The following is a 53,703-nucleotide window of genomic DNA, read 5'->3' as shown; positions in this document are numbered from 1 at the left end:
TCGGAGTATTGGGTGCAGGCACCTGGGGCATCGCGCTGGCGCGGATGCTGGCCGTCAACGGCAAGGACGTAACTGTGTGGAGCGCACTGCCGGAGGAACTGAAGAACCTGCGGGCAACGCGCCGCCATCCCAACCTGCCGGGCATGGAACTGCCCGAGTCGATGCACTACACCGCCGACCTGGCCGAGCTGTGTGTGAACAAGGACCTGCTGCTGTTTGCGGTGCCCTCTGTCTTTGTGCGGTCCACCGCCAAAAAGGCTGCGCAATACATTGTGGACGGCCAGCTGATCGTGGATGTGGCCAAGGGCATGGAGGAAAAGACCCTCATGTCCATGTCCGAGGTCATTGAGGATGAACTCAAAAACGTGCCCGGCCATGAGCACTGCCGTGTGGTGGCTCTGTCCGGCCCCACCCATGCGGAGGAAGTTGCCCGGGACCTGCCCACCCTCATTGTGGCGGCAGCCAAGGCGGAGCAGGACGCTAAGGAAGTGCAGAAGATCTTCAATAACCAGAACTTCCGCGTCTACACCAACACCGATCGCCTGGGCACCGAGCTGGGCGGCGCCATCAAGAATGTCATTGCCCTGTCGGTGGGCATTGCCATGGGCCTGGGCTACGGCGACAACGCCAAGGCCGCACTCATCACCCGGGGCAATGCCGAGCTCAGCCGTCTGGGGATGGCCATGGGCTGCCGTGCCGAGACCTTTGCAGGCCTGTCCGGCATGGGGGATCTGATCGTCACATGCACCAGCATGCACAGCCGCAACCTGCACGCCGGAATGCTCATCGGCCATGGCATGTCCGCCGAGGATGCCAAGGCGGAGGTGGGCCAGGTGGTGGAGGGCATCAACGCCCTGCCCGCGGCCAAACGCCTGGAGAAAAAGTACAAGGTGGAAATGCCCATTGTGGATGTGGTGGATGCCATTCTGTCGGGCAAGCTGGCCGCGCGGGACGCGGTGGCTTCGCTGATGGGCCGCAACCTCAAAAAGGAGTAAGTCCGGCGCCTTCCTGCCGGAGAAAGGATTGACATGATCAAGGCAGTATTTTTTGACATTGACGGAACCCTGGTCAGCTTTCACACCCACCGCATTCCCGACTCGGCCAAGCAGGCGCTGTGCCGCATGCGGGAGCGGGGCGTCAAGGTGTTCATTGCCAGCGGCCGTCCGCCGGTGCAGATGAAGTTCCTCAAGGACCTGGTGGATTTTGAGTTTGACGGCTATGTTGTCATGAACGGCCAGTACTGCTACGACGCCCAGGGGGTCTATCACCGGGAACATATCCCCACCGATTCGCTGCACATGCTGCTGCCCTATCTGGAGGAGACGGGGCTGAGCTGCAGCTTTGTGGAGCTGGATTATGTCTATATCAACCGCATCACCCAGCCGGTGGTGGATCTGTACGAGATGCTGGGCGGCACCGCCCGCATGGAACCCACCGACGACCCGGCCCGCTCGCTGACCCACACCACCTATCAGCTCAGTGCTTTCCTGCCCAGAGAGCAGGAGGCTGCCCTGCTGGAGCATCTGCCCGGCTGCAAGGCCGCGCGCTGGAACCCCTACTTCACCGACATCATTCCCGCCGACGGCGGCAAGCCGGTGGGTCTGCAAAAGACGCTGGAGCGCTACGGCATCCGTCAGGAGGAATCCATGGCCTTTGGTGACGGCGGCAACGATATCGATATGCTGCGCTATGCGGGGGTGGGCGTTGCCATGGGCAACGCCACCGACGATGTCAAACAGGTGGCAGACTATGTGACCGCCGATGTGGACGCGGACGGCGTTGCCCGGGCGCTGGAACACTTCGGCGTGATCTGAGTTTACAGCGTCCCTTCCGGACAGAAAGGAGCCCCCATGGACAAGCGGATGAAGCTGGCGGTGATCTCCACCAGCCGCATTGTGGCGGAGTTTTTGCAGCATCTGGACGAGATGCCCGAGCTCTCGGTCTGTGCCCTCTGCTGCCGCCCTCAGAGCCGCCCCAAAGCGGAACAGTGGGCGGCGCAGTACGGTATTCCCAACCTTTACACCGACGAAGCCGAGCTGCTGGCCGCGGGCGGTTTTGACGCGGTCTATATCGGCACGGCCAATCATCTTCACTACGACACTGCCCGGCGGGTGATGGAGGCGGGGTATTCGGTCATTCTGGAAAAGCCCTTCACCCCCACTGTCGCCGAGGCCCGCGCCCTCTTTGCTCTGGCCGACGAGAAGCAGGTCTTTCTTTTGGAGGCCATCACCACGCCCTATCTGCCGGCCTACCGCTTTTTGCAGGAGCAGCTGGACGCCATCGGTCCGGTGCGCGGGGCCATGGCCAGCTTCTGTGCCCGCAGCCGCCGCTACGACGATTACCTTCAGGGCATCTGGAACACCACCTTTGACCCTGCCTGTGCAGGCGGCGCGCTGTATGACATGAATGTCTACAACCTCCACTATCTCTGGGGGCTGCTGGGCAGCCCGGTGCAGTGCACCTACCATCCCACCCGGGGACGGGAGGGTATCGACACGGCAGGACTTGCTGTGCTGCAGTATCCGGAATTTGCGGCCGCCTGCCTGGCCGCCAAGGACTCGGACGGGGAGTGCGGCTGCGTCATCCAGGGGACTGAGGGCCGTCTTGTGCTGCACGGCGGCACCAATGCGCTGGAAGAGGTGTACAGCATCACCCGCTCCCATCGTAACGGGGGCGTTCGCACCGACGCCCCCCGGGCAGACCGCCACCGCATGGCCTACGAGTTTGCCGCCTTCGCCCGCATCCTGGCTGAACAGGACCGTCAGGCCGAGGCACAGGCACGCCGCCGTACGCTGGCAGTCATGGATATGATCGACGCCCTGCGGGCCAACACCTGCGGGTAAAACAGGATTCCGAACAATACAACAGCCGCGGAACCTTGGGGAATGGTCCCCGGAAAAGGTTTCGCGGCTGTTTCTGTGTGGATTTATGGCGGACAGGCGGTTCAGCGGCCCTTCGGCACGGCCGTTCCGGCGGTCTTGCGGCGCAGCGTGCGCAGATAGGCTTTCTGCTCAGGAGAGATGCGGTAGCTCTCGATGGCCTTCTGAATGGTCTTGTTGTGGACCCAGGGGGAAAGGCGGTTTGTTTCAAGGACCGGCAGGGTGGCCTCCGGCTGCTTGGCCAGTGCCGTGGCAAAATACCAGGCCACCATCATGTTGACGTAGTATTCCTCGCTTTGTACCGCTGCAGCCCAGTCCAGCCATTGCGGGTCAAAGTGGTCGTCCAGATAGAACTGCATCAGCATTCCCAGGGCGAAGCGGATGGTGTAAGTCCTGCCGCTGTCCAGCCAGAGGCGGATCTGCCCCGGCAGGGCGTCGGGATGGCTGCGGAAGGCGCGGGGACTCAGCAGGTCACAGGTGGCCCAGTTGTCCACGCAGGGCAGGAAATCCTCCAGCGCGGCTACCGTCTCGTCATAACCGCGCAGGCCGCAGATCAAAAGGCCGTGGAGATGGTTTTCCTCGCAATACTGGTGGGGCAGGTCGGAAAGAAACGCTGCGGCGGTTTCGGTGCCGCGGTATTCGGCAGCCAGCTTGCGCAGCAGCGGCATCCGCACCCCGATGATCTTCTCAGAAGGAAGGGTGGGCAGCAGTTTGGCGTTGAACGCCTGATACTCCCTGTCCTGCAGGGCAAACAGTCTTGTCCGGATCTCTTCAGAAGCCTGAGTCATGGCATTTTTCTCCGTTCAGTCAATGGATGCAGCGCCCGCTGCATAAGCAGGGCGGTACCGTGGGCCGTCTCACGGACCTCTCCGGTGGGCAGAAAGCCGTTATGCCGCCAGAATCCTTCGCTCTGACGGTTGCCCTGCATGCAGGCAAGGCGGACCCGGGCAAATCCCTCCTGGCGGAGGGCATCTGCCAGCCCGGAGAAGATCCGGGAGCCGATGCCCTGCCCCTGGACCGCGGCATCCACCATGAACAGCCCGATGTAGGCGGTGGCAGCATCCGGGTATCCCAGGATCAGATCCGCCACGGCGATCAGGGCGCCCTCCCGCCGGAAACCGATGAAATACTTGCAGCAAGCATCGACCCCGGGAGGCAGGGCTGCAAGATCCGCACGGATGCTGTCGGGAGTGGGAGCAGGCGGGCAATAGCGGTAGTACTGGGGATTGCCCAGGCACAGGCGGTAGATGTCCGGCAGATCGGCCCGGGTCAGGCGTGCGGCAGAAAACGGCGGACAGAGGTGCTCCAAAACCATGGCAAGGCCCTCCCTTCTGCAATGATATGGGCGGGGAGCGCGGGGCGAAGGACCGCGCGCCAGCCCGCCGGAAAGCGGCATAAAACCTGTCTGAATTATAGCATATTTCTCCTCGCCCGGGAAAGGCGGGGACGGCAAACACAACTTGCTGTACCGGATACGGGCCGGCTTTGTCCAGGCTTGTGCACAATGCCTCTTGATTTTGCCGAGCAATGAGATACAATAAGTGTTGTTATTGTAAGAATACTTACCAAAGGAGTAATTCATGGAATCGCTGCATTATCTCCTGATGAAAGCCCATTCCAATGTCAACCGGCGCATTCTGAACGAGGCTGGGGATCTTGGACTTTCCCTGGGACAGCCCAAAATCCTCGAATGCCTGATGGAGTGCGGAGAGATCAACCAGAAATCCATTGCAGCCCGCTGTGAGATCGAGCCTGCCACGGTGGGCAGCATTCTGACGCGGATGGAGCGGGACGGACTGGTCTGCCGCACCCGGCATGAGGACAACCGCCGCTCTCTCTTTGTGACGCTGACCCCCAAGGGCAAAGAACAGGGCGAACGGATGCAGGCAATCTTTGACCATGTGGACCGGGATGCAGTCAGAGGTCTCTCGGCAAAGGAAACGGCACAGCTCTGCGCATTGCTGGAACGGGTCTGCCGCACCGTGGCGGCGGACGGAAAAGAGGAATGAAACCAAATGCAAACAAAGGCTGTCAATCTGGTCAAACGGTATCTGATGCTCTGCATGGGGCTGGCCGTCATGGCCTTCGGGGTGGCGTTTTCCATCAAGGCAGGGCTGGGAACTTCCCCCATCTCCAGCCTGCCCTATGTGCTCAGCCGCCTGATTCCTTTTACAGTGGGCACCACCACCATCATGCTGCATGTCACCCTGATTTTGCTCCAGATTCTGCTGCTGCGCAAAAGATATGAACTCATCCAGCTTATGCAGCTGCCGGTGGCCCTGGTTTTCGGCTCCCTCACCGATTTTGCCGTCTGGGCACTGGACGGCGTTTCGGCGGGAAGCTATCTGGAACAGTGGCTGCTGTGTGCAGTGGGGATCCTGCTGGTGGGGATCGGCGTCAGTATGGAGGTCACCGCAAACGTGGTCACCCTGGCGGGCGAGGGCATGGTTCTGGCCGTCTGCAAGGTGTTCCCGGTCAAGTTTGGCAACGCCAAAATTGGCTTTGATGTCACCCTGGTGGTGATCGCTTCGGTGCTGTCGCTGGTGTTTCTCCATACCCTGGAAGGGGTGCGGGAAGGCACCGTGGCCGCAGCCATTCTGGTGGGCATGACCGCCCGTCAGGTCAACAAGCCCATGAAGCGGCTGGCCGACCGGCTCTTTGCCTGAGCGCTGCACATTCTGCAAAAAAAGAAGCAGCCCCGCGGGGCTGCTTCTTTTTTGCATGTAAGAGGAAAGGGGCAGGGAAGAGGCTGTCAGCCTTCCTCCTTGGAACCCATGAGCCAGGTGACCCAGGCGCCCAGAGCCGCCAGCACCAGGCCGACGATGAGCTCGGGGACGGAGAAGCCGCTGAGTGCGTCGGCAGAGTAAAGGATGGCAAAGGGGGAGGAGACGATGAGGCCGATGATGGCCGCATAGGTCTGGCAGGGGAAGCGGTTGAAGAGATATTCAATGATTTTGGCGATAAGGAAGATGCCCAGCACCACGCCGATGGCGAAGGGAACCAGCAGCAGGCAGTTGTGAATGACGCCGCCGAAGTCCAGATCCTTGAGCATGGTAACGGTGCCGGTGACCAGGGAGAGGATGGTGCTGTAATAGCCCAGAACCATCAGGACCATGCTGCCGGAAACACCGGGAATGACCATGGTGGCGCTGGCAATCAGGCCCAGCAGGAAGAGGATGATGATGGTGCCGAAGTCTATCGAGAGGGTTTTGATGGCGCCCTCGGAGCCCTGCAGCAGGGGCAGGCCGATGCCGATGGCCAGCAGGACCAGGAAGCAGATGACCTCACTGGCGCCGATGTGACGGCCGGGAGCCTTTTTCAGGTTGCGCTGCAGGCTGAGCCACAGGATGGGCAGACCGCCCAGGATCAGGCCCACAAAGGTCAGGCAGGTAGCCAGCACGTGGTTGGCCAGCAGGTATTCCAGCAAAAAGCCGAAGCCCACGATGCCGATGACCATGCCGATGCCCAGGGGGATGAGCAGTTTCAGGCTGTCTTTGAAATGCTTGAACAGGCCGGTGACAGCGCTGATGAGCTTGTCGTAGATGCCCATGGACACTGCCATGGTGCCGCCTGATACGCCGGGAATGACGTTGGCGATGCCGATGACGATACCGCGCAGGATATTCAGTACAGCATTCATAAGAATATGCTTTCCTTTCTGTGGGAGAATGTTTCAGCGGATAAGGCGGATCTGAGGGGGAAAGGAATGACCGGTTCCGGCGCAGACCCACAATTTCTAAATTTACCGTATTCCGGCCTGTGACGCAAGCCGGAAACAGGATCATTTGGCGATTTCTCGAAAATTTTCAGGAAAAAAATTCTTCGCTGCCTCGGCTCGCTCCACGACAAACAGTTTCGGAGCGAGCCGGCAAACAGCTGCTCACCGGCAAAAAGACGGCGTTCTTCCAGCCGCACAGGGGACAGGAGGAACGCTGTCCTTGTCATTGCAGATCAGTCCTGCCCGGCGGGGCACTGGTAACGTGCCTTGCCGCGGGTGGATTTGCCGTACTCAATGGCCTCGGCAGGGCAGCCGCTGAGGCAGGCCATGCAGTGGGTGCAGTGGTTGCCCCAGACCGGCCTGCCGTCCTGCATATGGATGTTGCCAAGAGGGCAGACCTTCTCGCATTTGCCGCAGGAGACGCAGGCATCGGACACGGTAAAGCGTTTGGGCTGCATGTTGAACCGGTAGAACAGGGTGTTGACCATGCCGGATTTGAGCTTGTCGGCAAAGCCTGCGGTATGCTCGGGTGCATTCTGCCCGGCCAGGATGCGGTCGGCACAGGCCCGGACGGCGGCGGGAGCGGCAGCCAGAAGCTTCTGTGTTTCCTCCTGTGTGGGCGCAGGGAAGAGGACAATATAGTTGTCCGGCATTACAATGGAGAAGGTGCCGCGGCAGGTCAGGGCTTTTTCCGCACAAAGGGTGCGGTTGGCGGCGGGGGCATTTCCTACCTCACCGCCGCAGGTCATGACGAAATAGGCATCCCGGCTGCCGGAAAAATGTGCGCTGCGAATAAAGTCGGCAAAGACGCGGGGAATCTGCCAGCAGTAGGTAGGGCAGACAAAGACCCACGGTTTGCGGGAGGCAAACTCTCCCGCGATTCCGTCGCGGATATAGTGAAAGGCGTCCACACATTCGTCCTGCAGGGCTTCTCCCAGCAGGCGGGCGCAGTAGCGGCTGTTGCCGGTTCCGGAAAAGTAAAGGATCATAAGAAGCGACCTCCTTGATAAGGCAGGCCCGGAAAACGCGCCGGACAGACGCGGCCGGACCGGGTGACGGAGAAGAGGGGACAGCAAAGCTTTACAAGCCGACTGCTCCGGTGCAATGGGGGCGGTGACGGGCGGGACGGCAGGGGGCGGATATTTCAATATTCCCGGCTGCCTGTAAAAGATTTCTATCCCGACGTTGGAATACGAGAAAAGCCCAGGCATCCCGCCCGGGCTTTTGGAACGGCACACAGTCCGCTCCGGGATGGTCGGAGTTGCATTAAAGGATCTGTGGAATTCAGTGTTCCTAATCTAATGATCCATATTTTGAGCGGAAAACATCTTAATTCAAGCTGTCATCAAAAAAATCGGAATCTATTCTCTTGATAGAATAAGTGGCTTCAACAGATACACCAACATTATATTCAATCATTAATTCTGCTAGAGAAATACCGTCAATTAGAATGATTTTAGTTGTGTGCTGTTTATTGGCGTATTCTACAGCCTCTTTGGTAAACTGTGCAGTAGTAATAAATAGTCCCTTTGTTGCCCCTTGTCCTGCTAATGCTCCGACAAATTTTTGAAGGTCGGGGCGGCCGACGGTACTATTGCGATCCCAACGCTTTGCTTGAATATAAATGAGATTGAAGCCTAATTTATCTTCCCGAATGATTCCGTCAATTCCTTCATCCCCGGTACTCCTGGTAACTGTGCCAGCGCCTTTAAGAGAGCCACCATATCCCATCTGTGTCAATAAGTATACCACGAGATGTTCAAAAAATGTTGGGGACTGCTTCATGATTTCTGATAAGACATCCTCAATCAGTGTGGCTTTAATTTTGTTATATGCTTCATCCAGAATGTCCTGAGGTGATTCGCTTGAGGTTCCTGGCTGCTGGGCAAAGGAATGATTGATTTTGGTAACAGATGTAACCACATCAGAATCAGTCGTTGAAGGAGAACTACGAGAGAGGAACTCCTTAAACGAATCGAAACTCATAAGGAAATTGTTATCGATCTGTGATACATGTGCGGCAAGCGCTCTTTTTCCGGATTCTGTAATATGATATACGCCACGTGCAGAGTTTTTAATCAGTCCAGCCTGTTTCAAGTAGCTAGAGGTCCAGTTCACTCTGTTATTAAAGAGTGGCTGTTTCCCACTAGGTAAAAGTTCCTTTCGTTCTTCAGCAGAAACATTAAACACACGTGCAAGGGTATCCCGAATCTCTCCGATTTTGTGCAATTCGCCATCAGAAAGGGCTTCTAAAAATTCTTGGTACATTTCGTCATATTTAGGAATAGCCATCGGAGATAACTCCTTTACAATAAGGTTATATTCAAAATTATACACCGCTTTACAAGAAATGGCAATCAACATCAAAAGAGACTGGACTGTTCAAAACTATTTGACAAATAAAAAAGACGAGTCCTAAAAGGACTCGTCTTTGGTCGGAGTGGCGAGACTCGAACTCTATTCAAAAGTTCGATTGCACGTATTTATTTTTGTAAGTCTGCCAACGGTCTGACATTTCCTCTAGCTTTTTCCGGGCATCGTCAATGCGACACTCCCGGATATGAGTATAAATGCGCTGCGTTGTGGCAATGTCTGTGTGTCCCATAATGGTTTTGGCGGTAAGAACATCGACGCCCGCTTCATAAAGCATTGTGGCGTATTCGTGCCGGATCTGGTGCCGGTCAATTTGCCCCACGTTGAGCTGTTTTATATAACGTTCCCAGTAACGATTCAGAGCGCTCTTAGACAGCGGCTTTTTGCCCCCGATAATGTAATCGTCTGGGTTTCCAACAAGCGGCAAAAGCAGCGCTCTCAAAGGCGTTAGAAGCGGCACAACACGGATGCCCGCTTGCGTCTTTGTCTTTTCGATTTCGGGGCAGTTGCCGTGATGGACAACAGCTTTTGTAATACCGATCCGGTTATTCTCAAAGTCCACGTCTTTCCACTGCAGCGCGAGGGCTTCCCCGCATCGGGTGCCGGTGTAAAGAATCAGCTGTGCAAGCAAGCTGTCCGGTGTACCGGCAGACAGCTTTACAGCCTGCAGCTGTTCCGGCGTGAGCAGATGCCTTGTAGAGTGTGCAAGGTGTGATGGGATCTCTACATACTGGCACGGATTTGATTTTGCATAACCGCGCACAATAGAGTATCTGAAAATCATGTTCAGAACTGACAGCTGATTGGAAACCGTTTTCCTAGCAAAATTCAGTCCTTGAATAAAAGAATTGCATTGCTCAGGAGTGATAGACGTGATCCGGCATTGACCAAGCGCATCAACGGCACGTTTCATTGCGGATTTATAAGTGCGCCTGGAACCATAAGCAATTTCGGATTCCTTATTTGCCCACCATTCCTTTGCCACATCCGAGAACATTTTACCGCGCTTGATTTCATCCCGTTCAGCATCGCTGGCCCGAAGATAAGCGTTATACTTTTCCCAGACTTCCCTGGGGGTTTTGCTGGAAAATGATTTCCGTTTCCCATCAATACGGCGGATCAGTTCATAGGTTCCGTTCGGCTTCAACGTGAGGCCGTCTGTCAATTTTCGCCCCATAATAGCACCTCCGGTTGCATTGTGTGCCCGAAGATGATATAATGCAGATGTTGGGTCTGCGGCCTTCGGGCTGTGATCTACGGCGTCCCCGGTATCCGCCCGGGGGCGCTTTTTTTATTCTATTATACACCATTTAATGACATGTTGTTATTGAATTTTACCAGAAAACAAAATTTGAACAAAAGAAATTCCGGTTCCAAGATAATATGCGAAACTTTGATCTGGCACAACACTATACCTTATAAACCATCCGATTCCCAAAATAATAACCCATACACAAATTGTGTACAGCGTCATTCCAATCCCACGTCTTTTTACATTTTGCAAACTTCCAATAATTTGAGCAAATCCAAAAACACCCAACAGATAAGCCAAAAAACCTACAACAAAAAATACAACTATATCCATTTTTATTCTCCTTTATAAATCCTCTGCTTCCTGGATGGACAGGGAATTATAGAAATCGTCCCGGTGAATGTGTTCAAGCTCATGCTCGTATGCCTTGCGCTGGTTATCACAGTCCAGACGGCTATTGATATAGACATTATAGTTTCCGTCTTCATCCATAATTGTCATGCCATTGATTTTGATCGGCATATCACGCAGGCGCACAAACACTTCACCCATGACGCTATTCCTCTCCGCGTAATGCTTTTATCAATCGAATATACTGTCTGACTTCCTCCGGAGTTGCACGCTTTGAAATAGAAAACAAAGTGCGCAATTCCGGATTTTTGCGTATTTCTTCCAGCAGTTCGGCCATTTCATCATTCTCTGCTGTGTCGGTATCGTCTGATCCCATTAAATAGTCTGTGCTGACACCAAAGTATCCGGCAAGTGTTTGAACGTACTCTGATGTTGGTGCGCTTTTACCGGTCAACCAATAGCCGACAGTAGTTGGAGAACATCCAATTTCTTTTGATAGCCGATAATTTGATACTCCCCTTTGCGCCATTAGAGATTGTAGTCTTTCGGCAAATTGCACAAATATCACCTCCGGTTATTGTTCCAACACATCGGAATTTATTCGTTGACATTTCCGAAGTGTTGGAATATAATAGAGGCATTCCAGGGGCGACCAACCAATGGAATACCGAGGTGCGGCCGGACGGGCTGCGAGGTTAAACGGACAAGATTTTGTGAGTTGTTATTTCCGCCATCGTTCATTCATTTCAATAATGTTGCGAATTATCGAAGTGACGTAATAAATGATGGTGGCAACAGGGACAAGCTCCTATGCGTGTTCCACTACGGCATGAACAAGTAAAACAATGATCTAAATCATGTTCTGCTCCTTTCATAACGGAGCAGCCCGTCCGACAGCTCCTCACTTATATAATAATCCAGTGAACTGGAATAGTCAACACACTGGAATATGGAGGTGAAAAAATGTTTGCAGACAATTTGCGGAGTCTTATGGAGAAGCGCAACTTGACGAGGTACCGCCTTTCGCAAGACCTGGAGATTTCGCCCCAGACTGCTTGCAACTGGGCGGACGGTAAGAACTTACCCGATACGCAAAGTATCCTGAAACTGTCGGAATACTTTGGTGTCACTGTCGAACAGTTGATGAAATAAGCATAGCAGATTGGCAGAGTAATAATTGGGACTTGAAGGAGGTGGCCCCAAAATGACGAATAATCCGGAAGTGGAACTTCAAATGAATGATCTGCGGCAGTTGGGTCTGAAAGAATGGCCGACGCTGAACGAGGTTTCCAAAGTGACGGGGCGTTCGGCAAAGAGTTTGAATGTGCTGCCCATCTGGCAGGAAGAAATCAAAGGGGGCAGGACCTTCCGCAGGACAACGCTGCGCAGGTTGGCCCGATACATGGTGACAGGCAGGTGATTGGAATGGAAAAAGAAAAAGCCGCCTCCGTGGTGACGCACGGAAAGCGGCAGGCAAAAGAACCCAACCTCATTTTATCTTTTTCTGGCGTTGTTTGCAAGTACATAGCGTCGGGGCTGATCGGCGTAGCGATTGCGTTTCCCCTGGGGCTTATGGGCCGAGTGCTTTTCGCGGCCATGGCTGTCTGGCTGGGGGTGATTACCGAGTGCTGACCAAGGAGGAAAAATCCGAAATCGCAAAGATGATCCGGCTGGCAAAAAATCCGAAATCACAAATCAAAATCTGCATGCAGCTTTACTGCTGCTCACGGAAAGAGGTTGTGGACTGCATCCCGGGAGGGGAGCAGGCGGTAGCAGAGTTCCCCTCAAACCGGAAAGACCCTTACACGCGGGAGCAGAAGTATACCTACTGTATGCGGTATTGCCGCGGAGAATGGGAAGCACTCATGCGCGAGCTCCGGATCAATGAAAAGAGCGTTCTGGTGAAGAAAATCAACAAGTGGAAGGGCAGCTTCCCGGGAACCGTTTGGCCCAAACCGCCATTGGACCCGCGCATGATTCGGATGTGCCGGGAATGGTGGTCCGGCGCTTCTACATATGAGCTGGCCATGAGGATGGGAACATCCTGCGGCAGCTGCCGTGACCGGCTCAAATCCTTTGTACGAAACCACCCGGAAGTGGTGGCAGACCTGGAAGACAACAGAAGGAGAAAAAGAAAATGAAACTCATTTGCAATAAGCAGATTACCGGCGTCGTGAGTGTGAGCCAATACGGAAAGATGCACTCTGTCAAAATCAACGACAACCCCATTGAAGAACTGGCCGCGCAGGGATGCGAAATCAAGGAGGGGGAGACCAAGACTTTCCCGGCACGTGTGGTTGTTGTGATTCAGGATCTGAGCGACGAGGGCGTTTGCGTTCCCGAGCCTGATGAGTTGAAGAAAAAGATTTTTGACATGATCCGCATGGTGGAGAACGATGCCCAGCCCGAATGAATACCCCGGCTGCGGCGCCTGCGACGAATACGGGCATCCCATTCTGTGCGAGCAATGCATTTGGGACGGACGCTGTGCGCTGCAACTGTCTGATATGGAAAGTGAGGATGAAGATGGAAACGAGCAATAACGTTTTCAATGAGCTGTTTGCCGTGAATGTGAACGGACACACAGAAAAGAAGAAGTCCGGAAACACAGAGCTGACCTATCTGTCGTGGCCGTTTGCATGGGCAGAAGTAAAGAGGCGTTATCCTGACGCCTCCTACAAGGTTTGGCGGGACGGAAATGGCCTCCCGTATGTGTTTGACGACAACACCGGGTATATGGTGTCAACCAGCGTCACGATTTGTGGGGTAACGCATGAAATGTGGCTTCCCGTTATGGATGGCGCAAACAAGGCAATGCTGAGCGAGGAATACTCCTACCTTGTCAAAAATCCAAACTTCAGATATGCCACAAAAGGCAATGATGGGGTTTACCGGGACAAATTTGGAAACGAGCAGAAACCGTATAACGAAAAGCGTGTTGACCGCGCCACGATGTTTGATGTGAACAAGGCTATTATGCGCTGCCTCGTGAAGAACCTTGCTATGTTTGGGTTGGGCCTGTACATCTACGCCGGTGAGGATTTGCCGGTTACAGATCAGCCGGAACAAAATGGTGATAATGAGCCTGAAAAAGACCCGAAAGACAAGAAGAATCAGGAGGCTGCTGAAAAGCTGGCAGCCCGGTCCATGTGCCAAAGCGTTGTCAAGGCTTACTGCCAGAAAAACAATGCGGATGAAACTTCCGCCTGGGGCATCATTGCAAACACCATCGGAAAGGCGTCCAAGGACTTCACCAAGGAGGATTGGGAAGCCGCCCGGAAGATCGCGGAGGGCTGGAAGTGAGTATCCTTATTGATTTCAAGGACGCCCAATTTGATGCCATGACCGGACGCCTGTCTATCCGGCCGCTGAATCTTCCGGCAGTAAAGCAATGGCTACTGCGCGAATACCGAGACGGCATTACCTACACGGCAGAGCTGAAACGGATGCGCAAGCACAGGAGCAAAAATGCCAACGACATGTGCTGGGCGATGTGCGAACGGCTTGCGCAGGAAATCGGTCTGAACAAAGAGCAGGTTTACCGCGATGCAATCAGCAAGGTGGGCGTATTCAAAGACTTCCATCTTCCGCCCGATGAGGCAAAGACTTTCCGGGCCGCATGGGAACAGTTGGGAACCGGATGGGTTACCGAGCAAGTAGACGACGACGGGCCGTTGCTTGTGATCCGGGCTTACTACGGCAGCAGCCGTTACAACACAAAGCAGATGTCGCGTCTGATTGACAGCCTGATGCAGGACTGTGAAGCGGTTGGAATCTGCACCATGAGTGAAAAGGAACGGTCTTTGCTGCTGGAAGATTGGGGGAAACGAAATGCCAGTCAATGAATACGGTGTAGAGCTGGACAGCAACGGTTATGCGCCTAGCATCCTGCAGGATGATTTGGAATCTTGTTTTATCTGTTTCGGATGCCATGAAAAGCTGGACAGGCATGAAGTGTTCGGCGGCGATAACAGGCAGAAAAGCAAGCGTCTGGGATTGTGGGTTACTCTCTGCCATGCAGAGCATCACATCTTCGGCCCCCGGTCAGTGCATCAGTGCAGGGAAGTGGATCTGAATCTGAAGCGAATGGCACAGCAAGAAGCCATGATCCGCTACGGTTGGACAAAGGAAGATTTTATCCGGGAGTTTGGGAGGAACTACCTGGACGATAAGGAGGGTTGAAATGGAAGCAAAACAATTTTTGAAAGAATGGAATCGGATGTGCAAGTATTTTAATATGTATTCTTCATGTGTACATTGCCCCGCTTTTTCTGTTTGTCCACTTTGTGAAGATTTATGTTCCCAACTTTCTGATATTGAAAACTTTGATTCCATATTAGAAATTGTAGAAAAATGGTCTTCTGAAAACCCCAAAAAGACAAGAAAAGATGATTTTTTTAAGAAATATCCTAATGCGCCCAAAAGGGAGGATGGAGTCCCGCGAGTTTGTTGTGCTGCTTTGGGATACAGAGAGTGTTGCAATATTGCAACCGAGAGCACATGGTGCGAAGATTGCTGGAACTGTTCAATGGAAGAAGGTGAACAGGATGGAATGGATCAGCGTTAAAGATCGGATGCCAGAAGATGGTCAGAAAGTTATTACAACCAAAAACGGCATTGTTGATATTCAATGGTACGAAAAGCGCCGCAACGGGTGGATAAGCAAAGGTAACTGGTTTTGGTCTATGGCCACCGTTTCCCACTGGATGCCTCTACCTGATCCGCCGAAGGAGGACACATGACACAAAACGAGCGAGTTCTCCGGCACCTGCGGGAAGTGGGGACGCTGACCGGCGCACAGGCAATGCAGAGCTATGGCATTGCACATCTGGCGTCGCGGATTTCCGAGCTACGTGCGGCCGGGGTAAATATCATTGGAACAACCGAAACAGCCAAGAACCGGTACGGGGAAACCGTGCGGTACATGGTTTACAGATTGGAGGAATGAAGATGCTGAATGTAGTTGCGATCATGGGCCGCCTTGTGGCTGACCCGCAGCTGCGGCAGACTGCCGCCGGAAAGAATGTGGCGGCCTTCCGCATTGCCTGCGACCGCGGGCGCAAGGATGCCAACGGTCAGAACCAGGCGGATTTTCTGGACGTGGTGGCATGGGAAAAGACGGCGGACTTTATCTGCCGGTATTTTTCCAAGGGTGACCTGATCGCCGTTTCCGGCCGGGTGCAGTCCCGCACCTATCAGGACAAGAACGGCAACAACCGGCAGGCGGTGGAAATCGTTGCCCGTGAGGCCAGCTTCTGCGGAGAGAAGAAGAACCAGAACTACGCGAGCGAAAGCCGCCTGGATGTGGCTCCTGCCAGCGAACGGTTTGAACCCATTGCTGACGATGAAGGTGATCTGCCCTTCTGAGAGGTGTGCAGATGGCAAATGAATACGTGAAACTATGGCTGAGCTATGAGGCATATTTTCAGCCGCTCAGTGACGCGGAGGTAGGGCGTCTGGCACGGGCGATGTTGCAATTTAAGTCGCACGGGGTAGAGCCTGTATTCAGCGGGAATGAACGGTTTGTCTGGCCGGCCATAAAAAGAGATTTGGAACAAGCCATATCTGCTAGAGAAAGTTTTTTGGAAAAACAGCGTGAGAACGGAAAAAAAGGCGGTAGGCCGAAATCAACCCAAGCCTTTTCAGAAAAACCCACTGAAACCCAAAAAACCCAAGCCTTTTTTGAAAAACCCAAAAAAGCCAAGGACAAAGGACAAAGGACAAAGGATAAAGGTAATGTAGTTTCTAACGAAACTACTACCCCCCATACCCCCCAGGGGGATGTGTGGGAGGTGGATGCAGATTTGGGCATTGTTGCCGACTATTACCAGAAAAACATCGGAACATTGGCACCATCCACTTATCAGCAGATACAGGAATGGCTATCCTGTTTACCGGCAGATGTGCTTATTCTTGCGATGCGGGCAGCGGTAGATCAGGGAAAACGAAATTGGGCTTACATTAAGGGAATTCTGAAACGCTGCGCTGATACAGGAATAAAATCCAAGGCTGACTGGGAGGCGGCAGAGAACGCCAGGAACAGGCCCGTAAAACCTTACGAGGGTAAACGGTCGCCTATGGAAGAAAAGCGCGCAAAACTGCGTCAGATTGCGGGAGGCGAGATTTATGAAAATTAACGAGGCCGCCGATCTGCTGGACGGTATGCTCAACTACTGGCCCGGAATGCTGCGCGGCAACGACCCGGAGGGCATGGCGAGAGCCTGGGCCTATTCATTGGCGGACATTCCACTGAACGCCGCAAAGAAGGGTGCGGCAGACCTGTCACGCACCATGCAATTCCCGCCTAGCGTGAAGGAATTAGCCGAGGCTGCGCAGCCTTACATGGTGCGCCGCCAGCGCTGGGACGAGAAGTGGGCGCGGGACTGTCATGAGTGCCTGAGCTGGGACACGCCGCTTTACAAGAAGATGCAGGCCGAGAAGGAAGCACAGGCTGCGGGATGAAATTTATTCAGGAGGTAAGTGCATGAAAGTAGTTCTTGACCCCGGCGCGTTTATGCCGGAATACGCACACGATCAGGACGCGGGGGCAGACCTGCGCAGTCCGGTGAATGCTGTGATTCATCCGCACAGAAGCACAACGATTGACACCGGTGTCCACGTTGAGATTCCCGCCGGCATGGTGGGGATGCTGAAAAGCAAGTCCGGACTCAATGTTCATTTCAACATCGTCAGTGAAGGCGTGATCGACGCTGGGTACACAGGGAGTATCCGCGTGAAGCTGTACAACCATGGATTTGACGCTTTCCGGGTGCACAGGGGAGACAAGATCAGCCAGTTGGTTATCATGCCGGTGCATCACGCGGCGTTTGAACAGGTGGACAGCCTGGAAGAAACGGAACGCGGCAACGGCGGGTTTGGTAGTACCGGGAGATAAGGAGGTAACTATGAAATCGTTGATTGAAAACGATGAACTGATGCTCCATCTGAAAACCGCCGAGCTGCTGATCCAGGGCATCAAGGAGTCCGTAAAGATGAATGACGGCGGTTATCTTAGAGATGCTCCCGAGTACAGCCGGGAATCCATCAAGCGCCGCTGCGTACAGGCGCGGCAGGAGCTGCTGCGGGTTTACCAGGAGGTGAACAATGCATGAAGCGGATGACGCACAGATGTGCAGACGGGAATGCAGAATGCAATATGAGCAAGGATATTTGTTTTGCTCTGCACCAAGATGGAGAGAAAGGCTGCTGGGGGTGCGATTTGTTCCCGGAAATCATTGACCGGTTGGCTTCCATCGAGGGCATTATTGGCGATGACTACGACCTTGACCGGCTGCGGGAACTGGTGGAGGCGGACAAGGACGGGCGCATCAAAATCGTCCCGAACTACGTTGGAAAAGCGTGCGGGACGTGTGACCATTTCCACCGGGTTGCCGGCACTAGGCGCGGCACTTGCGATGTGAAGCCGTATGCAACAAGCAGGTATGGGACGCCGTGGCCCGGTGAAATTCCGTTTGAGCCCTCGCAGTCAAGAATTGCATGCAAGCAGTATGAAGCAGCCGAAGCCGCGATTGCAAAGGAGGCCAACAATACATGAAGCGACTGACATACCGAGATGAAGAAGGGATGCCGCACTGGAGCCCGGAGCTTATGGAAGATGACACCGGATGGGCCGGCGAACTGGTCCGCAGCGCGATGGCAGATATGGAGGACGCCACTGAAAAGCCCCGCCTTGACCGTTCTGTGTGGGAGCCGTGCAGGCGCTGCAAAACTTGTCAATCTTGCAAAAGCTCAATTTGCAGCCTCAATGATAAAAGCAGCGGATGCTATGATTGCGACCATATGGGAAACTATGAACCGATGGGGTTTTGCCCTTGGTGCGGCCGCCCGCTGACCGATGCTGCATGGGAGATGATGGAAAAGAGAGTGGAGGGAATCACATGAAATTTATTGCGACAGTTTTTATTGTCGCCTTTATCGTGTTTTTTGAAATTTTTTATAACAACTTTGGAGGAAATGAAAAATGAGTAAAGTTATTGCTATTGTCGCGTCTGCTGTTTTGGCTGTTGTGTGCGCTTTTGCTTGCCTTTTCTGCCTGGAGCGCGTTGACGTCGGAAACGTCGGAGTTGTCTACACAGCGAATGGTGTTGAGGGCCAGACGCTTCCCGCCGGATGGCACTGGCTGTCCCCTTTCAAGTCTGTGAAGCAGTTCCCGGTTTCTCAGCAGCAGATCGTGTTCTCCAATGACCCGGCTGACTACAACACTAAAGAGCATGCGGATTGGAGCATCGACGCCCCCGCAAACGGTGGCATGGTGAAGATCAATCTGACAGTCAACTACGCCTTTAAGGCGGACAACGTGGTTGACCTGTATAAGCGCTTCAATGGCATGGACGGACAGGATCTCGTGGCAAACTACATCCAGAACTCCATCATTGCCTACGTCAAAGAGGTCACACCCCAGTTTTCCGTCATGGACATCTACTCTGACAAGAAAAGCGATGTGAATACCGCAATCACAAACTACCTTTCCGAAAAGCTGGGCGAAGAATACGGCATCAACGTTATATCGGCCCTTGTGATCGATGTCCAGCTGGATGAAGGGCTTCAACAGAAAATTCAGGCCAAAGAACAGGCTAAGCAGGACGCAGAAATTGCAGAACTTGAAAAACAGACTGCCGCCGCTGAAGCAGAGGTGGAAAAGACCAAGGCGCAGGCTGAGGCAGATGTAAAGGTGATTGAGGCTCAGGCAGAGGCAGATTCTAACCGCATTATTGCGCAGTCTATCACTCCCGAACTGATCCAGATGACTGAAGCGCAAGCGCGCCTGAAGCACGGATGGGTTACCGTGCAGGGTGCAGACTCTGTTGTCGTTAGCGACGGAAAAGAGGCCGCCAATGAACAGCAGTAAACACCGCCACGACGGAGGCGCTTACCGCCGGTATAAAACGCTGGTCTCGGCCCATGCCAAGACCGGGAAAGACCGGGCAAAGGCTGGGAAGAGGAAGAAGGGGAAGAAGTGATGGAACACATACTGTCACTTTCCTATGGAAAAGATAGCCTGGCTTGCCTGGGCGCCATTGAAAAGCTGGGATGGCCGCTTGGCCGAATTGTTCACGCAGAAGTGTGGGCCACGGACACGATTCCCGCAGATCTTCCGCCGATGGTGGAGTTTAAGGCCAAGGCGGACAAGATCATCAAGGAGCGGTACGGGATTGAGGTGGAGCACGTCAGAGGTCAAAAGTCATATGATGACTGTTTTTACATGATTTGTGGCGAAAACGGAAGAGCTGCAAAAAACAAATGCGTTGGCGGCATTTACGGATGGCCGTTTCAGCGTGGTCCGTGGTGCAATTCCAGGTTAAAGCAGAGCGTTCTTGCAAAATTACCAAAAAATTCTGTGCAGTATGTAGGGATTGCCGCAGACGAGCCGGGGAGATTCCATGTTTTTAGCGATAAGAAGAAAAGCCCGCTTGTAGAAGCTGGTTGGGACGAAGCCAAATGCCGCAAGTGGTGCGAAGAAAACGACTTGCTTTCCCCGATTTATACCACCGCAACCCGCGGCGGCTGTTGGTTTTGCCACAATCAGGGTGTAGAGCAGTTGCGCCTGCTTCGCAAAAACTACCCGGATTTGTGGGCTCTTATGCTGAAATGGGACAGCGACAGCCCCGTTTCGTTTCATGCTGACGGCCACACGGTACACGACTTTGACGAACGCTTTGCGCTGGAAGATCAGGGGATCGTGAGCGCGGACGAACCGTGGAAGTGGTCGTATCTGGATGAAGTGCAGTTGAAATGGAGGTAGCGGATTTGAAGCACCTGGGAGACATAACCAAAATTCACAACCCGCCCGTTGTGGATTGTATCACCTTCGGAAGCCCATGCCAGGACTTGTCTATTGCAGGAAAACGTGCATGGCTTGCAGGGGAGCGCAGCGGACTGTTCATGGAAGCTGTGCGCATTATCAAACAAATGGAGGAACAAAGTGGAGGATTGGGTCCAACTTTCGCTATTTGGGAAAACGTACCCGGAGCGTTCAGCAGCAACAAAGGAAACGACTTCCACGCCGTGTTGGAAGAACTGGCCCGCATTAAGGAACCCGAAGTTTCAATCTCTCGACCTGAGAACGGAAAGTGGGCGAAAGCAGGCTTTATCTGCGGAAATGATTGGAGCATTGCATGGAGAACTTTCGATGCTCAATTTTGGGGAGTGCCCCAGCGTCGCCGTCGAATCGCGCTTGTCTTGGATCTTGGAGGACAGCGCGCCGGAGAGGTACTATTTGAGCGAACGGGCATGTCAGGGGATTCTGAACCGAGCATCCCGCCGTGGAAAGGCATTGCCCAAAATCCTGCGCGCCGCGCTGATGGATATGATCGAGTGGTGGAACACACCGGATTCACAAACAGAGGACGTTACTCTGGAGTAGTTTCAGAAACACTTAGAGCCGAAAGCCACGGTGCCATTCCGATGGTATGTGCCGCCTTTACGGCTGGGCAGGGCGCAGAGGCAAACGGAATCGGCTGGGCAGAAGAGCAAGCTCCTACTCTGAGAACCGATGGCGGACTAAGTGCTATGCCGACTGTTTTATGCCGTATGCGCGGATTTGGTGATTACGTTCCCGATAAGGTGGCGTCAAGTGTTAAAGCGAGGGACTGCAAAGATGCTACAGATCTTATTGTAGAAAGCATTGACTGCCGGAATCACAAAAGCAACGGGAACTTGTCTGGGACAATTCAAGCAAAAGAAAACGGTGGTTTTTCTCTTAACTACATAAACCCCGTAGCAATCAAGATTCTTCGCTGGATTGTCCGCCGACTCACCCCTACTGAGTGCGAGCGTCTGCAAGGCTACCCTGACGGATGGACCGACATTGGAGACTGGATAGACAGCAAGGGAAAGCACCACAAAGCCGCAGACAGCCCCAGATACAAGGCTCTTGGCAACAGTATCGCGTTGCCGCAGTGGTGGTGGATCACCTGTAAAATGGCCCGGTATCTTCCCGAACACGCTACGCTTGGCAGCCTGTTTGACGGAATCGGCGGGTTCCCGCTGGTCTGGGAAACCTTGCACGGCAAAGGCACCGCAGTCTGGGCCGGTGAAATCGAGGAATTTCCTATTGCGGTTACGAAAGCGAGGTTTTCAGAGTGACCAACAAATACCACGCCCGCAAAGTCACCGTATTGGGCCATGAATTTGATTCAAAGAAAGAGGCAGACCGGTTCCTTACTCTTTGCGCAAAACTCACCAAAGGCGAAATTTCCGACCTTCGCGGGCAGGTGGAGTATGAACTCATTCCCGCGCAGAAAAAAGCAAACGGAAAAACCGAACGTGCCGTAAAGTACATAGCGGATTTTGTGTATCGGCAAGACGGGAAAACGGTCGTCGAAGATGTCAAGGGATACCGGGACGGGGCCGCGTATAGGATTTTTGCCATAAAGCGAAAGCTCATGCTACAGCGTTATGGAATTGAAGTGAAGGAGATCTGATATGAGGGATTTGACGGTGCTTGACAGGTTCCGAGATATGGAGAAAGAGCGGTTCATCTACGGCACCCGCGGAGACAGCGGGAACGGTTTTTTCAAGGTGTTTGTGGGTGGCAAGTCCTTTCTTGTGATCGCCAGCGACGGCGGCGGATGGGATCACGTCAGCGTTACCACCAGAAACGGGAAGCGCTGCCCCACATGGGAGGAAATGTGCGCAATCAAGGATATGTTTTTCTATCCCGAGGAGTGTGTCGTGCAATACCACCCGGCAAAAAGCGATTATGTGAACATCCACGAGCATTGCCTGCATCTGTGGAGGCCGCAGAGAAAAAGCGTCCCGATGCCGCCGAAAGAATTTGTGTGAGGAGGGTTTGAAATGGCACAAGGCATCCGATTTGACGCGGCGCAAAGCCGCTGCGTGACTTACGAGCTGCCGGAACCGCTGACGGAATCCCAGATTTACACCCTGGGAAAGCTGGCTGCCCGGGCGCGGTACAATGCCGACCACGTGAAGACCAGGGCGACAGCCGAGGAGCGTCGGAACCTGCAGGATAAGGCGGAGGCGCTGGAAGCGGCGCTGAAACTGGCGGAAGCAACAAGGTTTGGAGGTGTGATCGGTGGGCATCAGAATCATTGATGCAAATTTCATTGTAAAGGTCGCGGAACACGCCTGGGATGAATGGAACCTTGCAATGGCTACGCAGGACACGAACAGGGGAGTAAACAAGGTGCTCCGGCGGCAGGAGCTTTGCAAGGCAGTCAAGGCCGTCGCGGATGACGCCCCGACCATCGACCCTGAAACCCTGCCGGTTGTGCTGGATCTCAGGAAGCAGCTGGAACAGGTGACGGCGGAACGGGATGCGGCAGTTAAGGAGCTGGAAGAAGTCACAAAGTCGGTTGATGATCTTGCAGAGTTTGTTGACAGCGAAATCCACCCTTCTGTTGATTATGGCCTATATCTGGCATTAAGGGAAAACGTGGATGCAGTGGCAATGTTTCAGCACGAAAGTGAGTGGCGCGGACCTGTTGCAGAAAATGCAACAGCTGGAAACGGGGGACAGAGCGATGATTAAACGCATAAAAGAATGGGCCATCCGCAAGCTGGGAGGGTTCACGTCCGGAGATTGCGAATTGATGTACGGCCCGTTCGCGAGAACCGTTCACATTGTGCGGCGTGATGTTCAAACTGAGCGAGTCTATGCAAACTTGAAGATTTGCAAAGATATGATTCCTTACATCACCGGAGACCAGATCAGGAAAAGGCTTGTGAGTGAAATTGCCGGACAGATTGAACCGTTTGTGGAGTTCAGATGCAGCCAGTTGGAACCGCCGTATTATGAAACGGCCACGTGCCGCGCAAAGCTGACTGTGTTGATTCCGGAAAATGGAGGTGTGATACAGCATGATTAAACGGATTGCATTGTGCTTTGCCGTGGCTGTTTTAGCTTTTGCGCTGTCTGGATGCGGTACAGAGCCAAGCGAAAGCGAGCCGGTAACAGTCACATACTGGGCCAAAAAGATTGCTTATGCTTACCGTGAAAAAGAAGCTGACACGGGAAGGTTTGGCGATGTGTTGGGATACGATCACTACATAGTGTTTGGCGTTGTAAATGACGATGGAAGCATTACGGAATGCAAGGAGCAATGCGACTACGGCTATTTCAACGTGCATTCCCTGAACGTGTCCGAAAGCGATTATGGATATATCTGGTACACTGCTGTAAATGGAGCCATTGCAGATTATGACTTCTACTTGACTGCTGACATGATGGAAAACTGGGGAGGCAGCCAATGACAGACCTTGAACGCCGCGCACTGTTGGGCGACCGGCAGGCGCAGGAAGAATGCACGCGGCAGGGGATTGTACTGGCCTGTCCCATGTGCGGGAAAAAAGAAGTTTTGACGCTTCATTCAAACGGGAAGGTATATCACAATTACACCATAGAATGCGCTTTTAACGGCAGGTTTGTTAGGATAAAAGACTGGAACACCCGACCCGTGCCGCCAATTGGTCGGTGTAAGGATTGCCAATACAGCGGAGAAAGGGACGAAAACGGGTATTCTATTTGTCAATCTACTGGATCAGGTGTTGCAAAAACAGATTTTTGTAGTGAATTTCAGCCGAAAGGAAAATAAAATGAAGTGTCATATCGGATTGAATCAGCTCAATTCCCGGGAGCGGCAGGGGCTGAAGAAGGAAATGAAACGGATCATTGACGCGGGACAGGAGGATGCCGGGTCACGGTTACAGCATTTGTGGGTGATTGCCATGCTGCAGGCTGGGCTGTCCCCGAAGACCATTAACCGGGTGGCGGCAATCCTGCCTATGGTCTGCAAGCGATTTGCAGAGTACAAGACATCCCAGCTTGCGGATGCCTGGATGAAACGGGAGATTGAGGGAAAGGGCATTGTCCTTCCTGAGCCGAAAGACAGCACGATGTAAAGGGGATGGGAAAATGATTGTTTTGGGGTTCCTGTTGATCGTGCTGCTGATGGCCGGCTCCTGCGCGGTCGGCGCCTATGTGGTATGGGAAGCAATGCGAACCAGCGAAGACGAAGAGGAAGACGAGGAGGACGTGGTATTTTGCGATAGGCATTAAAAATTCCCCCGGCTGTCAATTCAGGCAGCCGGGAGTTTTATTTGCTCAGTTTGTCTTTAAAGTTTCCTACTGTTTCTATGTTAGAAAGGAATGTGGAATCGTATATTTTAATATGTATATTATAGTATTAGTGTTGACATATATGATATAATATGTATAGGAAGGAGACGGAGGTGAAAGGAATGAACAAGATTACCGATGTTGCCGATTATATTATAAAAAGATACCGAGAATTGACCGGTGAAAAGCTTGATGAAATGAAGCTGCATAAACTTCTATACTTTACGCAGCGGGAGGCTTTTGCCGTGATCGGTCAGCCTGCTTTTGAGGGCGATTTTGAAGGCTGGAAATACGGTCCTGTCTCCCGTGAGGTCAGGAACGATTTATACGACGGAGAGATTCTCGTTCCTGTAAATGCCGTTTCTGATGATGTAAAATATATCGCTACGAATGTTATACTTGAATACGGATCATTTGCGTCATGGAAACTGAGTGAACTCTCACACAAAGAGTTATCCTGGCAGAATGCGCGCAAGGGGCTCGCACCAGGCGAAAACGGAAGTCGTGTCCTATCTCTTGATGACATCCAGGAAGATGCCAAAAAAGTTCGTCCATATGACCATCTGTGGGATATGTATTATGACGAATTTGAAGATGCTGAATAAGCAGGGGGTGTCATATGATAGGAAAAATCTGCAAGGCGCACACCCCATACTATAATGCCAAATTAAGAAGGATGGCCTTCAAAAGCCGTCCTGCGTTGGTTTTGGCTCGTGCCGACACCAATGATTTTGTTGTTCTCCCTGTTTCTACAATAACGCACAAGGAGAATATAGACCCAGTATATGACGTTCCCATTGACCCATCCATATATCCCAATACCAATCTCTTACAGGTATCTTATGTGAGAACACATAAGCAGACTACGGTTCACGAGGCAGAACTGACAGGCGTAATTTGTGATTTGAAACACGAATACCCGGATTTATATATTGAAATACTTGATAAGAGAGAAAGTTTCAGTCAGGAAATCACAAATCAAGCGCTATAGCAAATAAATATAAATCCCCTCGCTGTATGAAGCAGAGAGGGGATTGTTCTATCATGCGGTTATGGATTCGATCACGGAACGCAGGGCATACTCGGCGTTGTTGGTGAGCTGACGCTGCCATGCCTGGTTTCTGGGGGACCAGCGGAAACCGTTGGATTTGAGCAGCTGCCGCGTCTGCTCGTCCGGCTTGCCGTCAAAGATCAGCTGCAGGCGGTTCTGCTCGGCATTGCGGACGACCTTGAAGCCGTCGTGCTGCTCGTCTGCGGCGGGCTGTGCCTGCATCTGCTGCAGCTTGTCCAGCTCTTCCAGGCGGGCCTGCACCCGTTTGATCCTGCCCCGCAGGCTGGCAAGCTCATAGTCCGGGTAGGGCTTGCCGTAGAGCCGGAAGCCAAACTCTTCCGGGTCGGTCATGCTGTCCGCCTGCTCGTCTGTCAGCCCGCCGTATCCGCGCAGCGTCTTGTGTTTGCGGAAATAGGCGTTGCCGGCCTTGCAGTATTCCAGCGTTTTCTGGGCGGCTTCCAGGTCCCCTGTGAGGATCTCACGGGCGTGTGGGTCTGTCAGATCCACCGGGCCGGTGCCTACGCTCTTGATCTTTTCCAGAATTCCCTCGATCTCCTTGTACTCGGCCCAGAGGCTTTCCTCCCGGGCGTTCTGGCGCTGCTTCTTCCGCACCGGGAAGTTACTGGCCCCGGCAATCATCACGGACGGGCAGGAAGCACCGTTGCGGTTATAGGCATTTGTCCAGTCCGCCAGGCGGCGGGCGTAGCGGTCCAGAAGGGCGTCCAGCTTCCCGTGATAGTAGGGACTGGTGGAGGCTTTGCAGCGCTCCACCAGGGCGGCAGCCCGGTCCACCGCGGCGCGGTACTCTGCCGTTGCGCTGCCGGGCTGATAGTCCCGGAAGCTCATCATGTCATGGGCGGCGCGGGCGGTGTTCTCGTTGATCTCGTAATACATGGTATTTCCTCCTGTGTTTTGATTTTTGGGAAGTGGGGCGGGGTTGCTTTGGGGTGCAGCCCTGCGAAAGTGTCCCGTCAATCCATCTGGCAATAGTCGATAGCGTCATACCCCATTGCCTTCAGGGCCTGCGTCATGGCCTCGGCGTTGCGGCTGCGGGCGTTGGCCTGTGCTGCGGTCCGGGGGCAGAACACAAAGTGCTTTGTCCCGAACAGATGCCACGTACTGCAGGCCGTTCCCGCCTCTTTGGCGGCCTGCTCCACCTTGCAGGCGTTCCACCGGGGCAGATACAGGGCGGCGCTGTCAAAGTTGCACGTGCCGCCGTCCTCGGGGTTCTCCCGCTCCGCTGCCGCGCCGGATTCCAGCGCCTTGCGCAGGTCGTCCCGCAGCTGGGCATAGCGTCCGGTCAGCGGGGCGGAATCGTCCGGCGGATATGCTTTGAACAGCTGGGAAAAGGCGTCGACTGCTTCCCGCCGGCTTCCGGTGGTGATGTGGTCGATCTCGGCCCCGCTGCTGCTGTGGTAAATCATGGTTTCGTATTTGCCGGGGCGGATCTCGGCGGCGTCCAGAATGACGCGGTGGCCGTTGTGGGTGTACTCCTGGTGCTTGATGCTTGCCATGTTGGTTCCTCCTTTCAGGCGTTGGGCTCATACGGATACAGCACATTGCGCCAGTATCCGCCGTAGCGGTAACTGATGAGATACCCGGTCTTGCCGTCGGCGGAACGGGAAACGCCTACCGGGACGGCGGCCTGCATGGTCGCCCGGCAGCCTGCCGCAAACCCGGCCGCCAGCAGCACGGCCGCCAGCGCGGCGCACAGAAGCGCTCTTTTCATGGGTCACGCCTCCTTCCGGCAGATCATGGCCGCAAAGTCGGTGCACTTCATGCGGCCGTATGCGTTTGCGGCTTCCTGGGCCTCCTTGGCGGTGGGGTAGGTCCCGAGCCGGACACCGGACCGCTTGCCGATGAAGTCCACGGCAAAGAGCTTTCCGGGCTCGATGCAGCTTGCCCAGATCACCGGGCGGATAATTACCCGGCTGTCGCCCTGGTTGGCGTAGATTTCGGGGAGCGTGGCTTCCCACAGGTGGCGGCCGTCAGAATAGACGGCGCTGAAAATGTCGTTCATGGTGATGGCTTTCTTCATGGTGTGATTCCTCCTTAGCGGCGATTGATGAAATCCGCGTAGCGGGCCAGCGGGCAGGTGGTGCAGATGGAACGATTGGCGCCCTCCGCCTTGCCCATCTGGTAGCAGCCGCGGCCGCAAAAGCCGCAGATGCAGGGGATGGAGTCCCGCTCGTGCTGGGTTGCCAGCGCTTCAAAACTGCGCTGCCGGTCTGGGGTGATGATGGGGAACATGGGAAAACCTCCTTGTTGTGTGCGGGTGTTTGCGATGTGGTAGCGGGCCGCTTTGGGCGGTGCGGCTCGCGTGGGTATCCGCTTCAAGATGCCAGTTCCTCGGAGCCTTGGCCGGTGTAGCTGTGGCCCTCGTACTTGGCGTAGATGTGGGAATAGCTGGACTTGCGGGCGCGGCCGGAAGTCTCTCCGGCGGGATGCCAGTAGTACATGTGCCGGTTTGCGGACCAGGTGAAGCCCAGGTCTTTGAGCTGCTGCAGGTGCCGGGCGCTGGTCTCGGCCCAGATCCAGCTGCCCACCACGTCGAACTTCAGCCCGGACATCCGGGACAGCTTGGCGGCCATCTCGGCCACTTCGGGGGAAACCTGGCGGCGGGTGGTCTGCTTGGCCTCATAGGCCGCGCGGCCTTCCCGGGCCTGCTTGCTGACGAACCGGGGAAGCTTGCCTTTCAGGGCGTCCCACTCGGCGTTGATCGCCTGCATGGCTTCGGTGCTGCCGCCATGGTCGGGGTGATACTGGGCCGCAAGTTTGCGGTACATGGCCTTGCCTTCGTCCAGGGTGACGGGGCGGGGATTGAAAAACTTGAACATCATGATGACGGCCTCCTTGTGTTAGTGATGCTTGCGGGAGTGGGAGCGGAGCCATTCCTCGGCGCTTTTGCCTGCGCGGCGGTCTTCGTCGCTGGCCTTGCTGATCTTTCCGGTGAGATTGACCCGGGCAATGTGTCCGTTGAAGCTGTACAGATAGTACAGAACCGTGTCGCCCTGGACGCGGGCGGTTAAGAAAATCTTTTTCATGGCTTTCAGCCTCCTTGTGTTTGTGCTGTTCGCTTTCTGTGCCTACATGATATCATGTACATGCTAGCATGTCAACAGGGAAAATTAGAATTGGATGATTGCACAATTTTGTGGCGCTTAAGCGGTGCAAAATGTACATGATTGCATGTTGTCGTCTGTTATGGTATACTGTAGGCGGAGGTGATACCATGGCGACAAAAGCACACCTTGCAAGCAATGCGAGGTATCTAGCCAAGCTCAAGACGATCACGCTTAGGATGCGGCCAGAGGAGCACGAAAGGATAAAGGCGGCAGCAGAGCGCAGCGGCGGAAGCGTGCAAGGCTATATTTTGGATGCGGTCCGGGAGCGAATGGAAAGAGAAAAGCAATAAAAATGCCGGTCAGGGTAACACCTGGCCGGATTTTTTTCGTTGAGGAGGGATTTTTCAGTACGTATAATCTGTTTTAGAGATTCAAAAGAGAGGGGGCGGGAACATGGCAAGACGCAAGGCAGAGAACGCGAGCACGGCACAGGAAGCGGCATACAAGGCACTGCAAAAGGCAGAGGCCGGGGAGCTGATCGCCAAGGACGGGCGGAGGATGTCTCCTAAAAGCGTCCAGAACCTCAGACCCGCGCCGCCTTTGAATCAGCGGCCGGAAGAGGAAGCGAAAGCAATCCATCAGGCAGGGCAGAAGGCAAGTACACAGGCACAGGCAAAGCGCCGTACTATTCGCGAAATATACAACGACCTGTTAGAGCTTCCGGCAGAACTCGACGACCAGACACCGGAAGACCTGGCAACAGCAGCGCAACAGATGGCACAGCAAAAGGGAAAAAGCCTGACGGTGTATGAGTCAATCGCCGTTGCAATGGCTGCCAGAGCACGCGCAGGAGACGTCAAAGCGGCGGCATTCGTCCGGGATTCTGCCGGGGACAAGCCCACCGACCAAGTGCAGGTCACAGACGCAATCACCGAAGGCGACCGGGCTTTGCTGGCGAAGCTGTCCGCAATGTCAGACCAAGAGACAGACTGACGGCAAAACATGGCGTTATATCGTCATTGTGACGAGAGTAAATAACTCACGTACCGAAAACCCGAATCAGGCAACCGGGGGTATTTTTTGGATGCAAAGGCAGGCCCCGGGGGTATATTTTTTTCGGCTGTGGGGAAGCGGCAGGGGGTACCACCCCCACCCCCCATGAGGGGCGACCGGGTGCGAGCGAAGGGCGGACACGGTACAAATATGTCATTCCCCCTGAAAATCCCAAAAAAATATTTCGTCTACGAAAGACCGTTTTCGTCTACGAAAAACAGCTAATTTTCGTCTACGAAACAGTTTCGTCTACGAAGATTCGTCTACGAAAGGAAACCAATGAAACTTTGTCCTTACAACCGATCCAGAGAGGAACAGTACGTCAAGCAGGTAAGCAAGAATGACGACAGCGGAAACCAGGAAGGGTACGAGTACCGGCAGGTTGCGGAGTTCTTTCTGATGGCGTGTTACGAAGAGCAGTGCGGAGCGTGGAGAGACGGGAAGTGCTGTTATGGTGAGAACGCATGACCAGTGCAGAGTGGAACAGGAAGCATGATTCCATCACGATTCGGCCGGACAAAGAGACGGGGGAAAGGATTCGTGAAGCCGCGAAAGCGGACGGAATCAGCGTTCAGGCTTTCATTCTGAAGGCGGTTGAATACCAGATTAAATGCAAGGGGTGCTACAAGGTGGCATATCCGAAAGAGACGGTTGATGCGCTGGCAAAGAAAGCCGGGGTAAATCCGTCCGAGTATTTGAAGATGGTATCCCCCATGCGGGTGATTGGGTCAAAAAAATAAGTCCCAGTTCAAAAAATAAATTTTTTTGGGGAAAATGATTCCCCATTTCATGCAGGCATCGTATAACGGCTAGTACACCTGCCTTCCAAGCAGGGAATGAGGGTTCGATTCCCTTTGCTTGCTCCACCATCCACTTAGGCATATCACCTCCTTAGCAGTACGGGACCTGCACGGGATAAGGCGGCGCCAAACGCTGCCCGTGTCGCTGCGAGATAAGGCCCCAGCACCGGCTGAGATGCCGGTTTCATATGACGCCAATCCCGCACGAGGGTAAGGCGCTGAAATCAAGAGAAAGGGGATTAAGCGTTGTACATCTGGGTAGCTAAAATCAAAATGCTGTTCGATGCGTGGCTAGTTCCCTTTTTCTCCACTGTGCATCCCGCGCTTATCCCTCACGCAGGAGCAAAGTGGGAGTATAAATGCATCACCCTGAAACATTTTTGGCCCACCGGGTTCAAGTAGTAAAGTTGCAGGCTGAGGGACAGGGCAGATTTTGATCTTGCAGGAAGTCTTTGCCGGGCGAAAGCCAAGCCGTATAGGCAGGGGAATCCCGGAAGTGGCTCCGGAGGGCTTCCTATTTAGTATGGGGCAGTACCCAAGTGGCCGAAGGGAGCAGTCTTGAAAACTGCGAGGGGCGAAAGCCCGCAGGGGTTCAAATCCTCTCTGCTCCGCCATGACGGCGTGGAAAGACACGCAATTTATATGCGCGGATAGCTCAATCGGCAGAGCGGCGGTTTCCACAGCCGTGTCACATTGGCGATATACAGACAGCGGAACCGGCGTCTAGCCAGCAAAGGGAAACCTGAATGTAGTGGTGGTTCGACTCCATCTCCGCGTGCCAAACAGATCCCGGCAAGCCTCTCAACGATGCGCAACGGCCGGGCCATATGCCGCTGCTTGGTGCATCCTTGCTAGTGGGACGTTCGGTTTGATTCCGACGGGCGGCAACAATGCAGGGTAGCGCCCTCCCGTGAAAGCCGGGCGGAACACAGACCGAAAGCAACTGCGACACGACGGAGAGCCACGCCGCACATCCCTATGTCTCTGTGAGAGGGAGGCAGAATCGCCGCCGACGGACTTCGAGAGCCGGAAAGATGCGATTTCGTATGCTGTCTTAGCTCAGTTGGAAGAGCAGCAGATTTGTAATCTGCAGGTCGTGAGTTCGAGTCTCACCGGCAGCTCCAAAAAGGGAGGAATCAACATGGAATTGAAAGATACCGTAAAAGGCATGATGAGCACCAACTACAAAGAGCGCATGGCAGCCGAGTACCACCAGGTCAAAATTCGCTATGAGCGGCTCAAAAAGCTGAACACCAAGCTGGAAGCGGATGCAGTTCGCGGCATCGGCGCGTGTGAGCCTAAGATGGATGGTACACCTGCGTGTGTTCTGCGTGACCAGCAGCGCATTATGGGAGAGTATCTCCACGTTCTTGAGCTGCGGGCGGAGATCGAAGGAATCCGGCTGTAAGGAGAACCACATGAGCAATCAGGAATTCATCAAGCTGTGCAAAGAAAAGGTTGCGCAGTATTTCAACGCCAAAAAGGAGAAGACCGATACCACTCCGTAGATGCGGCCTGAAGAGGTGTTTGTCGTCTGGTCCTGCAAAACCCTGCAGAACAACAAGGCGATGCTTTCCACGCCTGTTTCTGATGGCATGTACTATGAGATCACCTACAACGGTGACAAGAACGAGCTGTACTTCGATGCCTACAAGAAGTGGGAAAACATCTGCTTCAAACTGTAAAAAACATGGGTGAGCCCGGCATAACAGAAACCGGGAGGGCGGGTAAGGGGAATAGAATATGGCACCGTGGTTGAATGGTGAAAACAGCGGACTCTAAATCCGTCGGTCCGGGTACGCTGTGAGAAGCAAACCGGGTTTGCAGGTTCGAGCCCTGCCGGTGCCGCCAAGGAGGGATAGCGTGACAGCGATACAGAAACTGCGTGAACGTGTGATGAACCGTTGTCGCGCTGATCCTGTGTATTACGTAGAAAACTACGTTCACATAGAGGACAAAGACGCGGATGAACTGATCCAGCCTTTCCGATTGTGGGACGGCCAGAAACAGGCATTGAAAGCCTTTGCTGATGAACGGCGCGTGTGCGTCCTGAAGGCCCGGCAGCTTGGGTTTACCTGGCTTGCGCTGGCAGAGGCATAGAGACTTCTGCTTACGCACACAGGACGAACAGTCGTTGGTTTGTCGCGTTCCGAGAATGAGGCAAAGGAACTGACGCGCCGTCTGGGCGTAATTTTCCGTTATATGCCGGAATTGATTGCAGAGAAACCTGCGCCCCCGGGATGGCAAGGGCCTGTTTTCAGCCAGACATCCATGGAACTCAGAATTGAGTTCACGGAAGGGCCAGACAGCGTGTTTCAGGCATTTGCATCCAACCCGAACGCGGCCCGTTCTTTCACAGCTGACCTTGTGATCTTGGACGAATGGGCGTTCCAGCCGTATGCGTCCGAAATCTGGGCCTCCGCATTTCCCACCATCAACCGTCCGAACGGTGGACGAATCATTGGCTTGTCCACCATCAAGCTGGGGACTCTTTTTGAGGAAATCTGGACAAACCCGGCAAACGGTTTCAAAAAGCTGTTTCTTCCCTGGCGATCGGATCCCCGGCGTACCGAAAAATGGTATGCGGAAACGGTTGCAAACATGGGCGAAGCGGCGGCACGGCAGGAATATCCCGCAACACCGGAAGAAGCGCTGTCTTCACCGGGAGGCAGGTATTTCCCGGAGTTGGAAGCGCGGCATAAGGGAGAGGCTCCGCGTGGGAATGTGCGCAGGTACGTGTGCATGGACTATGGCCTTGACATGCTGTCTGTACACTGGCTGGCGATTGGTGAAGACGGCCACGCAGTCGTGTACAGGGAACTGGACCAGCCAAACATGACGATTGGCGCCGCCGTGGATGCCATAAAAGGGGCAAATTGCGATGAGGATATTTCGGCGTATCTTGCCCCGCCTGATCTGTGGAGCAGAAGCCAGGAAAGCGGAAAGAGCCGTGCAGAGCTGTTTCACGAAGCGGGCCTTACCCTCGAAAAAAGTTCCCGGGACTTTCCTGCCGGATGTGCTGCGATCCACGAATGGCTGAGGATTGACCCGGAAACCGATACCCCGTACATGACATTTCACAACGTCCCCCATCTGTGGGACGATATGTGCAAGATACAGGTTGATGAAAAAGACGCGAACGTATACTCGAAAACGCCGCATATCCTTACGCACTCGGTTGATTCGTTGCGGTATTTCTGCGTATGGTGGGCAAGTCCGGCACAGCCGAAAGAAAACAAAAATCGGAAAAAGTGGACGGCAGACCAGTGGGAAGATTACCAAAACGCAAGCGAAAAAATGCGGAAATACCTCATTGAAAAATGGGGATATCCGGCGTGATGTGCTGTCGTTTTATGTTTCCCTCCAGGCCCCGCAGTGGGCGTGGAGTAAATTCGGAGGCTGTGCGCCAAATCATTTGCTGTTTTTGGAGGGGATTTTTTGAGGTGTCCGACGTGCAGAATTGAATGCCGCGTAAAAGTGGTATCCGATGATAACAAAGACACACTGTTTTTCTTTTGCCGGAACAAGCAGTGTGCCAAATATGACCCGGACGGGAAATATCCGGTCGCCCAAAAGGTGATCCAGAAGAAGTCATAAGCGGGCATCCGCTTTTGAAATAAATTTAGCTGGCGAGCGTTTGTACGCGGAGGAACAAAATGGGAGACGAACTGGAAAATGGCGTTGATACTCAGGAAGCAGCCGAACCTGAACAGGAAGTCAGCGAGCAGGAAGAAGTGACAGACCAGGAAGGCGGACAGGAGCCCGGAGAGGAGCCTGAATCTTCCGGCCCTGAACAGGAACCTGCAATCCCTGACAGTGTATGGGCAACCGCACGCCGCCGCGCAGAAGCAGACGCACAGCGCCGCGCGGATGCTGAAGTTGCCCGCCGCTGCGCAGGAAAAACCAACCCCCTGACGGGCAAACCCATTACCACGCAGAAAGAGTATTGGGAAGCAATCGATGCACAGGCCCAAATGAGGCGGGACGCCGCTATTCAGCAGGCCGCGAAACGACTGAACCCGCAGGAGGCGGCAGCCTTTACGCAGGCTATCAAGAATGATCCGGAAAAGATTGCCATGCAGGCACGTATGGAAAATCTTGAGCGCATGGAGGCACAGAAACAGGCAGAGCAGCAGCTCAACGCAGATCTTATGGAGATTGGACGGATTGACCCGTCCATCAAGAACATCAATGATCTGGCTGCGCGGCCTGAATTCAATGCCATCCTTGGCCTTGTGAACAAAGGCTATTCTGTCGTCGATGCCTTCAAGGTGACGCATTATGACGCCGCTGTGCAGAATTCCACGGCAGCCGGAAAACAGGCTGCCCGGAATGAAGTCCGCGGCAAGACCCATCTGGCCGCTCATGGCGGAGAGAACAGCGCATCTGGCAGCGGAAGAGACATTCCGTCCCAGTGGCTTTCTCACATGAGGGATGCGTTCCCCGAAAAGAGCATGGCGGAGTTGAAAAAGCTCTACAACCAAACCCTGTAACCGAAAGGAGAAAAAACCATGGCACTGTCTTTTGCCAAGTAGAATGACAATATTGATGATTTCTGGAATGAATGGGCCACGCTGATCCGCATGAACATGGTGGACGCCGACAACGAAAAGAGCGACGACGACGCCCTGGTCAAAGCTATGTTCGTTGTCCGAAAGTCCAAGCGGTTTGGCGAGAAGACTGCTGGCATGTCCAGCTTCAGTTCGTTCAAGTACACTGCTGAAGGAGCGGCGGCAGAGGAAGACAAGCTGGAAGAGGTCAATCCCAAGCTGATTACCCACTCGCAGTTCATGAAGAAGTTTGTCTGTACCGCAGAGGCCAAGGAAGATTCCAACTTTGACCCCATTGCAGCGGGCTCCAAGAACTACGTGCGGTCCTACAAGCGCACCCGCGCCGAGTTTGCTACCAAAGCCCTGACCTCTGCCGCAACCACGTTTGAGTACGGCGGTCACAGTGGATTTGATGCAACCGGCCCCGATACCAAGGCACTGTTTGCCCAGGACCATCCCGGAGCATCTGGCGTTGGAACGCAGTCCAACATCTTCACTAATGCTTTTGGTGAAGATGATACGATGCTTTCACGGCTGGCAAACATCGGCAAAAACTTCAAGAACTACTCCGGCCACGTGATGGGTTACGACTTTGACACCATCATCGTCCCCGGAAACTGCTGGCGCCTGATCCGGCTGTGCCAGAAGATTGCACAGTCTGATAACCAGGTCAACACCCCCAACAACGACATCAACGTCAACAAGGGCTTGTGGAAGCTGGTTGTCAATCCGTATTGGCAGGCCGCAGACGGCAAGGAGCCGTACATCATCATGTCCAGCAAAGCGCGTGATGAGCTGAACGGCAGCCTGTTCTATGACCGTATCCCGCTGACCATCAAGCAGGATGTGGACGTGGATACTCAGAACCTGGTTTCGTCCGGCCGCGCTCGTTTCAGCGCCGGATTTGGTGATTGGCGCCATATTATCATGGGCGGCGCCGACGCAGGAACTGGAACCACTCTGGAATAACAAAACGGGGGATGCCCGCCTTAGGGCGGGCATCTTTTCTTATGGAGGGCTGAATGAAAAAGAATGAAAAGCTCGGCTATTGGCAGTAGAAGCTGACAGACGCCAAGCAGAGATACCATGAGCAGCTCAGTAGCATGAATGATCGGGAAGCCTTGTATATGGGGACCCACGACATCCGAAATGCAAAGAAAGGCGCATCGAATGTCCGAAACATCACGTATGAGCTGATCGAAAGCCAGGTGGATTCCAGCATCCCGCAGCCGAAAGTGACAGCAATCCATGAGGAAGATCAGGAACTTGCAAGGCAGCTGGAAACGCTTTTGAGAAACGAGGCTCGGCGGCTGAACCTTTTGGCAATCAATGACAAACAGGAAAGAACCGTGCCGATTCAGGGCGGAGACTTCTTTCACATCGAGTGGAATCCGGCAGCCGGCTATCACTGCACGCTGGGGGATGTGGACGTCACAGAACGGCATCCACGCCAGGTGATCCCGCAGCCCGGGATTTACTCCCTGGACAAAATGGACTATGTGTTCGTTCTGATTGCGCAGAGCAAGAGGGCGATCGAAGAACGGTACAATGTGACCATTGAGGACAGCACAGAAGAAGATCCCGAGATTCGCGGCGATGATGAGACCACGATCCCCGGCATGGTGACACAGAACATTGCCTACTACAAAAAAGACGGGAAAGTGGGCGTGTTCAGTTGGGTGTGGGACACTGTTCTGGAAGACTACCCGGACTATTATGCCCGGATGGGAAAAGTCTGCTCCAAGTGCGGCCGCAAGCAGGTTGGTGACCGTTGCGTCTGCGGCAATAAAAAGTTTGTGGACAGACCCGTCGAAACCATCACTCTCACTTCGGATTTGGTGCTGAACGACGGAACAATGATTTCGGCAATGCAGCGCGGTCCGGACCAGCCGATCATGAATCCCGACGGAAGTTATCAGCGGGATGATGCGACGGGGGAACTGATCATGATGCCCGGGGAACTGTATGCCACGGAAATCCCGGCCTATAAGCCGTCCGGATTTCCTATTGTGCTGCGGCAGAATATCAGCGCAGAAGGACGCCTTTTGGGAATTTCGGACGTGGATGTGATTGCAGACCAGCAGGAGGCAATCAAGAAGTTCGGAACCAAGATCGAAGAAAAACTTCTGAAAGGCGGCTCTTATCTGACTCTTCCTCGCAATGTGAACATTGAAACGTCTGACAGAGAAATCAAAAAGATACCTTTGGACAACCCAAGCCAGAAAAGCCTGATTGACGTTTACAATGTGCAGCCGAATACCAGCTATGACCAGCAGATGCTGGAAACCAACTACAGCTGGGCAAAATCCGCGCTGGGTATTACAGATGCATTCCAGGGCAAATACGATTCCTCTGCCACTTCCGGCAGCGCCAAGCAGTTCAGTGCAAACCAGAGTGCCGGCCGTCTGCAGTCCAAACGGGAAATGAAAAACGATGCCTACGCGCAGTTGTATCGAAAGATTTTCCAATTCCTTTTGGCCTATGCGGATGAAAACTATCCCATTACAGAAGTGGACTCCACAGGCGAACAGCAGTGGAGCCATTTTGACCGGATGCAGTTCCTGAAGCGGGATGCCAGCGGGGAACTCTACTGGAATGATGAATTCATCATCGAAGTGGACCCGGCGTCCAATCTGGCAAGCAACCGGGAACGCCTGTGGGATATGATCGACGTCAAGTATCAGGCCGGTGGATTTGGGCCGATCAATGAGCTGGACAGCCAGTATCTGCTGTGGACGCTTTTGAAAAATACCAACTTCCCTTATGCGGGTGAGGTTCAGAAAGCAATCAAGCAGCGCATGGAGGAACAGAAACAGCAGGAACAGCAGATGGCGCAGATGCAGGGAGGTGGCATGGTTGACATGGGGTGACGTGAAACTCGCGACCCTTCAGAAAATGTTTTCGTCTGACGGGACCACCATCAACAAGAACGATGAGAGCATCAAGGAATATCTGAATTCCATGCCGGCCGCAGCCAACGAGGCAATCCGAATGCTGGCAACATCCGTTGCTCCTGTTCGCAAAAGTGAGGAGGTCACGAAAAAAAAGGGCAAGAAAATGTCTGTTGACTGCACGGACTTTTCCAGGTTTTGGCGGATGGAAGCGCCGGAGGTGTATCACATTCAAAGCGGAGTTCCGGAAGCCTATGCGGGGTGCAAGTTCCTGGCAGGAAAGTATCTGGTGTTCCCGGAATCCGCAGAAGGTACGTTTGAGTGCTTTTACGATGCGATGCCTGCCGAGATCACATTGAACACGGCGGATACGGAAAAAATCGATTTGCCGGACGAAGCAGTCGTTTTGCTTCCTCTGTACATGGCCAGCGAGCTTTATAAAGACGATGACCTGTCCATTGCCACATACTACCGGAATGAGTTTGAGACGGCTTTGGAACGCCTGAAAATGCCTGTGTCAGGGACAGACGAATTCGTGAACACAACAGGGTGGTGGTGATATGGCACAATTTTCAATTCCTTCTCAGGCAAGCAGAAGCATTCTTCTGATTGACAAGTTCTATGGGATTGACTACACCAATTCGCCCGGAAACGTAGACGTTGGGAAAAGTCCGAACGCACCGAACATGATCCGGGACGTACCCGGTAAAGTGCGCAAGTGCATGGGGTATTTCAGACGGGCACAATTCCCTGACAGAATCAACGGATACCATACACGGAAAGAAGATCCCGCCGGCATTATCCATGCAGGCACAAAACTGTACAGAATGCCGTAGGATGCCAAGGCTGAGCTGGAAGAGATCTATGACGGGATGGCCGATGAGAGGAGCAAGAGCTGGGAGTTTGGGGATAAGCTCTATCTGATCGACGGCAAACAGCTTGTTGTGTACGATGGCGAGAGTGTAAAGGCCGTAGAAGGCTATATTCCTCTGCTGACGATTGCGAAGGCTCCCAATGGCGGAGGCACAGACTACGAGGCGCTGAATCTTTTGCAGCCGAAATTCCGGGAACGTTTTGCAGGAACAGATACGGATAAAGCATATCACCTTTCTTTTTCCGGGCTTGACTCGACAGCAGTCACAGCAAAAATTCTGAATTCAAGCGGCGACTGGGTAAGCAAGACGGAAAACAAAGATTTTACTGTGAACAGATCTACCGGAGTGGTTACTTTCAATTCCGCGCCCGGAAAATCTCCGGTGACCGGCGAGGATAACGTGGAAATCACCGCCAGCCGTACCGTGGAAGGATATGCGGACCGAATCAATAAATGCACCATCGGAATCCTTTTTGGCGTGAACGGTGCTTCTGACAGACTGTTTCTGAGCGGAAACCCGGATTTTGTCAATTACGATTGGTACAGTGGCCAGGACGATCCGACGTACTTTCCGGATACGGGGTACTCTGTTGTGGGAACCAGCAAAAGCGCAATCGTTGGATATTCCATTATCAACAACTATCTCGCTACCCATAAGGACGATATGGAAGTGGACCGAAATGTCATCATCCGGGCGGGAAACCTTGTGGACAGTGAGCCTGCTTTTCCCATTACCAACACGCTGCAAGGTCCGGGTGCCATTGCAAAACACAGTTTTGCGTATCTTGGCACAGAGCCTATGTTCTTGACCCGTTTGGGAATTTACGCAATCACACCCAGCGACATCAACGGCGAACGATACAGCCAGGACAGAAGTTACTACTGCAATGGCAGGTTGCTGCAGGAAATCGGCCTTGAAGATGCCTTTGCCTGTACATACAAGGACTTGTACTGGCTTTGCCTGAACGGTGTTGCCTATATCCTGGATGGTTTGCAAAGCCTTGGAACTGCCGCCAGCGAACCATATTCCAATCGCCAGTATGCCTGCTTCTACCGCACAAACATCCCTGCCAGGGTGATGTGGGTCGAAGATGGTAGGCTGTATTTTGGTGCAACGGATGGTCGTGTATGCGAATTTTACGACGACCCGGATTATATCGGGAGCTATAACGATGATGGCGAACCGATATGCGCGGTATGGGAAACGCCGGATTTGTCAGGAAAATACTTCTATCGGAACAAAACGTGGAGGTATCTGGCACTGCAGCTTTCCAGTGCCGCGGTCACTGGTGTGAAAATATTTGCTCAGAAGCGTGGAATCTGGACGCTGCTGAAAGATGAGCAGGTAAAAGCACGGTATTTCAGCTTTGCGCAGGTCGTGTTTTCAAAACTGACCTTCTCAAATGACACGACAGCACACACGCTGCCGGTCAAGACCCGCATCAAGAAGGTGGACAAAACTCGGATTCGGCTTGAAAATGCTGCGCTGAATGAACCTTTTGGCCTGATGCAGATTGCCCTTGAATTTGTGGAAAGCGGAAAGTACAAGGGATAAGAAAGAAGGGAGAAAATGGCTTTTTAGAAAATCACCGATGAAGAACTGCAAGCTGTTGGCGTAACAGGGTTGCCCGATACGCCCGGGCTTACTTCTCAGGAAATGCAGGAAAAGTTCGATGAACCTGCAAAGAAATTGCTGGCCCCCAAGTTCAATGCACTGGTGGATGCCTTGCAGGCGGTTGCGGCAGCGGCAAGCCTTGGGGCAGCCGCTCCGGATGGACTGGATGGCAGTACCGTGCAGGATCTGCTGAATGCACTGAAAAAGTTTGCGGATGCCCATCTGGCTGATGAGAGCAATCCTCATAACGTGAAGGCGGCGCAGACCGGGGCCTATACCAGAGAGGAAACGGACCAGGCGATCAACAACAAGGTGGTTGCCATCGGCTCCGGTGATATGGCTCAGGCGGTGTATGACCCCGGGCATCTCGGTGTGGATGCCTGTGTGCAGAAATACACCCACACAAAAAGCGGCAGCGTCCACAACTTTGCAGGCAGCGGTGTGAACGGCATCGCCAAAATCACAGCGGCGTTCAACAGCGGGGACACTGTGCAGCTCAACGGTGTCCCGGTCACCGCCACCTGCGGCGGCGATATGGTTGACGGAGATACCCTTGTGATGGGGCAGTGGGTCGCATTTGCGGCCGATGCGGAGGCGGGGCAGATAAATTTTAAGGGAGGCGGTGGGCTGGGCAACACCAAGCTGGCCCAGGCTACCGCCTCTGAAAATGATGTTGTCGCATCCGAAACATTCTTTGCCGGAAACAAAGAAATGAAAACCGGAAGCCTTGTTGATCGCGGGACTGTCACAACGGCGCTGTCTATTAAGGCGGGAAATACGGCAAACATTCGTATTCCCACAGGAGCATACCGAAAAAAGGCGTCGTCCGGATATCCGGAAGTCACATTGACCCGCAGCCAGATCCTGACGGCCTACAGCATCAAGGTGAGGGTGGATATCAGCGCACACCTTGGCACCCATGGCTCAACGCCGTATGCCAACGCAACTGCCAAAATCTATATTGACGGGACCTCGAAGGGAAGCGTGAGTGCGGAAAGCCAGAACATGAACGGTGCCGACGCAACGAAATCAACTACCGTTACGGTGTCCTGAGCGGGGGGATAAGAATGATACATGAAGTAGAGCTGACCGGTTACGATATCAAATACGCCGGAGACGGCACCCTGACGCTGGGCACCTGGGACAGTTACGGCATCGAAAAGCTTCATATCACGGCAGACAGCGACTGGGATGGGCTTACCGTTTTGGCGACATTCCGCATCGGCAGTACATCCGTCAGAGCATTGATGGACGGTGACGGGATGGTTTCCGTGCCGCCGGAGGCAACGTCTGAGGCGGGCAGCGGTGTGATCGTCTTTTCCGGCACCGACGGAGAGATGCTGCGGGTTTCCCGCAACCTGAAATACAAGGTGATGGACCATGACCCCATCGACGGGGATGAATCACAGCCCACCCCCTCCGAGTTTGAGCAGTTTGTGAGCCAGGTTAACGATGCCCGGATCGATGCCCAGCAGGCTGCCGTAGAGTCTGCGAAAAACAGTACCGCTGCGGCACAGAGTGCACAGACCGCAGAGAAAGCAAGCAGCAATGCGCGGTCATCGGCCGACCTGGCTCAGGCCGTTGCATCCAGTGTGGGAGCGGCTCAGGAGGCGGCACAGCAAAGCGCCAGGGCCGCGGAAAGCCAGGCGAACGCATCCGGCAGCCAGGCTGCTCTGGCAGCACAGAGCGCGCAGGCAGCAGAGCAAAGCAATCAGGCAGCACAGAGGCAGGCGGATCAGGCAGGCCAGAAATCAGAGGAGGCCGAAACAAGTGCATCTGCCGCTGCCGACAGCGCCCGTGAGGCGCAGGTGCAGGCAGAACAGGCATGGAGTAGTGCACGGGATGCAGCATCTCATAATGAGGCGGCTGCTGTATCCGCCCAGGCAGCTGCCGCGTCTGCGGGAAACGCTGCGGAGAGCTGTGCCAGGGCAGAGAGCGCGGCTGAGCAGGCTGCCGGCAGTGCTGTGCAGGCAGCAAATTCTGCCCAGGATTCTGCATCCCATGCAGACCGTGCGCAAGCTGCTGCAGATCGCGCGGAACAGGTGGCAGATTTTGACCCGTCTGATTTCGCCACTGCTGAGCAGGGAACCAGGGCGGACGCTGCGGTGCAGAGTGTCAACGGAAAGAGCGGCAACAGCATCACGCTGCAAGCGGGGGACATTGGAGCCGCCACCGCCGCCCAGGGCGGCAGGGCGGATACAGCGGTACAAACTGTGAACAACAAGAGCGGCACAAGTATCACGTTGGGAGCCGCGGATGTTGGCGCAGCGACAACGGCCCAAGGCGCGAAAGCGGATACGGCAGTGCAGCCAGACGACCTTTCCCCGTATGCAAAAACAGCGGACTTGCCGGATAATTTGCCGAACCCTTATAGCCTGTCAATTCGGTTTAACGGAGCTACACAGGCAACTTATAATGGTTCATCTCAGACAATGGTAAACATTACACCAAATGGCATTGGCGCGGCGACTAGAGCTCAGGGAGCAAAGGCCGACAGCGCCCTGCAGCCCGACGCATTGAGCGGATATGCTCTTAAATCGGAAATCCCTGTATCACCATCGGATATTAATGCCGCCACCGCTGCCCAGGGGCAAAAGGCTGACACTGCAGTACAGTCGGTCAATGGAGTGAATGCGGACGCCGACGGAACGGTGACCATTCCGGTCAGTACCACTAAAATTGTTCTGCTGTGGACAAATTCGAATACACATGCTCAATTTTCTGCCAGAAAAATCAGTGTGAATTTATCTTCGTATAATCTTGTGTTGATTATGTGCCGCAGAGGTAGTGAGGCTGGCGATAAATATGATAGGATAACAACGTCTTTGATTGTACCCGTAGGGGAAGGTGGGGTACTTATTGTTATGGCCGAAGGAACTGCATATAGAGAATTTGATACAGACCAAAGCGGTGTTACTTTTATGAATGGCGCAAATAACAGTAATGGGTCTTGTATCCCGTATAAAATTTACGGAATCAAGCTGTGAGTCCAGAGAGCTGTCGGACTGGTTTGGACAAAACAGGAAACAGGAGGAAGCGTAATGTATCAAAAAGCGTATATGCCCGCCGTTGGCGAAAACGGCGGAGTACATAGAGTCAGCGGCTACCGCATGGGCTACGCGGTGGACGGGGTGACGCCCAGCACCGGCAAGGGCCAGCATGGCGGCCGCCTGCCCATCGATGTGGGCGGCAAAGATACCGGTAAATCCAAGGTGTACGCCGGCAATGATATGACCGCCCTGGCCTGCGGCAGCTCGGCGCAGGGCGTCTGGTTTTTTGCAAGCACTGAGCCGCTGGTGCTGGTGTCCGGCGAGATCTGCTATCCCATTTTGGAGTGTATCCACATGACGGCCGCCGACCGGTCGGCCCTGGGCCTGGCTGCGGGCAAGACCATCCCGACAGGGACATGGATGTACTCCGAGGGCACCGCGGGCGGGGCGTCCATGCACCTGCATATCGACTTTGGCCGGGCGCGGGACAAGCCCAAAGCGGGCAAGTGTCCGTGGCATTCCATTGGGGGCGGCAGCTATGCCCCGGATGACAACTATCCCATCAACCGGGCGCTGTTTATGCCCACCGGCATGACGGTATACGGCGGCACCGAGCTGGGCAGCGGCAACGTGCGGGACAACGTGGGTTACATCTGGCACCGGGACACCGGCGAGCAGCCCATCGGTGAGGTGCGCATCGGCACCAGCAACTACATGCGCCGCACCGGCCCCGGTACCAACTATGCCGTGGTGGACTGGGGCGAGCACTCTGCCGACGACTGCAAGGCGCTGGCCGGGCGGCTCTATGCCGTCTATGAGGTGTCGGACGGCTGGCTTCGCATCACCCAGCGTGGCGTGGGCGGTGCCGCTGGCCAGTGGATCAGCGCGGATGCCGGCGCGGTCAAGCATTATGAGGAAGGTCCCTCCTGCGATTCCGGGGAGAAACCGGCAGAGACCAGGATCCCCGGCGTTGATGTGAGCCATCACCAGAAAGCGATGGACTGGGATGCCGTGAAATCCAGCAGCAAGGTTCAGTTTGCCATGCTGCGGGCCGGATACGGCCGGTACGACGACCAGGTGGACAAGCAGTTTGAGCGCAATTATTCCGAGTGCAGGCGCCTGGGCATCCCGGTGGGGGCCTACTGGTACAGCTACGCCACCACTGTTGACGAGGCCCGGGCAGAGATGGAGCTTTTCCTGGACACCATCCAGGGCAAACAGTTCGAGTATCCGGTCTGCTTTGACCAGGAGTATGAACAGAGCATTCTTGCCCTGACCAATGCTCAGCGCACCGCCATCGTCAAGACGGCTCTGGGAATGCTGGAGGAGGCCGGGTATTACGCGGCTCTCTATTGCAGCAGAGACTGGATCAACACCAAGCTGGATGCTGCCGAGCTGGCAGGCTATGACCTGTGGGTCGCCGACTATACCGATGCCGCGACTTCCCAGACGGCGCTGCCCTATGGGATGCGTCAGGTCAGCTCTGACAATTCCTTCGGCGTTCCCGGTGTTCCGGTGGATGCCGTTGCCGGGCTGGATTGTGACTATGCCTACAAGGACTATCCGGCCATCATCAAGGGGGCCGGACTCAACGGATGGGGCAAAGAGGCTTCGGAGGAGTACCAGAAGATCAGCCTGGACCCCGTGGAGGTGCCGGTGGAGGTGGCCATGGAATTCTACCTGGCAGCCCAGAAGCACGGCCTGGACAATGACGTGGCCTACCATGCCCAAAATGTGACCCAGCGTATCAGCATTGACCCTACGGTGCTGACCACAGAGGCGGCCATGGACTTTTACCGGGTAGCCCACAAGCATGGTCTGGACAACGATGTGGCATATCACGCGCAGTATGTACAGAAATGAGGGGCAGGGATGATCGAAATCATTGTGGCACTTGTGACAGGCGGATGCAGTGTGATCGGCGTGATTATTTCCAACATGCTGTCCAATCGGCGCACCGAGCAGCAGATCCGCGTCAGTCAGGCGGTTACGGAAACGAAGATCGAGGAACTGACGAGGGAAGTCCGGGAACACAACAATTTTGCCCGCAGAGTTCCCGTGCTGGAAGAACAGATGAAGGTGGCAAATCACCGGATTGCCGACCTTGAAAATTCGGTTGACGATATCAGAAGGGAGTAAAAAATGAGTATGGTTGTTTTGGCAGTAGTGATCGCAGTGACGGTCGAGGGCCTTATCGAGTATGCAAAGAGCATCGGCAAGGCGATGGAGGCCGGCGAGTATAAAATCGCGCTGACCCAGGCCGGCGCGGTGGCGCTGGGGGTGCTGCTCTGTCTGGCCGTGGGGGCGGATGTGTACAGCGCCTTGGGCGTGACCTTTGCCGTGCCCTGGATCGGCACGGTGCTGACCGGCATTTTTGCCAGCCGGGGGAGCAACTACATCAGTGACCTGGTGAAGAAATTCCAGAGCATTGTGGGGGAGGGATAAGAATGCCGAAACCGTATACAGGCCCGGCAAAGGATTATTACCAGACACCGGGAAGCGTTTCTGGAGGAGGGGTCACATCTTCCAACAAGCAGTACACACACATTGCAAAACCCAACACAACGTAGACCTCTTCTGCGTCTGCCGGATCTTCTGGAAGCGCAAACCGCGGTAGCGGGTATACAGCTTCTTCTGTGCAGGCAGCCACATCCGCGCAGGCCGCGGTAAATCCTTATGCGGAACTTCAGGCATCTATTTTGGCCCAGATGCAGGCCGCTCAGGAAGCACAGCGCAGGGCGAGAGAAGAGGCCTATCAGAAAGCGGCCGCCCAGCAGAAAGCAAATTATGATTATGCTGCCGGGCAGGTCAATGATGCCACCGCTCAGGCATTGCAGGAAGCCTATGTGAACCGAATGCTCCAGCAGAAGAACCTGAAACAGGCTTTGACCGCACAGGGTCTTACCGGAGGAGCCAGTGAAACCACAACGGCATCCATGCTGAACAATTACCAGAACAGCCGCAATGATCTGGAACTGGAAAATAAGCGGCAGCTCGGTGATCTGCTCAACACCTATCAGAACAATATGGCGCAGTTGGAACAGCAGCGTGCCAGCGGAGAGGCGGCCAGTCTGTCGGATTATGCAACTGCTTTGGTGAACCTTGCGGCAAAAAATGGGGTAAATCTGGTATCTCTGTTGCAGGGAAATGCAGTGCCGACCGCGAGCGGAAACGCCCGGTATGTAAACGGAGAGTGGGTTTACTACTGAAAAAAGCCGCCCTTGATGAGAGGGCGGCTTTTGTAAAAGAAAGGGAATTTCTATGGCAATGAACACACGCGGCCAGGCGCTTTTGAATGCCTATCTCAACCGCTATGTAAATGCGCAGAGAAGTACAGTAAACAGCGGAAATTCCAATGCTGTAAGTGCGGCCAAAAGCGGAATTTCTGTAATGAATAGTCAGGACATGAGCTTGCCTGCCTTGGACGACTACACAACAGAAGTCTATTCCGGCATCATTGAGAACGGGCAAAAGCAGATGGAGGCCGCACAAAAGGCTATGGAAGAGGCACAAAAAGCTGCTGAGAAAGCAGCCAAGGCGGCTGCCCGTTCCTCTTCCGGGAGCAGCTCCAAATCTGGGGGCACGTCAAAATCCAGTAGCACAGCCAAATCTGGAAATACGTCAAAATCCAGTTCCACCGACAAGAGCAAGGCAGGCAGTTCGGTTTTGGGTTCTTTGTTTGGCGGCGGTTCCGGAAGTCCGGCTAAAACTTCCGGATCAGCAACCAAGTCCGAAACGGACTCTTCATCCAAGTCGGGCAATTCCTTCAATGATGCCGCGATCAACCGGCTCAAAGAACAGGCAAAAAGCAATCCTGCGCTTGCGGAAGCACTCAAAAAAGTGGGGTATACACTGGATACAAAGGAAGGCAATTCCACTTCTGAAGCCTCCCCGAAAGAAAGGGAAAACAAATCCCAAAACAAGACGACCACGGGGACCAATTCGCAGAGTGCCAATAATGCAAAATCCAAAAGCGTTGCAAGGGCTTCCTCTTATCTTACGGGCGGAAATTCTGATACTCCCAGTCCCCAGTACGGCGCTGCATTGCAAGATCCCAAAAAGCAGACGGAGAACACCTCAAAAAAGACCGAAACCACATCCATGACCAATTCGCAGGCAGAGAGGTGGAGGAAAGCGGCGGATCAGGCAAAAGGGGATAAAGACGCTGCTTTTGAGGTTGTAAACAACTATCTGGAAGCAAATGAGAATGCCCGCAAATTGTGGGATTTGGAATCTGCCGCAGACGGAAGCAAGGCGAAGACAAATGCTCGTAATGCGTTGACTCCGGAAGAACAGAAGACTTATGACCAGATGCGGGAACTGTATGACGAATACGGAACCTTGTGGAGCGTTGGTTATCGCGCATCGGAAGATTTCAAAGGACTTGGCAAACAGATTTCAGGCAGCTTGATTACGCTGGGGGAAGGCGCAGCTCAATCAGTTAAAGACACGGCAGAACGTACAGAAAGTGTGGAAGGGGAGGAACTTCGCGCTGCTCAAAAAAGAATGGATGAACTGTACGCACAGGGACGTGCTTATACCATTGATGAGAACGGCGTAGAACATCCCACCGCAGAGTACACAGCGGCTGTTCAGGCCCGGGATGCAGCAGAAGATGCTCTGAACCAAAAATTCCCCGGCACCGTTCTTACGCCCGAAAACAGCACAGGCGTAAGGCTTTACAGCGAAGGAAGCGAGCACCTTGCTAACGCACAGCTTGGGTTGGACGATGGAACAAAATTTGTAGTAAATACGGCAAATGCTGTCATTGGAAACGCCCCCACAATGGCAGCCGCATTGATTCCGTATGTGGGTCCCGGAATTTCTCTTGGGTTGGCTGGCGCACAGGCGGCAGGAGGAAAAGCAGCAGAACTCAGCAATCAGGGCGAAACCGCAGGAAACGCCTTGTCCAGAGGTATTATTTCCGGAGGAATTGAAGCGGCTACAGAAGTTCTCCCTGTCGGTTCCTGGGTTAGCATCATCAACAATCCGGGGGGAAGAAGCGCAGTAAAAAATGTCCTTCAGCAGATGGGAAGCGAGGCAACAGAAGAGTCTGCAAGTTATATTGCAAACTATTTGGCAGACAAGGCGGCGCAAGATCCCGATGCGCAGTTCAGCCTTGAAGAGCTGGCACAAAACGCCCTTATGGGTGGTCTTTCCGGTGGCATTTACGGCGGAGTCGGAACGGCGATTGGAAACATCCGCAATAACAATCAGCAACCGTTTCTGCGTCCTCTCGGAGAAGCACAGGAAACGCCTTCTAGTATGGGCAATTTTGAAATTCGTGCAGAAGATATGTTGCTTCCCGGGCAGGTCCCCACAAATCCGGTAAATGAGCAGAATCCAACAGAATTTATACCAGAAATTGATTCCATTCGGAATGATCTTTTCGGACCTCAGACACAAGCCGTTCAAGAAGATACTTCCTGGCAAAACATGGACACCAATGCTGTTGTTCAGGACCTGTTTAATCAAATTGATGCCATGTATCCTGGCACCAGAGAAGAAATGCAGGAATATCTTGATGCACTTGACGATATTCCCGAAGCGCAATATGATGGAATCAATGAAGGAGGAATTGCAAATGAGCAAAATTCCGACATGGGAGGAAATGTATCCCAGAGTATTGAAGCTGGCTATCCCGGTGGGAGAAGCCCGGAATATCAGCCCGGAAGTGTTGGCGCAGCGGCAGATGGAACGGCTGGTACAGCGGGGGGAGGTACAGCCCAAGAAGTAAACTATGCGCAGCGTGCTCAGGCCGTAACTGGCCGTGACCGACGGTCGCCCTATACCCGACAGCTTCAGTCTTTCTATGAGCGGCTTGCCGCCGGCGAAGTAGACGGCACCACAATGGATCAGGAGGTGGACCAGATCGCCCGCGGACTGGTCCGCGAATCTGATTACACGGTGGAAGCCGATCCCGGACAGCAGGCGTTGAGAGACTATCTGAAAAACACCCGGATTTATGTGGATGGAAAAAATGCAGCGGAAATTTTGAATGCAACTGGATTGAAGTCTATTTCTCAGTACAACATTCAGAACGGTGTGAATCTTACCACAAAGCCGGATGGCGCAGTGCCGCTGGATACTGCTATGCAGGAATTGTCTGGCATGAACGTCGGCTATTCTGGTGACGGCGTTTCTCCTGTTGATGATTTCATGCAGATTTCGGGACGGCCCCAGAAGCAAGTGGACTCGGATCTTTTGCAGGCCAACGTGGACTACACCAAAGAAATGATTCTCGATCAATTCTCTGGACAGCAGACAGAAGATTTTGAAAGCTGGCTCAGAACTGCGTCCGAATCAAACGAATGGGGAGAAGCGCCTGATTATATCCAGAGAGTGGCGCAGCGGTACGGCGTGAATGAGCCTGCAGCACAAGCGGAAAGCCTCGGCCTTGACGATTCTGTTTCTACGCAAATGCCGTCGGATAGCGGCAGTTTGTGGGATGGTACAAGTGGTGTTATGCCCGAGCGCAGTATTGGCGCTGACATGCTGCGGGACTACAATCGTGCAGAAATTCCGAACCTAGATTATGGCACTCAGCGTTCGGCTGCAGGAAGGCTGGTTGACCATGTGGACCGTGCCGGGCTTGGACTTGGAGAACAGACCCATCAGCTGTACACGTTCCGTGAGGCAGGGGACAATGCAAGAGCGGACTTTAATGTTGCCGTTCAGCAGAATGTAGGGGACGAGCTTGCAGCGTCCGCGCAGATCATGGATGACCTGAAATCCAAAAACGATTGGAGCGCGGATGATTTTGCGACGATGCAAGAAGTGGAGCGACGGTTGCAAAATCAGCTGACCATGAATCAGCCTGGAACGGCAGAGTATGACGTTATCAAAGAACGTCTGAAAATGGCGTATGAAAGACATTCTCGTGCATCTTCTGGCACGGCCCGCGCACTGGTGCAGAACCGCGCATCTGAATTTGACGAATTTACCCCCGTGCAAAAGTTCCAGCAGGTGTCCGACCAGATTGCAAAGCAGTATCAGTCCGATCATGTTCGCGAATCCCAGAAGATAGACAGCCTTTCAAAAGACATTGCCGATGTAGGCAAAGAGGCCATGAGCTATCAGGACGCAGAATTTGATGAATTTTTGCGGGAAAATGGAATTGAGCCTACGTCTGATTCTGTAGAAGATCATCTGGCAGCAGCACGTAAAATTGTAAAAGACCTTGCAGATGCACATGGGATTTCGCTTACCGACGATCAAGTGGATCATGCAGCCCAGCGTGTTGTGGCCGGCGGCGACAAGGACGATGTGTTTAATCGCCTTATGGCTGACCTTGCTGGCATTGGTGAGTTGCAAGGGCAGGACTTTGAAGACGTTATTGCCATTGCAGAGCAGATGAAGGAAATGCCGGACAGCCGTGAGCGTGACGCACTGGAAACCAAGATGTATTCCATCATTGCACAGAATCTTCCGGCCAGAACTTGGTTTGATAAGATGAATAACTTCCGGTACCTTGCTATGCTTGGCAATACGCGGACTCATGTTCGGAACATCGTTGGTAACGTGATGATGCGGGGCATCATCAATATGAAAGACGGCGTTTCCGCAGTGATTCAAAGAGCTGTTCTGCCGGAGTCCCAGCGCACAAAAGCTATTTTGACACCGGGAGACAATGGCCTTGTCCGTGCCGCAAAAGACTACGCAGAGAATGCAGTTTTCAGCCGCGTTTTCCGGCAGGCAAACGGTGATAAGTTCAATATCCGTTCCGGTATTGAAGGCGCACGCAGAACATTTGGAGATTCTGCACCTGGAAGAGTATTGCAAAAGGCAACGGATTGGAACAGTCGGATCCTGCAGGCGGAAGATGAATTTTTCATCAAATCCGAATTTGCAAACAGTCTTGCCCAGCAGATGAAAGCACAGGGGCTTGGTGTGGATGCCCTGACCGCTACTGACCCGGATGTGCAAAACCGTATCAGCCAAATGACCGACCGTGCCATTGCAGATGCACGGGAGGCAACTTTCCAGACAGACAACTGGCTTGCGCAGAAGCTCAGCGACTTTTCAAAAGAAGCGCGGCAGGGAAGTATAAGCCAAAAACTGGCCTACATGATTACAGGAGGAGTGCTTCCTTTTAAGCGTACACCCATCAACATTGCTAAAAGTGCCTTGGAGTATAATCCGGTCGGCGGTCTGGCAGAAGCAGTGTACCGCTACAAGAGCGGACGCAGCACAAATCAGGTGATTGATTCCGTATCAAAGGGACTGACCGGAACTGCACTTATCGGGATTGGCGCAATGCTTGCAAAGGCTGGACTTCTCAACGGAAGCGGAAGCGACGATGACAAAGAAAATGCATTCAACGAAATGCAGGGGCAGCAGCAATACTCCGTAAATATTCCCGGGGTTGGCTCCTACACCATTGACTGGGCGTCTCCTGCAGCTATTCCGCTTCTGATCGGTGCGGAGCTTGGGACCGCAGCAGATGGCGAAGATTACAGCGCCGGTCAAATTGTTGACGCAATGCGCCACATGACGCAGCCGGTTCTTGAAACCACCATGCTGTCCGGACTGAATGACACACTGGACGAGATCCGCTATCTTGGAGACAGCGAAGACGCGCTTACCTCTTTGGCATCGTCCGCAGTAAGCGGGTATTTTGGGCAGTTCTATCCTACCGTTTTGGGTCAGGCTGCTCGAACGATTGATCCGACTCGACGCGACAGCTACGGAGGCGGAGACAGTGCAACGGAGCGCGACATCAACTATAATGTGAACGCTTTGCAGAACAAGGTCCCGGGGGCTTCTATGCTGAATGAGCCTTGGATCGATGCATGGGGCAGGACGCAGGAAAACACAGGCGGAAATTTGCTTGGGCGTCTTTTCAGCAACACGTTGTCTCCTGGTTATTTTTCCGGTGAGAATACGACCCCTGTTGACGAATATCTGCAGGAGCTCTACGATGCCACACAGGATTCAAATGTGCTTCCCGAACGGGCCGCAAGCAAGATGGACGGTACTTATCTCACGCCTGAGCAAAAGACTGAATATGCCACTGTCCGCGGTCAGACAGCCTATGACATGATCGAAGAGCTGATGAACAACTCCACGTTCCGAAGCATGTCAGAGGAAGACCAGGCATCTACTATCCGGGATATCTACAGCCTGGCAAACAAGGTCGGCGCAGCAGCGGCGGTTCCCGATTATACGTCTGACGATTCCCTTTATGGGATTTATCTTGATGGAGGAATTGACGGGGTTGTAAACTATGCGCTGGCAGATGCGTCACTTTCCAACGCAAGGGCCGACAAGCGGAACAGCACAGGAGATGAAAACGCTAAACTGAGCAGCGCAGAAACATGGGATTCCATGCAAAGCCTTGGCCTGGATGATGAAGCGTTGGTAGACACTTACCTTGCAAAAGTGTCTGACAGCACGTCCGAACGGGTGAACGACCTTGTGGGGGCACAAGGCGTTATTGCATACCGGGATGCCTACGCAAACGCAGATACTGACGGAAATGGAGCTGTTTCTGACAATGAGTTGAGAATCGCGCTCATTCAGAGCGGCCTTGACGATGATCTTTTGTTCAACACCTACATGGCTACACAGACCACAACCAACGATGCAGGGGAAACCAGCACGGACGACAAAGCCTATTCTGCATATCAGGATTTCGGTACGTCCGGCGGTGTTGACTGGATGAAGTATTACTCTGCTTATCTGGTAGCAAAGGCGCAGGAGCAAGCGGCTCAAAAGGCAAAAGGTGAAAGCGCAGATTTGAAGGGATTGGCAGAAAGTATGCTCAATCAAATGGACTTGTCCGACGATGAACGCAGAGCGTTTTTCGCTTTGACTGACAGCCGGTGGAAAAGCAATCCTTTCTGATTTGGTCTGAACGTTAGTCTGACACTTGGTATACAAACATGTTCAAACAAGGCCAAACATAACAATACAAACGCAAAAGAAAAACCGCGTAGAAACGTTACAATTCACGTTCCTGCGCGGTTCTTTTTTGGTCGGAGTGGCGAGACTCGAACTCGCGGCCTCCTGCTCCCAAAGCAGGCGCGCTACCAACTGCGCAACACCCCGATATAATATAAAATTGTTGAATACTGCCGAGGCGCCAGCTTCGGTCGCCCGGCTTGCGGCGTGTCGTCTCCTTCGCGGCCGGAGGCCGCT

73 protein-coding genes and 5 tRNA genes (1 of these 78 only partly in view) are annotated in these 53,703 nt (G+C 53.8%); 61 read left to right on the top strand and 17 right to left on the bottom strand.

Going from position 1 to position 53,703, the window contains the following annotated elements:
* The 3 genes in view from INF35_RS05930 to INF35_RS05920 are tightly spaced (at most 36 nt apart) and all read left to right on the top strand, a layout consistent with a single transcriptional unit that may run on beyond the window.
* Nucleotides 1-995 carry the 3' portion of an NAD(P)H-dependent glycerol-3-phosphate dehydrogenase gene (locus tag INF35_RS05930; protein ID WP_193500617.1) on the top strand. It extends 10 nt beyond the left edge of the window, so the window shows 995 of its 1,005 coding nt (coding positions 11-1,005); the start codon falls outside the window, past its left edge; its stop codon occupies nt 993-995.
* Between the two features lie 33 nt (nt 996-1,028).
* Entirely contained in the window at nt 1,029-1,814 is a 786-nt protein-coding gene (locus INF35_RS05925; protein ID WP_193500616.1) for a Cof-type HAD-IIB family hydrolase, read from the top strand.
* 36 nt (nt 1,815-1,850) lie between these two features.
* Nucleotides 1,851-2,843: a Gfo/Idh/MocA family protein gene (locus INF35_RS05920; RefSeq protein ID WP_193500615.1), complete on the top strand. Its 993-nt coding sequence runs from the start codon at nt 1,851-1,853 to the stop codon at nt 2,841-2,843.
* A gap of 101 nt (nt 2,844-2,944) precedes the next feature.
* On the opposite strand, the gene INF35_RS05915 is transcribed toward INF35_RS05920, so the two are convergent.
* Nucleotides 2,945-3,667: a DNA alkylation repair protein gene (locus tag INF35_RS05915; protein ID WP_193500614.1), complete on the bottom strand. Its 723-nt coding sequence runs from the start codon at nt 3,665-3,667 to the stop codon at nt 2,945-2,947.
* Nucleotides 3,664-4,194 carry a GNAT family N-acetyltransferase gene (locus INF35_RS05910; protein ID WP_193500613.1) on the bottom strand — a complete coding sequence of 177 codons (531 nt, stop codon included), beginning with the start codon at nt 4,192-4,194 and terminating at the stop codon, nt 3,664-3,666. The genes INF35_RS05915 and INF35_RS05910 overlap by 4 nt, the downstream gene beginning before the upstream one ends.
* 265 nt (nt 4,195-4,459) lie before the next feature.
* On the opposite strand from INF35_RS05910, the gene INF35_RS05905 reads away from it, so the two are divergent.
* Together INF35_RS05905 and INF35_RS05900 are read left to right on the top strand one after the other, a co-directional pair.
* The gene (locus tag INF35_RS05905; RefSeq protein WP_193500612.1) at nt 4,460-4,888 is read left to right on the top strand and encodes a MarR family winged helix-turn-helix transcriptional regulator; all 429 of its coding nucleotides are present in this window, start codon (nt 4,460-4,462) and stop codon (nt 4,886-4,888) included.
* Between the two features lie 6 nt (nt 4,889-4,894).
* On the top strand, nt 4,895-5,545 hold the full coding sequence (locus tag INF35_RS05900; protein ID WP_193500611.1) for a YczE/YyaS/YitT family protein: 651 nt from the start codon (nt 4,895-4,897) through the stop codon (nt 5,543-5,545).
* 86 nt (nt 5,546-5,631) lie between these two features.
* On the opposite strand, the gene INF35_RS05895 is transcribed toward INF35_RS05900, so the two are convergent.
* From INF35_RS05895 to INF35_RS05865, 7 genes are all read right to left on the bottom strand, one after another.
* Nucleotides 5,632-6,519 carry a DUF368 domain-containing protein gene (locus INF35_RS05895; protein ID WP_193500610.1) on the bottom strand — a complete coding sequence of 296 codons (888 nt, stop codon included), beginning with the start codon at nt 6,517-6,519 and terminating at the stop codon, nt 5,632-5,634.
* 311 nt (nt 6,520-6,830) lie between these two features.
* Entirely contained in the window at nt 6,831-7,586 is a 756-nt protein-coding gene (locus INF35_RS05890; RefSeq protein WP_193500609.1) for an EFR1 family ferrodoxin, read from the bottom strand.
* A 340-nt stretch (nt 7,587-7,926) separates the two neighbouring features.
* The gene (locus INF35_RS05885) at nt 7,927-8,889 is read right to left on the bottom strand and encodes a restriction endonuclease (RefSeq protein WP_193500608.1); all 963 of its coding nucleotides are present in this window, start codon (nt 8,887-8,889) and stop codon (nt 7,927-7,929) included.
* A gap of 169 nt (nt 8,890-9,058) precedes the next feature.
* Nucleotides 9,059-10,147, bottom strand: a complete 1,089-nt coding sequence (locus tag INF35_RS05880) for a tyrosine-type recombinase/integrase (RefSeq protein WP_193500607.1) — start codon at nt 10,145-10,147, stop codon at nt 9,059-9,061.
* 147 nt (nt 10,148-10,294) lie between these two features.
* Nucleotides 10,295-10,555, bottom strand: a complete 261-nt coding sequence (locus INF35_RS05875; protein ID WP_193500606.1) for a hypothetical protein — start codon at nt 10,553-10,555, stop codon at nt 10,295-10,297.
* A 12-nt stretch (nt 10,556-10,567) separates the two neighbouring features.
* On the bottom strand, nt 10,568-10,774 hold the full coding sequence (locus INF35_RS05870; protein WP_193500605.1) for a hypothetical protein: 207 nt from the start codon (nt 10,772-10,774) through the stop codon (nt 10,568-10,570).
* A 4-nt stretch (nt 10,775-10,778) separates the two neighbouring features.
* Nucleotides 10,779-11,132 carry a helix-turn-helix domain-containing protein gene (locus tag INF35_RS05865; protein ID WP_193500604.1) on the bottom strand — a complete coding sequence of 118 codons (354 nt, stop codon included), beginning with the start codon at nt 11,130-11,132 and terminating at the stop codon, nt 10,779-10,781.
* Between the two features lie 404 nt (nt 11,133-11,536).
* Here INF35_RS05865 and INF35_RS14105 point away from each other — a divergent pair, with 404 nt between their 5' ends.
* From INF35_RS14105 to INF35_RS05700, 33 genes are all read left to right on the top strand, one after another.
* Complete coding sequence (locus tag INF35_RS14105; protein ID WP_193500603.1) at nt 11,537-11,725, top strand: helix-turn-helix domain-containing protein; 189 nt, start codon at nt 11,537-11,539, stop codon at nt 11,723-11,725.
* A 52-nt stretch (nt 11,726-11,777) separates the two neighbouring features.
* Nucleotides 11,778-11,993, top strand: coding sequence for a hypothetical protein (locus INF35_RS05855; protein ID WP_193500602.1), 216 nt, complete (start codon nt 11,778-11,780; stop codon nt 11,991-11,993).
* A 5-nt stretch (nt 11,994-11,998) separates the two neighbouring features.
* Complete coding sequence (locus INF35_RS05850; RefSeq protein WP_193500601.1) at nt 11,999-12,205, top strand: hypothetical protein; 207 nt, start codon at nt 11,999-12,001, stop codon at nt 12,203-12,205.
* Nucleotides 12,199-12,714, top strand: a complete 516-nt coding sequence (locus INF35_RS05845) for a hypothetical protein (protein WP_193500600.1) — start codon at nt 12,199-12,201, stop codon at nt 12,712-12,714. Before INF35_RS05850 ends, INF35_RS05845 begins: the two co-directional genes overlap by 7 nt.
* Nucleotides 12,711-12,986, top strand: a complete 276-nt coding sequence (locus INF35_RS05840; RefSeq protein ID WP_193500599.1) for a hypothetical protein — start codon at nt 12,711-12,713, stop codon at nt 12,984-12,986. The genes INF35_RS05845 and INF35_RS05840 overlap by 4 nt, the downstream gene beginning before the upstream one ends.
* Nucleotides 12,987-13,099: 113 nt before the next feature.
* Nucleotides 13,100-13,876, top strand: coding sequence for a Sak single strand annealing protein (locus tag INF35_RS05835; protein WP_193500598.1), 777 nt, complete (start codon nt 13,100-13,102; stop codon nt 13,874-13,876).
* A complete protein-coding gene (locus tag INF35_RS05830) occupies nt 13,873-14,418 on the top strand; it encodes a hypothetical protein (RefSeq protein ID WP_193500597.1) in 546 nt (181 codons plus the stop codon). Before INF35_RS05835 ends, INF35_RS05830 begins: the two co-directional genes overlap by 4 nt.
* Nucleotides 14,405-14,755, top strand: coding sequence for a hypothetical protein (locus tag INF35_RS05825; RefSeq protein WP_193500596.1), 351 nt, complete (start codon nt 14,405-14,407; stop codon nt 14,753-14,755). Before INF35_RS05830 ends, INF35_RS05825 begins: the two co-directional genes overlap by 14 nt.
* A gap of 1 nt (nt 14,756) precedes the next feature.
* Nucleotides 14,757-15,140, top strand: a complete 384-nt coding sequence (locus INF35_RS05820) for a hypothetical protein (protein WP_193500595.1) — start codon at nt 14,757-14,759, stop codon at nt 15,138-15,140.
* Nucleotides 15,121-15,315: a DUF551 domain-containing protein gene (locus INF35_RS05815; protein ID WP_193500594.1), complete on the top strand. Its 195-nt coding sequence runs from the start codon at nt 15,121-15,123 to the stop codon at nt 15,313-15,315. The genes INF35_RS05820 and INF35_RS05815 overlap by 20 nt, the downstream gene beginning before the upstream one ends.
* Complete coding sequence (locus INF35_RS05810) at nt 15,312-15,521, top strand: helix-turn-helix domain-containing protein (protein WP_193500593.1); 210 nt, start codon at nt 15,312-15,314, stop codon at nt 15,519-15,521. Before INF35_RS05815 ends, INF35_RS05810 begins: the two co-directional genes overlap by 4 nt.
* Nucleotides 15,522-15,523: 2 nt before the next feature.
* A complete protein-coding gene (locus INF35_RS05805) occupies nt 15,524-15,940 on the top strand; it encodes a single-stranded DNA-binding protein (protein ID WP_193500592.1) in 417 nt (138 codons plus the stop codon).
* Between the two features lie 11 nt (nt 15,941-15,951).
* Complete coding sequence (locus tag INF35_RS05800) at nt 15,952-16,710, top strand: DnaD domain protein (RefSeq protein ID WP_193500591.1); 759 nt, start codon at nt 15,952-15,954, stop codon at nt 16,708-16,710.
* Entirely contained in the window at nt 16,700-17,035 is a 336-nt protein-coding gene (locus tag INF35_RS05795; protein WP_193500590.1) for a hypothetical protein, read from the top strand. The genes INF35_RS05800 and INF35_RS05795 overlap by 11 nt, the downstream gene beginning before the upstream one ends.
* Nucleotides 17,036-17,057: 22 nt before the next feature.
* Nucleotides 17,058-17,468: a dUTP diphosphatase gene (dut, locus tag INF35_RS05790; RefSeq protein ID WP_193500589.1), complete on the top strand. Its 411-nt coding sequence runs from the start codon at nt 17,058-17,060 to the stop codon at nt 17,466-17,468.
* Between the two features lie 10 nt (nt 17,469-17,478).
* Nucleotides 17,479-17,685 (top strand): hypothetical protein, encoded by a 207-nt coding sequence (locus INF35_RS05785; protein ID WP_193500588.1) that lies wholly within the window; start codon nt 17,479-17,481, stop codon nt 17,683-17,685.
* Nucleotides 17,682-18,128, top strand: a complete 447-nt coding sequence (locus INF35_RS05780; RefSeq protein WP_193500587.1) for a hypothetical protein — start codon at nt 17,682-17,684, stop codon at nt 18,126-18,128. The genes INF35_RS05785 and INF35_RS05780 overlap by 4 nt, the downstream gene beginning before the upstream one ends.
* A complete protein-coding gene (locus INF35_RS05775) occupies nt 18,125-18,475 on the top strand; it encodes a hypothetical protein (RefSeq protein ID WP_193500586.1) in 351 nt (116 codons plus the stop codon). The genes INF35_RS05780 and INF35_RS05775 overlap by 4 nt, the downstream gene beginning before the upstream one ends.
* Before the next feature lie 79 nt (nt 18,476-18,554).
* On the top strand, nt 18,555-19,442 hold the full coding sequence (locus tag INF35_RS05770) for a prohibitin family protein (protein WP_193500585.1): 888 nt from the start codon (nt 18,555-18,557) through the stop codon (nt 19,440-19,442).
* Complete coding sequence (locus INF35_RS13955; protein ID WP_268885731.1) at nt 19,429-19,554, top strand: hypothetical protein; 126 nt, start codon at nt 19,429-19,431, stop codon at nt 19,552-19,554. The genes INF35_RS05770 and INF35_RS13955 overlap by 14 nt, the downstream gene beginning before the upstream one ends.
* Nucleotides 19,554-20,336 (top strand): adenine nucleotide alpha hydrolase family protein, encoded by a 783-nt coding sequence (locus tag INF35_RS05765; protein WP_193500584.1) that lies wholly within the window; start codon nt 19,554-19,556, stop codon nt 20,334-20,336. The genes INF35_RS13955 and INF35_RS05765 overlap by 1 nt, the downstream gene beginning before the upstream one ends.
* 5 nt (nt 20,337-20,341) lie before the next feature.
* Nucleotides 20,342-21,679: a DNA cytosine methyltransferase gene (locus INF35_RS14100; protein WP_407925635.1), complete on the top strand. Its 1,338-nt coding sequence runs from the start codon at nt 20,342-20,344 to the stop codon at nt 21,677-21,679.
* A complete protein-coding gene (locus tag INF35_RS05750; protein ID WP_193500583.1) occupies nt 21,676-22,017 on the top strand; it encodes a DUF1064 domain-containing protein in 342 nt (113 codons plus the stop codon). The genes INF35_RS14100 and INF35_RS05750 overlap by 4 nt, the downstream gene beginning before the upstream one ends.
* A 1-nt stretch (nt 22,018) precedes the next feature.
* Entirely contained in the window at nt 22,019-22,378 is a 360-nt protein-coding gene (locus INF35_RS05745) for a DUF7694 domain-containing protein (protein WP_193500582.1), read from the top strand.
* Between the two features lie 12 nt (nt 22,379-22,390).
* On the top strand, nt 22,391-22,651 hold the full coding sequence (locus INF35_RS05740) for a hypothetical protein (RefSeq protein WP_193500581.1): 261 nt from the start codon (nt 22,391-22,393) through the stop codon (nt 22,649-22,651).
* The gene (locus tag INF35_RS05735; RefSeq protein ID WP_193500580.1) at nt 22,632-23,087 is read left to right on the top strand and encodes a hypothetical protein; all 456 of its coding nucleotides are present in this window, start codon (nt 22,632-22,634) and stop codon (nt 23,085-23,087) included. The genes INF35_RS05740 and INF35_RS05735 overlap by 20 nt, the downstream gene beginning before the upstream one ends.
* On the top strand, nt 23,080-23,424 hold the full coding sequence (locus INF35_RS05730) for a hypothetical protein (RefSeq protein ID WP_193500579.1): 345 nt from the start codon (nt 23,080-23,082) through the stop codon (nt 23,422-23,424). Before INF35_RS05735 ends, INF35_RS05730 begins: the two co-directional genes overlap by 8 nt.
* Nucleotides 23,417-23,809, top strand: coding sequence for a hypothetical protein (locus INF35_RS05725; protein ID WP_193500578.1), 393 nt, complete (start codon nt 23,417-23,419; stop codon nt 23,807-23,809). The genes INF35_RS05730 and INF35_RS05725 overlap by 8 nt, the downstream gene beginning before the upstream one ends.
* The gene (locus tag INF35_RS05720) at nt 23,806-24,150 is read left to right on the top strand and encodes a hypothetical protein (protein ID WP_193500577.1); all 345 of its coding nucleotides are present in this window, start codon (nt 23,806-23,808) and stop codon (nt 24,148-24,150) included. Before INF35_RS05725 ends, INF35_RS05720 begins: the two co-directional genes overlap by 4 nt.
* 64 nt (nt 24,151-24,214) lie before the next feature.
* Entirely contained in the window at nt 24,215-24,457 is a 243-nt protein-coding gene (locus tag INF35_RS05715; protein WP_193500576.1) for a hypothetical protein, read from the top strand.
* 13 nt (nt 24,458-24,470) lie between these two features.
* The gene (locus INF35_RS05710; RefSeq protein WP_193500575.1) at nt 24,471-24,614 is read left to right on the top strand and encodes a hypothetical protein; all 144 of its coding nucleotides are present in this window, start codon (nt 24,471-24,473) and stop codon (nt 24,612-24,614) included.
* Nucleotides 24,615-24,796: 182 nt separating this feature from the next.
* The gene (locus tag INF35_RS05705) at nt 24,797-25,279 is read left to right on the top strand and encodes a Panacea domain-containing protein (RefSeq protein ID WP_193500574.1); all 483 of its coding nucleotides are present in this window, start codon (nt 24,797-24,799) and stop codon (nt 25,277-25,279) included.
* 14 nt (nt 25,280-25,293) lie between these two features.
* Nucleotides 25,294-25,665 carry a type II toxin-antitoxin system PemK/MazF family toxin gene (locus INF35_RS05700; protein WP_207728281.1) on the top strand — a complete coding sequence of 124 codons (372 nt, stop codon included), beginning with the start codon at nt 25,294-25,296 and terminating at the stop codon, nt 25,663-25,665.
* A 51-nt stretch (nt 25,666-25,716) separates the two neighbouring features.
* Here INF35_RS05700 and INF35_RS05695 read toward each other — a convergent pair whose 3' ends face one another.
* From INF35_RS05695 to INF35_RS05665, 7 genes are all read right to left on the bottom strand, one after another.
* Nucleotides 25,717-26,619 carry a hypothetical protein gene (locus INF35_RS05695; protein ID WP_193500573.1) on the bottom strand — a complete coding sequence of 301 codons (903 nt, stop codon included), beginning with the start codon at nt 26,617-26,619 and terminating at the stop codon, nt 25,717-25,719.
* 77 nt (nt 26,620-26,696) lie between these two features.
* Nucleotides 26,697-27,239, bottom strand: a complete 543-nt coding sequence (locus INF35_RS05690; RefSeq protein ID WP_193500572.1) for a hypothetical protein — start codon at nt 27,237-27,239, stop codon at nt 26,697-26,699.
* A gap of 14 nt (nt 27,240-27,253) precedes the next feature.
* Nucleotides 27,254-27,454 carry a hypothetical protein gene (locus tag INF35_RS05685; protein WP_193500571.1) on the bottom strand — a complete coding sequence of 67 codons (201 nt, stop codon included), beginning with the start codon at nt 27,452-27,454 and terminating at the stop codon, nt 27,254-27,256.
* 3 nt (nt 27,455-27,457) lie between these two features.
* Nucleotides 27,458-27,763: a hypothetical protein gene (locus tag INF35_RS05680; protein ID WP_193500570.1), complete on the bottom strand. Its 306-nt coding sequence runs from the start codon at nt 27,761-27,763 to the stop codon at nt 27,458-27,460.
* A 14-nt stretch (nt 27,764-27,777) separates the two neighbouring features.
* Entirely contained in the window at nt 27,778-27,975 is a 198-nt protein-coding gene (locus INF35_RS05675; RefSeq protein WP_193500569.1) for a hypothetical protein, read from the bottom strand.
* Between the two features lie 83 nt (nt 27,976-28,058).
* A complete protein-coding gene (locus INF35_RS05670; protein ID WP_193500568.1) occupies nt 28,059-28,565 on the bottom strand; it encodes a J domain-containing protein in 507 nt (168 codons plus the stop codon).
* Between the two features lie 18 nt (nt 28,566-28,583).
* Nucleotides 28,584-28,769: a hypothetical protein gene (locus INF35_RS05665; RefSeq protein ID WP_193500567.1), complete on the bottom strand. Its 186-nt coding sequence runs from the start codon at nt 28,767-28,769 to the stop codon at nt 28,584-28,586.
* Nucleotides 28,770-28,957: 188 nt separating this feature from the next.
* Here INF35_RS05665 and INF35_RS05660 point away from each other — a divergent pair, with 188 nt between their 5' ends.
* The 23 genes from INF35_RS05660 (at nt 28,958) to INF35_RS05550 (ending at nt 53,409) form a co-directional block, all read left to right on the top strand.
* Nucleotides 28,958-29,140 (top strand): plasmid mobilization protein, encoded by a 183-nt coding sequence (locus INF35_RS05660; protein WP_193500566.1) that lies wholly within the window; start codon nt 28,958-28,960, stop codon nt 29,138-29,140.
* Between the two features lie 103 nt (nt 29,141-29,243).
* Nucleotides 29,244-29,783 (top strand): hypothetical protein, encoded by a 540-nt coding sequence (locus INF35_RS05655; RefSeq protein WP_193500565.1) that lies wholly within the window; start codon nt 29,244-29,246, stop codon nt 29,781-29,783.
* Between the two features lie 524 nt (nt 29,784-30,307).
* Entirely contained in the window at nt 30,308-30,583 is a 276-nt protein-coding gene (locus tag INF35_RS05650) for a hypothetical protein (RefSeq protein WP_193500564.1), read from the top strand.
* 51 nt (nt 30,584-30,634) lie between these two features.
* Nucleotides 30,635-30,709: transfer RNA gene (locus INF35_RS05645), tRNA-Gly, on the top strand.
* 459 nt (nt 30,710-31,168) lie between these two features.
* Nucleotides 31,169-31,257 (top strand) — tRNA-Ser (locus tag INF35_RS05640).
* 30 nt (nt 31,258-31,287) lie between these two features.
* A tRNA-OTHER gene (locus tag INF35_RS05635) sits at nt 31,288-31,424 on the top strand.
* A 267-nt stretch (nt 31,425-31,691) separates the two neighbouring features.
* A tRNA-Thr gene (locus tag INF35_RS05630) sits at nt 31,692-31,767 on the top strand.
* Nucleotides 31,768-31,784: 17 nt separating this feature from the next.
* Nucleotides 31,785-32,051 (top strand): crAss001_48 related protein, encoded by a 267-nt coding sequence (locus INF35_RS05625; RefSeq protein ID WP_193500563.1) that lies wholly within the window; start codon nt 31,785-31,787, stop codon nt 32,049-32,051.
* Nucleotides 32,052-32,166: 115 nt separating this feature from the next.
* Nucleotides 32,167-32,328: a DUF6275 family protein gene (locus INF35_RS14020; protein WP_328740471.1), complete on the top strand. Its 162-nt coding sequence runs from the start codon at nt 32,167-32,169 to the stop codon at nt 32,326-32,328.
* Nucleotides 32,329-32,506: 178 nt separating this feature from the next.
* Nucleotides 32,507-32,743 carry a hypothetical protein gene (locus INF35_RS05615; RefSeq protein ID WP_193500562.1) on the top strand — a complete coding sequence of 79 codons (237 nt, stop codon included), beginning with the start codon at nt 32,507-32,509 and terminating at the stop codon, nt 32,741-32,743.
* Between the two features lie 39 nt (nt 32,744-32,782).
* A complete protein-coding gene (locus INF35_RS05610) occupies nt 32,783-33,982 on the top strand; it encodes a hypothetical protein (RefSeq protein ID WP_193500561.1) in 1,200 nt (399 codons plus the stop codon).
* Nucleotides 33,983-34,299: 317 nt separating this feature from the next.
* Nucleotides 34,300-35,136 carry a hypothetical protein gene (locus INF35_RS05605; RefSeq protein ID WP_193500560.1) on the top strand — a complete coding sequence of 279 codons (837 nt, stop codon included), beginning with the start codon at nt 34,300-34,302 and terminating at the stop codon, nt 35,134-35,136.
* 90 nt (nt 35,137-35,226) lie between these two features.
* Nucleotides 35,227-36,162 carry a phage major capsid protein gene (locus INF35_RS05600; RefSeq protein WP_193500559.1) on the top strand — a complete coding sequence of 312 codons (936 nt, stop codon included), beginning with the start codon at nt 35,227-35,229 and terminating at the stop codon, nt 36,160-36,162.
* Nucleotides 36,163-36,296: 134 nt separating this feature from the next.
* Nucleotides 36,297-38,063, top strand: a complete 1,767-nt coding sequence (locus INF35_RS05595) for a hypothetical protein (RefSeq protein WP_193500558.1) — start codon at nt 36,297-36,299, stop codon at nt 38,061-38,063.
* Nucleotides 38,050-38,643, top strand: coding sequence for a phage adaptor protein (locus INF35_RS05590; protein ID WP_193500557.1), 594 nt, complete (start codon nt 38,050-38,052; stop codon nt 38,641-38,643). The genes INF35_RS05595 and INF35_RS05590 overlap by 14 nt, the downstream gene beginning before the upstream one ends.
* Nucleotides 38,644-38,956: 313 nt before the next feature.
* A complete protein-coding gene (locus INF35_RS05585) occupies nt 38,957-40,513 on the top strand; it encodes a hypothetical protein (RefSeq protein ID WP_193500556.1) in 1,557 nt (518 codons plus the stop codon).
* A 69-nt stretch (nt 40,514-40,582) separates the two neighbouring features.
* Complete coding sequence (locus INF35_RS05580) at nt 40,583-41,626, top strand: hypothetical protein (protein WP_193500555.1); 1,044 nt, start codon at nt 40,583-40,585, stop codon at nt 41,624-41,626.
* 14 nt (nt 41,627-41,640) lie between these two features.
* Nucleotides 41,641-43,560: a hypothetical protein gene (locus tag INF35_RS05575; RefSeq protein ID WP_193500554.1), complete on the top strand. Its 1,920-nt coding sequence runs from the start codon at nt 41,641-41,643 to the stop codon at nt 43,558-43,560.
* A 54-nt stretch (nt 43,561-43,614) separates the two neighbouring features.
* Nucleotides 43,615-45,426, top strand: coding sequence for a glycoside hydrolase family 25 protein (locus tag INF35_RS05570; RefSeq protein ID WP_193500553.1), 1,812 nt, complete (start codon nt 43,615-43,617; stop codon nt 45,424-45,426).
* Between the two features lie 9 nt (nt 45,427-45,435).
* Nucleotides 45,436-45,702, top strand: a complete 267-nt coding sequence (locus INF35_RS05565) for a hypothetical protein (protein ID WP_193500552.1) — start codon at nt 45,436-45,438, stop codon at nt 45,700-45,702.
* Nucleotides 45,703-45,705: 3 nt separating this feature from the next.
* Nucleotides 45,706-46,008 (top strand): hypothetical protein, encoded by a 303-nt coding sequence (locus INF35_RS05560; RefSeq protein WP_193500551.1) that lies wholly within the window; start codon nt 45,706-45,708, stop codon nt 46,006-46,008.
* A gap of 191 nt (nt 46,009-46,199) precedes the next feature.
* A complete protein-coding gene (locus INF35_RS05555) occupies nt 46,200-46,772 on the top strand; it encodes a hypothetical protein (RefSeq protein ID WP_193500550.1) in 573 nt (190 codons plus the stop codon).
* Between the two features lie 52 nt (nt 46,773-46,824).
* The gene (locus INF35_RS05550) at nt 46,825-53,409 is read left to right on the top strand and encodes a hypothetical protein (RefSeq protein WP_193500549.1); all 6,585 of its coding nucleotides are present in this window, start codon (nt 46,825-46,827) and stop codon (nt 53,407-53,409) included.
* Between the two features lie 128 nt (nt 53,410-53,537).
* Here the strand turns inward: INF35_RS05550 and INF35_RS05545 are convergent.
* Nucleotides 53,538-53,613 (bottom strand) — tRNA-Pro (locus INF35_RS05545).
* Nucleotides 53,614-53,703 lie beyond the last annotated feature (90 nt).

It is taken from the genome of Gemmiger gallinarum, assembly GCF_014982805.1.
GTDB classification, from domain to species: Bacteria; Bacillota; Clostridia; order Oscillospirales; family Ruminococcaceae; genus Gemmiger; species Gemmiger gallinarum.
The sequence above is the reverse complement of the archived record's forward strand: the minus strand, read 5'-3'. Positions and strand labels throughout refer to the sequence as shown.

Excerpts from the sequence above, each read along its gene's own strand:
- INF35_RS05925 (WP_193500616.1), top strand. The coding sequence starts at position 1,029 with ATGATCAAGGCAGTATTTTTTGACATTGACGGAACCCTGGTCAGCTTT.
- INF35_RS05920 (WP_193500615.1), top strand. The coding sequence starts at position 1,851 with ATGGACAAGCGGATGAAGCTGGCGGTGATCTCCACCAGCCGCATTGTG.
- INF35_RS05915 (WP_193500614.1), bottom strand. The coding sequence starts at position 3,667 with ATGACTCAGGCTTCTGAAGAGATCCGGACAAGACTGTTTGCCCTGCAG.
- INF35_RS05910 (WP_193500613.1), bottom strand. The coding sequence starts at position 4,194 with ATGGTTTTGGAGCACCTCTGTCCGCCGTTTTCTGCCGCACGCCTGACC.
- INF35_RS05905 (WP_193500612.1), top strand. The coding sequence starts at position 4,460 with ATGGAATCGCTGCATTATCTCCTGATGAAAGCCCATTCCAATGTCAAC.
- INF35_RS05900 (WP_193500611.1), top strand. The coding sequence starts at position 4,895 with ATGCAAACAAAGGCTGTCAATCTGGTCAAACGGTATCTGATGCTCTGC.
- INF35_RS05895 (WP_193500610.1), bottom strand. The coding sequence starts at position 6,519 with ATGAATGCTGTACTGAATATCCTGCGCGGTATCGTCATCGGCATCGCC.
- INF35_RS05890 (WP_193500609.1), bottom strand. The coding sequence starts at position 7,586 with ATGATCCTTTACTTTTCCGGAACCGGCAACAGCCGCTACTGCGCCCGC.
- INF35_RS05885 (WP_193500608.1), bottom strand. The coding sequence starts at position 8,889 with ATGGCTATTCCTAAATATGACGAAATGTACCAAGAATTTTTAGAAGCC.
- INF35_RS05880 (WP_193500607.1), bottom strand. The coding sequence starts at position 10,147 with ATGGGGCGAAAATTGACAGACGGCCTCACGTTGAAGCCGAACGGAACC.
- INF35_RS05875 (WP_193500606.1), bottom strand. The coding sequence starts at position 10,555 with ATGGATATAGTTGTATTTTTTGTTGTAGGTTTTTTGGCTTATCTGTTG.
- INF35_RS05870 (WP_193500605.1), bottom strand. The coding sequence starts at position 10,774 with ATGGGTGAAGTGTTTGTGCGCCTGCGTGATATGCCGATCAAAATCAAT.
- INF35_RS14105 (WP_193500603.1), top strand. The coding sequence starts at position 11,537 with ATGTTTGCAGACAATTTGCGGAGTCTTATGGAGAAGCGCAACTTGACG.
- INF35_RS05855 (WP_193500602.1), top strand. The coding sequence starts at position 11,778 with ATGACGAATAATCCGGAAGTGGAACTTCAAATGAATGATCTGCGGCAG.
- INF35_RS05850 (WP_193500601.1), top strand. The coding sequence starts at position 11,999 with ATGGAAAAAGAAAAAGCCGCCTCCGTGGTGACGCACGGAAAGCGGCAG.
- INF35_RS05840 (WP_193500599.1), top strand. The coding sequence starts at position 12,711 with ATGAAACTCATTTGCAATAAGCAGATTACCGGCGTCGTGAGTGTGAGC.
- INF35_RS05835 (WP_193500598.1), top strand. The coding sequence starts at position 13,100 with ATGGAAACGAGCAATAACGTTTTCAATGAGCTGTTTGCCGTGAATGTG.
- INF35_RS05825 (WP_193500596.1), top strand. The coding sequence starts at position 14,405 with ATGCCAGTCAATGAATACGGTGTAGAGCTGGACAGCAACGGTTATGCG.
- INF35_RS05820 (WP_193500595.1), top strand. The coding sequence starts at position 14,757 with ATGGAAGCAAAACAATTTTTGAAAGAATGGAATCGGATGTGCAAGTAT.
- INF35_RS05815 (WP_193500594.1), top strand. The coding sequence starts at position 15,121 with ATGGAATGGATCAGCGTTAAAGATCGGATGCCAGAAGATGGTCAGAAA.
- INF35_RS05810 (WP_193500593.1), top strand. The coding sequence starts at position 15,312 with ATGACACAAAACGAGCGAGTTCTCCGGCACCTGCGGGAAGTGGGGACG.
- INF35_RS05805 (WP_193500592.1), top strand. The coding sequence starts at position 15,524 with ATGCTGAATGTAGTTGCGATCATGGGCCGCCTTGTGGCTGACCCGCAG.
- INF35_RS05800 (WP_193500591.1), top strand. The coding sequence starts at position 15,952 with ATGGCAAATGAATACGTGAAACTATGGCTGAGCTATGAGGCATATTTT.
- INF35_RS05795 (WP_193500590.1), top strand. The coding sequence starts at position 16,700 with ATGAAAATTAACGAGGCCGCCGATCTGCTGGACGGTATGCTCAACTAC.
- dut (WP_193500589.1), top strand. The coding sequence starts at position 17,058 with ATGAAAGTAGTTCTTGACCCCGGCGCGTTTATGCCGGAATACGCACAC.
- INF35_RS05785 (WP_193500588.1), top strand. The coding sequence starts at position 17,479 with ATGAAATCGTTGATTGAAAACGATGAACTGATGCTCCATCTGAAAACC.
- INF35_RS05780 (WP_193500587.1), top strand. The coding sequence starts at position 17,682 with ATGAAGCGGATGACGCACAGATGTGCAGACGGGAATGCAGAATGCAAT.
- INF35_RS05775 (WP_193500586.1), top strand. The coding sequence starts at position 18,125 with ATGAAGCGACTGACATACCGAGATGAAGAAGGGATGCCGCACTGGAGC.
- INF35_RS05770 (WP_193500585.1), top strand. The coding sequence starts at position 18,555 with ATGAGTAAAGTTATTGCTATTGTCGCGTCTGCTGTTTTGGCTGTTGTG.
- INF35_RS13955 (WP_268885731.1), top strand. The coding sequence starts at position 19,429 with ATGAACAGCAGTAAACACCGCCACGACGGAGGCGCTTACCGCCGGTAT.
- INF35_RS05765 (WP_193500584.1), top strand. The coding sequence starts at position 19,554 with ATGGAACACATACTGTCACTTTCCTATGGAAAAGATAGCCTGGCTTGC.
- INF35_RS05745 (WP_193500582.1), top strand. The coding sequence starts at position 22,019 with ATGAGGGATTTGACGGTGCTTGACAGGTTCCGAGATATGGAGAAAGAG.
- INF35_RS05740 (WP_193500581.1), top strand. The coding sequence starts at position 22,391 with ATGGCACAAGGCATCCGATTTGACGCGGCGCAAAGCCGCTGCGTGACT.
- INF35_RS05730 (WP_193500579.1), top strand. The coding sequence starts at position 23,080 with ATGATTAAACGCATAAAAGAATGGGCCATCCGCAAGCTGGGAGGGTTC.
- INF35_RS05725 (WP_193500578.1), top strand. The coding sequence starts at position 23,417 with ATGATTAAACGGATTGCATTGTGCTTTGCCGTGGCTGTTTTAGCTTTT.
- INF35_RS05720 (WP_193500577.1), top strand. The coding sequence starts at position 23,806 with ATGACAGACCTTGAACGCCGCGCACTGTTGGGCGACCGGCAGGCGCAG.
- INF35_RS05715 (WP_193500576.1), top strand. The coding sequence starts at position 24,215 with ATGAAACGGATCATTGACGCGGGACAGGAGGATGCCGGGTCACGGTTA.
- INF35_RS05710 (WP_193500575.1), top strand. The coding sequence starts at position 24,471 with ATGATTGTTTTGGGGTTCCTGTTGATCGTGCTGCTGATGGCCGGCTCC.
- INF35_RS05705 (WP_193500574.1), top strand. The coding sequence starts at position 24,797 with ATGAACAAGATTACCGATGTTGCCGATTATATTATAAAAAGATACCGA.
- INF35_RS05700 (WP_207728281.1), top strand. The coding sequence starts at position 25,294 with ATGATAGGAAAAATCTGCAAGGCGCACACCCCATACTATAATGCCAAA.
- INF35_RS05695 (WP_193500573.1), bottom strand. The coding sequence starts at position 26,619 with ATGTATTACGAGATCAACGAGAACACCGCCCGCGCCGCCCATGACATG.
- INF35_RS05690 (WP_193500572.1), bottom strand. The coding sequence starts at position 27,239 with ATGGCAAGCATCAAGCACCAGGAGTACACCCACAACGGCCACCGCGTC.
- INF35_RS05685 (WP_193500571.1), bottom strand. The coding sequence starts at position 27,454 with ATGAAAAGAGCGCTTCTGTGCGCCGCGCTGGCGGCCGTGCTGCTGGCG.
- INF35_RS05680 (WP_193500570.1), bottom strand. The coding sequence starts at position 27,763 with ATGAAGAAAGCCATCACCATGAACGACATTTTCAGCGCCGTCTATTCT.
- INF35_RS05675 (WP_193500569.1), bottom strand. The coding sequence starts at position 27,975 with ATGTTCCCCATCATCACCCCAGACCGGCAGCGCAGTTTTGAAGCGCTG.
- INF35_RS05670 (WP_193500568.1), bottom strand. The coding sequence starts at position 28,565 with ATGATGTTCAAGTTTTTCAATCCCCGCCCCGTCACCCTGGACGAAGGC.
- INF35_RS05665 (WP_193500567.1), bottom strand. The coding sequence starts at position 28,769 with ATGAAAAAGATTTTCTTAACCGCCCGCGTCCAGGGCGACACGGTTCTG.
- INF35_RS05660 (WP_193500566.1), top strand. The coding sequence starts at position 28,958 with ATGGCGACAAAAGCACACCTTGCAAGCAATGCGAGGTATCTAGCCAAG.
- INF35_RS05655 (WP_193500565.1), top strand. The coding sequence starts at position 29,244 with ATGGCAAGACGCAAGGCAGAGAACGCGAGCACGGCACAGGAAGCGGCA.
- INF35_RS05650 (WP_193500564.1), top strand. The coding sequence starts at position 30,308 with ATGACCAGTGCAGAGTGGAACAGGAAGCATGATTCCATCACGATTCGG.
- INF35_RS05625 (WP_193500563.1), top strand. The coding sequence starts at position 31,785 with ATGGAATTGAAAGATACCGTAAAAGGCATGATGAGCACCAACTACAAA.
- INF35_RS05605 (WP_193500560.1), top strand. The coding sequence starts at position 34,300 with ATGGGAGACGAACTGGAAAATGGCGTTGATACTCAGGAAGCAGCCGAA.
- INF35_RS05600 (WP_193500559.1), top strand. The coding sequence starts at position 35,227 with ATGAACATGGTGGACGCCGACAACGAAAAGAGCGACGACGACGCCCTG.
- INF35_RS05595 (WP_193500558.1), top strand. The coding sequence starts at position 36,297 with ATGAATGATCGGGAAGCCTTGTATATGGGGACCCACGACATCCGAAAT.
- INF35_RS05585 (WP_193500556.1), top strand. The coding sequence starts at position 38,957 with ATGGCCGATGAGAGGAGCAAGAGCTGGGAGTTTGGGGATAAGCTCTAT.
- INF35_RS05575 (WP_193500554.1), top strand. The coding sequence starts at position 41,641 with ATGATACATGAAGTAGAGCTGACCGGTTACGATATCAAATACGCCGGA.
- INF35_RS05570 (WP_193500553.1), top strand. The coding sequence starts at position 43,615 with ATGTATCAAAAAGCGTATATGCCCGCCGTTGGCGAAAACGGCGGAGTA.
- INF35_RS05565 (WP_193500552.1), top strand. The coding sequence starts at position 45,436 with ATGATCGAAATCATTGTGGCACTTGTGACAGGCGGATGCAGTGTGATC.
- INF35_RS05560 (WP_193500551.1), top strand. The coding sequence starts at position 45,706 with ATGAGTATGGTTGTTTTGGCAGTAGTGATCGCAGTGACGGTCGAGGGC.
- INF35_RS05550 (WP_193500549.1), top strand. The coding sequence starts at position 46,825 with ATGGCAATGAACACACGCGGCCAGGCGCTTTTGAATGCCTATCTCAAC.